Annotated in this window: 50 protein-coding genes and 2 tRNA genes (2 of these 52 only partly in view); 32 read left to right on the top strand and 20 right to left on the bottom strand. The window is 71.5% G+C overall.

Annotated features, from left to right (window positions below; genetic code table 11):
• The 3 genes from ABWI07_RS03335 to ABWI07_RS03325 all read right to left on the bottom strand — a co-directional run.
• On the bottom strand, positions 1-612 hold the 5' portion of the coding sequence (locus ABWI07_RS03335) for an SDR family oxidoreductase (RefSeq protein ID WP_149261975.1). 174 nt of this gene lie to the left of the window's left edge; only the first 612 of its 786 coding nucleotides appear in the window; it begins with the start codon at positions 610-612; its stop codon lies beyond the left edge, outside the window.
• Positions 612-1,886 (bottom strand): hypothetical protein, encoded by a 1,275-nt coding sequence (locus ABWI07_RS03330; RefSeq protein WP_235037111.1) that lies wholly within the window; start codon positions 1,884-1,886, stop codon positions 612-614. Before ABWI07_RS03330 ends, ABWI07_RS03335 begins: the two co-directional genes overlap by 1 nt.
• Positions 1,887-1,978: 92 nt before the next feature.
• Positions 1,979-2,437: a nuclear transport factor 2 family protein gene (locus tag ABWI07_RS03325; protein WP_149261976.1), complete on the bottom strand. Its 459-nt coding sequence runs from the start codon at positions 2,435-2,437 to the stop codon at positions 1,979-1,981.
• Positions 2,438-2,773: 336 nt separating this feature from the next.
• On the opposite strand from ABWI07_RS03325, the gene ABWI07_RS03320 reads away from it, so the two are divergent.
• From ABWI07_RS03320 to ABWI07_RS03265, 12 genes are all read left to right on the top strand, one after another.
• Positions 2,774-4,411: an NAD(P)/FAD-dependent oxidoreductase gene (locus ABWI07_RS03320; protein ID WP_353817569.1), complete on the top strand. Its 1,638-nt coding sequence runs from the start codon at positions 2,774-2,776 to the stop codon at positions 4,409-4,411.
• 143 nt (positions 4,412-4,554) lie between these two features.
• A complete protein-coding gene (locus ABWI07_RS03315) occupies positions 4,555-5,229 on the top strand; it encodes a hypothetical protein (RefSeq protein ID WP_353817568.1) in 675 nt (224 codons plus the stop codon).
• A gap of 147 nt (positions 5,230-5,376) precedes the next feature.
• Positions 5,377-5,955, top strand: coding sequence for a hypothetical protein (locus tag ABWI07_RS03310; RefSeq protein ID WP_149261979.1), 579 nt, complete (start codon positions 5,377-5,379; stop codon positions 5,953-5,955).
• Positions 5,956-6,052: 97 nt separating this feature from the next.
• The gene (locus ABWI07_RS03305) at positions 6,053-6,841 is read left to right on the top strand and encodes a glutamate ABC transporter substrate-binding protein (RefSeq protein WP_353817567.1); all 789 of its coding nucleotides are present in this window, start codon (positions 6,053-6,055) and stop codon (positions 6,839-6,841) included.
• 28 nt (positions 6,842-6,869) lie between these two features.
• Positions 6,870-7,511 (top strand): hypothetical protein, encoded by a 642-nt coding sequence (locus ABWI07_RS03300; protein ID WP_353817566.1) that lies wholly within the window; start codon positions 6,870-6,872, stop codon positions 7,509-7,511.
• A gap of 16 nt (positions 7,512-7,527) precedes the next feature.
• Complete coding sequence (locus ABWI07_RS03295; protein ID WP_149261982.1) at positions 7,528-8,565, top strand: XRE family transcriptional regulator; 1,038 nt, start codon at positions 7,528-7,530, stop codon at positions 8,563-8,565.
• A gap of 167 nt (positions 8,566-8,732) precedes the next feature.
• Complete coding sequence (locus ABWI07_RS03290; RefSeq protein ID WP_235037112.1) at positions 8,733-9,599, top strand: Sco1979 family transcriptional regulator; 867 nt, start codon at positions 8,733-8,735, stop codon at positions 9,597-9,599.
• 104 nt (positions 9,600-9,703) lie between these two features.
• Positions 9,704-11,638, top strand: a complete 1,935-nt coding sequence (locus ABWI07_RS03285) for an ABC1 kinase family protein (protein ID WP_149261983.1) — start codon at positions 9,704-9,706, stop codon at positions 11,636-11,638.
• Positions 11,639-11,659: 21 nt separating this feature from the next.
• On the top strand, positions 11,660-12,544 hold the full coding sequence (locus ABWI07_RS03280) for an ADP-ribosylglycohydrolase family protein (RefSeq protein ID WP_149261984.1): 885 nt from the start codon (positions 11,660-11,662) through the stop codon (positions 12,542-12,544).
• A 63-nt stretch (positions 12,545-12,607) separates the two neighbouring features.
• Entirely contained in the window at positions 12,608-13,225 is a 618-nt protein-coding gene (locus ABWI07_RS03275) for an alpha-ketoglutarate-dependent dioxygenase AlkB (protein ID WP_353817565.1), read from the top strand.
• Positions 13,226-13,283: 58 nt separating this feature from the next.
• Entirely contained in the window at positions 13,284-16,220 is a 2,937-nt protein-coding gene (locus ABWI07_RS03270; RefSeq protein ID WP_353817564.1) for an AAA family ATPase, read from the top strand.
• A complete protein-coding gene (locus ABWI07_RS03265) occupies positions 16,217-16,900 on the top strand; it encodes a maleylpyruvate isomerase family mycothiol-dependent enzyme (RefSeq protein ID WP_353817563.1) in 684 nt (227 codons plus the stop codon). The genes ABWI07_RS03270 and ABWI07_RS03265 overlap by 4 nt, the downstream gene beginning before the upstream one ends.
• 41 nt (positions 16,901-16,941) lie before the next feature.
• Here ABWI07_RS03265 and ABWI07_RS03260 read toward each other — a convergent pair whose 3' ends face one another.
• The 3 genes from ABWI07_RS03260 to ABWI07_RS03250 form a co-directional block, all read right to left on the bottom strand.
• On the bottom strand, positions 16,942-18,450 hold the full coding sequence (locus tag ABWI07_RS03260; protein ID WP_353817562.1) for an alpha/beta hydrolase: 1,509 nt from the start codon (positions 18,448-18,450) through the stop codon (positions 16,942-16,944).
• 283 nt (positions 18,451-18,733) lie between these two features.
• Positions 18,734-18,946, bottom strand: coding sequence for a DUF397 domain-containing protein (locus ABWI07_RS03255; protein ID WP_149261989.1), 213 nt, complete (start codon positions 18,944-18,946; stop codon positions 18,734-18,736).
• 255 nt (positions 18,947-19,201) lie between these two features.
• The gene (locus tag ABWI07_RS03250; RefSeq protein ID WP_149261990.1) at positions 19,202-20,074 is read right to left on the bottom strand and encodes a helix-turn-helix domain-containing protein; all 873 of its coding nucleotides are present in this window, start codon (positions 20,072-20,074) and stop codon (positions 19,202-19,204) included.
• A 907-nt stretch (positions 20,075-20,981) separates the two neighbouring features.
• Between ABWI07_RS03250 and ABWI07_RS03245 the strand changes: the two genes are divergently transcribed.
• Positions 20,982-22,436 carry a cyclic nucleotide-binding domain-containing protein gene (locus ABWI07_RS03245; protein WP_149261991.1) on the top strand — a complete coding sequence of 485 codons (1,455 nt, stop codon included), beginning with the start codon at positions 20,982-20,984 and terminating at the stop codon, positions 22,434-22,436.
• Positions 22,437-22,561: 125 nt separating this feature from the next.
• On the opposite strand, the gene ABWI07_RS03240 is transcribed toward ABWI07_RS03245, so the two are convergent.
• The gene (locus ABWI07_RS03240) at positions 22,562-23,908 is read right to left on the bottom strand and encodes a sensor histidine kinase (protein ID WP_353817560.1); all 1,347 of its coding nucleotides are present in this window, start codon (positions 23,906-23,908) and stop codon (positions 22,562-22,564) included.
• A gap of 192 nt (positions 23,909-24,100) precedes the next feature.
• Here ABWI07_RS03240 and ABWI07_RS03235 point away from each other — a divergent pair, with 192 nt between their 5' ends.
• Positions 24,101-24,982 carry a LysR family transcriptional regulator gene (locus ABWI07_RS03235; protein ID WP_149261993.1) on the top strand — a complete coding sequence of 294 codons (882 nt, stop codon included), beginning with the start codon at positions 24,101-24,103 and terminating at the stop codon, positions 24,980-24,982.
• Here the strand turns inward: ABWI07_RS03235 and ABWI07_RS03230 are convergent, their stop codons facing one another.
• The 3 genes from ABWI07_RS03230 to ABWI07_RS03220 form a co-directional block, all read right to left on the bottom strand.
• Positions 24,983-25,924 (bottom strand): glycerophosphodiester phosphodiesterase, encoded by a 942-nt coding sequence (locus tag ABWI07_RS03230; RefSeq protein ID WP_353817559.1) that lies wholly within the window; start codon positions 25,922-25,924, stop codon positions 24,983-24,985.
• Between the two features lie 117 nt (positions 25,925-26,041).
• Positions 26,042-27,748, bottom strand: coding sequence for an adenylate/guanylate cyclase domain-containing protein (locus ABWI07_RS03225; protein ID WP_149261994.1), 1,707 nt, complete (start codon positions 27,746-27,748; stop codon positions 26,042-26,044).
• 87 nt (positions 27,749-27,835) lie between these two features.
• Positions 27,836-29,254 carry an amino acid permease gene (locus tag ABWI07_RS03220; RefSeq protein ID WP_353817558.1) on the bottom strand — a complete coding sequence of 473 codons (1,419 nt, stop codon included), beginning with the start codon at positions 29,252-29,254 and terminating at the stop codon, positions 27,836-27,838.
• Positions 29,255-29,525: 271 nt separating this feature from the next.
• Here ABWI07_RS03220 and ABWI07_RS03215 point away from each other — a divergent pair.
• The 6 genes from ABWI07_RS03215 (at position 29,526) to ABWI07_RS03190 (ending at position 32,255) form a co-directional block, all read left to right on the top strand.
• A tRNA-Asp gene (locus ABWI07_RS03215) sits at positions 29,526-29,603 on the top strand.
• Positions 29,604-29,623: 20 nt separating this feature from the next.
• A tRNA-Phe gene (locus ABWI07_RS03210) sits at positions 29,624-29,697 on the top strand.
• A 463-nt stretch (positions 29,698-30,160) separates the two neighbouring features.
• Positions 30,161-30,535, top strand: coding sequence for a type II toxin-antitoxin system RelE/ParE family toxin (locus ABWI07_RS03205; RefSeq protein WP_353817557.1), 375 nt, complete (start codon positions 30,161-30,163; stop codon positions 30,533-30,535).
• Entirely contained in the window at positions 30,532-30,864 is a 333-nt protein-coding gene (locus ABWI07_RS03200; protein WP_353817556.1) for a helix-turn-helix domain-containing protein, read from the top strand. Before ABWI07_RS03205 ends, ABWI07_RS03200 begins: the two co-directional genes overlap by 4 nt.
• 315 nt (positions 30,865-31,179) lie before the next feature.
• Complete coding sequence (locus ABWI07_RS03195; RefSeq protein ID WP_353817555.1) at positions 31,180-31,725, top strand: winged helix-turn-helix domain-containing protein; 546 nt, start codon at positions 31,180-31,182, stop codon at positions 31,723-31,725.
• A complete protein-coding gene (locus ABWI07_RS03190) occupies positions 31,650-32,255 on the top strand; it encodes a transposase (RefSeq protein ID WP_353817554.1) in 606 nt (201 codons plus the stop codon). Before ABWI07_RS03195 ends, ABWI07_RS03190 begins: the two co-directional genes overlap by 76 nt.
• Before the next feature lie 61 nt (positions 32,256-32,316).
• Here the strand turns inward: ABWI07_RS03190 and ABWI07_RS03185 are convergent, their stop codons facing one another.
• The 3 genes from ABWI07_RS03185 to ABWI07_RS03175 form a co-directional block, all read right to left on the bottom strand.
• Complete coding sequence (locus tag ABWI07_RS03185; RefSeq protein WP_353817553.1) at positions 32,317-32,706, bottom strand: hypothetical protein; 390 nt, start codon at positions 32,704-32,706, stop codon at positions 32,317-32,319.
• Positions 32,707-33,077: 371 nt separating this feature from the next.
• Positions 33,078-35,108 (bottom strand): phosphocholine-specific phospholipase C, encoded by a 2,031-nt coding sequence (locus ABWI07_RS03180; RefSeq protein WP_353817552.1) that lies wholly within the window; start codon positions 35,106-35,108, stop codon positions 33,078-33,080.
• Between the two features lie 126 nt (positions 35,109-35,234).
• Positions 35,235-36,923 (bottom strand): ATP-binding cassette domain-containing protein, encoded by a 1,689-nt coding sequence (locus tag ABWI07_RS03175; protein WP_353817551.1) that lies wholly within the window; start codon positions 36,921-36,923, stop codon positions 35,235-35,237.
• A gap of 210 nt (positions 36,924-37,133) precedes the next feature.
• Between ABWI07_RS03175 and ABWI07_RS03170 the strand changes: the two genes are divergently transcribed.
• The 5 genes from ABWI07_RS03170 (at position 37,134) to ABWI07_RS03150 (ending at position 45,442) form a co-directional block, all read left to right on the top strand.
• On the top strand, positions 37,134-37,706 hold the full coding sequence (locus tag ABWI07_RS03170; RefSeq protein WP_353817550.1) for an OsmC family protein: 573 nt from the start codon (positions 37,134-37,136) through the stop codon (positions 37,704-37,706).
• Positions 37,707-37,855: 149 nt separating this feature from the next.
• Positions 37,856-39,142: a flavin-containing monooxygenase gene (locus ABWI07_RS03165; RefSeq protein ID WP_353817549.1), complete on the top strand. Its 1,287-nt coding sequence runs from the start codon at positions 37,856-37,858 to the stop codon at positions 39,140-39,142.
• Positions 39,143-39,158: 16 nt separating this feature from the next.
• Positions 39,159-40,478 (top strand): NAD(P)/FAD-dependent oxidoreductase, encoded by a 1,320-nt coding sequence (locus tag ABWI07_RS03160; protein WP_353817548.1) that lies wholly within the window; start codon positions 39,159-39,161, stop codon positions 40,476-40,478.
• Positions 40,479-40,503: 25 nt separating this feature from the next.
• Complete coding sequence (locus tag ABWI07_RS03155; RefSeq protein ID WP_353817547.1) at positions 40,504-43,716, top strand: ATP-binding protein; 3,213 nt, start codon at positions 40,504-40,506, stop codon at positions 43,714-43,716.
• 517 nt (positions 43,717-44,233) lie between these two features.
• Entirely contained in the window at positions 44,234-45,442 is a 1,209-nt protein-coding gene (locus tag ABWI07_RS03150) for an extracellular solute-binding protein (protein ID WP_160160946.1), read from the top strand.
• 151 nt (positions 45,443-45,593) lie between these two features.
• Here the strand turns inward: ABWI07_RS03150 and ABWI07_RS03145 are convergent, their stop codons facing one another.
• Entirely contained in the window at positions 45,594-46,061 is a 468-nt protein-coding gene (locus ABWI07_RS03145; protein ID WP_353817546.1) for a hypothetical protein, read from the bottom strand.
• 100 nt (positions 46,062-46,161) lie between these two features.
• Here ABWI07_RS03145 and ABWI07_RS03140 point away from each other — a divergent pair, with 100 nt between their 5' ends.
• From ABWI07_RS03140 to ABWI07_RS03125, 4 genes are all read left to right on the top strand, one after another.
• Positions 46,162-46,920 carry a hypothetical protein gene (locus ABWI07_RS03140; protein ID WP_353817545.1) on the top strand — a complete coding sequence of 253 codons (759 nt, stop codon included), beginning with the start codon at positions 46,162-46,164 and terminating at the stop codon, positions 46,918-46,920.
• A 62-nt stretch (positions 46,921-46,982) separates the two neighbouring features.
• Positions 46,983-47,477 carry a DinB family protein gene (locus ABWI07_RS03135; protein ID WP_353817544.1) on the top strand — a complete coding sequence of 165 codons (495 nt, stop codon included), beginning with the start codon at positions 46,983-46,985 and terminating at the stop codon, positions 47,475-47,477.
• A 369-nt stretch (positions 47,478-47,846) separates the two neighbouring features.
• Positions 47,847-48,347 carry a hypothetical protein gene (locus ABWI07_RS03130; RefSeq protein WP_149260210.1) on the top strand — a complete coding sequence of 167 codons (501 nt, stop codon included), beginning with the start codon at positions 47,847-47,849 and terminating at the stop codon, positions 48,345-48,347.
• 17 nt (positions 48,348-48,364) lie between these two features.
• Positions 48,365-49,039 carry a hypothetical protein gene (locus ABWI07_RS03125; RefSeq protein ID WP_353817543.1) on the top strand — a complete coding sequence of 225 codons (675 nt, stop codon included), beginning with the start codon at positions 48,365-48,367 and terminating at the stop codon, positions 49,037-49,039.
• Between the two features lie 156 nt (positions 49,040-49,195).
• Here the strand turns inward: ABWI07_RS03125 and ABWI07_RS03120 are convergent, their stop codons facing one another.
• The 6 genes from ABWI07_RS03120 to ABWI07_RS03095 form a co-directional block, all read right to left on the bottom strand.
• Entirely contained in the window at positions 49,196-50,203 is a 1,008-nt protein-coding gene (locus ABWI07_RS03120) for a cyclase family protein (protein WP_353817542.1), read from the bottom strand.
• The gene (locus tag ABWI07_RS03115) at positions 50,200-51,198 is read right to left on the bottom strand and encodes an LLM class flavin-dependent oxidoreductase (protein ID WP_353817541.1); all 999 of its coding nucleotides are present in this window, start codon (positions 51,196-51,198) and stop codon (positions 50,200-50,202) included. The genes ABWI07_RS03120 and ABWI07_RS03115 overlap by 4 nt, the downstream gene beginning before the upstream one ends.
• 12 nt (positions 51,199-51,210) lie before the next feature.
• Positions 51,211-52,308 carry an ABC transporter substrate-binding protein gene (locus tag ABWI07_RS03110; RefSeq protein WP_353817540.1) on the bottom strand — a complete coding sequence of 366 codons (1,098 nt, stop codon included), beginning with the start codon at positions 52,306-52,308 and terminating at the stop codon, positions 51,211-51,213.
• Positions 52,309-52,466: 158 nt separating this feature from the next.
• Positions 52,467-53,552 (bottom strand): ABC transporter substrate-binding protein, encoded by a 1,086-nt coding sequence (locus ABWI07_RS03105; protein WP_149260214.1) that lies wholly within the window; start codon positions 53,550-53,552, stop codon positions 52,467-52,469.
• A 16-nt stretch (positions 53,553-53,568) separates the two neighbouring features.
• The gene (locus ABWI07_RS03100; RefSeq protein ID WP_149260215.1) at positions 53,569-54,438 is read right to left on the bottom strand and encodes a cupin domain-containing protein; all 870 of its coding nucleotides are present in this window, start codon (positions 54,436-54,438) and stop codon (positions 53,569-53,571) included.
• Between the two features lie 31 nt (positions 54,439-54,469).
• Positions 54,470-55,360: a DUF6282 family protein gene (locus tag ABWI07_RS03095; protein ID WP_353817539.1), complete on the bottom strand. Its 891-nt coding sequence runs from the start codon at positions 55,358-55,360 to the stop codon at positions 54,470-54,472.
• Positions 55,361-55,664: 304 nt separating this feature from the next.
• Between ABWI07_RS03095 and ABWI07_RS03090 the strand changes: the two genes are divergently transcribed.
• The 3 genes in view from ABWI07_RS03090 to ABWI07_RS03080 are tightly spaced (at most 8 nt apart) and all read left to right on the top strand, a layout consistent with a single transcriptional unit that may run on beyond the window.
• Entirely contained in the window at positions 55,665-56,450 is a 786-nt protein-coding gene (locus ABWI07_RS03090) for an IclR family transcriptional regulator (RefSeq protein ID WP_149260217.1), read from the top strand.
• An 8-nt stretch (positions 56,451-56,458) separates the two neighbouring features.
• Entirely contained in the window at positions 56,459-57,259 is an 801-nt protein-coding gene (locus ABWI07_RS03085; protein ID WP_149260218.1) for an ABC transporter ATP-binding protein, read from the top strand.
• 8 nt (positions 57,260-57,267) lie between these two features.
• Positions 57,268-57,671 carry the start of an ABC transporter permease gene (locus ABWI07_RS03080; protein ID WP_353817538.1) on the top strand. 478 nt of this gene lie beyond the right edge of the window, so the window shows 404 of its 882 coding nt (coding positions 1-404); it begins with the start codon at positions 57,268-57,270; its stop codon lies beyond the right edge, outside the window.

The raw sequence follows: 57,671 nt of genomic DNA, 5'->3' as shown, positions 1-57,671 counted from the left end.
CTCCGCGAGGTGCTGGAAGTACCACTTGAGGTTGGGCGCCCAGATGTAGCCGGGCGCGATCGTGTTGACGCGGATCCCGCGCGGCCCGAGCTCGGTGGCGAGGTTCTGCGCCATCGCGAGCAGCGCCGCCTTGGCCATCTTGTAGGCGCCGAACGTCCGCCGCGAATGCCGCAGCACCGCCGAGTTGATCATGACGACGGAGCCGCGGGACTCCTCCAGCGCCGGGACGAACAGCCTGGTCAGGTGGAGCGCGGCGAGCACGTTGGTCTCGAAGCCCGCCCGCACCGCGTCGAGGTCGACCTTCGTCAGATCGGTCAGCGGCGGCGTGGCGAAGGCGTTGTTGACCAGGCCGTCCACCCGCCCGAACGCCTCCCCCGCGGCCTCGGCCAGCCGCTCGCAGGCGGCCGCGTCCCGGATGTCGGTCGGGACGGTCGCGGCGCGCCGCCCGAGCTCCTCGACCTCCTTGGCGACCTCGGCGAGCCGCTCCTCGTTGCGCGCGGCCAGGACGAGGTCGGCACCGGCCCTGGCGCACTGGAGGGCGAGCCCCCGGCCGAGCCCCGGGCCGACACCGGACACGACGACGACCTTGCCGTCCAGCAGTCCGGCGCCCATCAGCCGAGCATCCTCTTCGCCACGGCGGTCTGGCGGGCGGCGATCCGCTCCGCCCACTCCGCCTCCCCGACGCGCTGGCTCTCGTAGTAGGGCAGCACGCGCGGCAGGTCGTCGAACGGCACGACCTCGGCGGTCGGCCCGTCCTCCGGGGTGAGGTCGCGGGCGAGCCGCTGCCACCGGAACTGCAGGTAGCCGCGGCGGTGCCCGGTGCGCTCGATCCAGTTGGCGAGCCCGGGATCGCGCTCGCTGACGACGTAGCGGATCATGCCGTCCTCGTCCACGCGGGCCTGGTCGGCGGTGAGGCTCGTCTGGTGGTTGATGTAGTCGAGCGAGACGTACCACATGCTGCCGAGCTGGAAGCCCTGGTAGGGGGCCGCCTTCCGGTCGGCGGCCGGGGCGGTGATGACCATGACCTCGTCATCGTCCAGGTCGTAGTGGCCGACGGACGAGAACTGCGTCGCCAGCCCGCCGGGCGTCGGACGCGGCTCGGTCAGCGTGTTGACCGGCAACTGCAGGTAGTGCCATTCGGGGAAGGCCAGGAAGGTGCGGATCCTGGACACCAGCATCTTGCCCGCTATCTCGTAGCGCCTGGCCATCCGGTCGGACGGCACCGGCAGCGGGGACGTCCCGAGCGTGTCGGCGCGGTGGATGCGGATCTCCCCCGGCCTCTCGTTCGCCCAGTCGCTGAAGACCTCGCGCACGATGAGCATCGCCGAGCCGGGGGCGAGGGCCACGTATCCGGGCCCCGCGTCCGGCTTCGGCGGGCCGAACCGCAGCTGGAACGTCCCGTCCTCGGCGATGTCCAGCTCGCGGTCGTCGAACGCGGTGAGGCTGTCGGGCGACTTCGCCGGCGAGTAGTCGCCGTTCATGACCTGGAAGCTGAGGTCGGCGGTGGTGCCCCGGCGCCCGGTCACCACGTACTCGGCGTCGTCCCGGATGTAGGCGTGGAAGTACAGCGTGTCGGGGTTGTCGAGCCCGAGCTTGGTGTACGGCCCCGTGGACGAGGCGAAGAACGGGTAGTCCCGCTGGTAGGCGCCCACCATGTGCAGCGACGCCTTGATGCTTCCGGCCAGGTAGTCGAGGCCCTCGGCCAGGTCCTGGTCGTTCTTGACGTGCGGCGCGGCGCGGATGATCCGCTCCGCCTCCACGACCGCTTCGGCGAACGAGCGCGTCGCGGCGTCCTGGCTGTCGGTACCGCCCTGACCGGCGGTGCCGCCCTGGCTGTCGGTGCTGCCCTGGCTGTGGGTGCTGCCTTCGGCTGAGTCGGTGGCCACCGGGCTCTCCTCGGATCGCGGGCGCGAGGCCGTGCTCTGGCGGGACGCAGATTAGAACGTGTTCTATGCGGGGGGCAATGCCCGGGTCCCGCTCAATGGGAGGTGGTGAACTTCAGGCTCGGCGCGTCGTCCAGCGACACCATGTACTCGTAGGTGCGCTTGTGCCCGGTCTTCTCGACCCGCCAGCCGTCGCCGTCCCGCCGGTACACGTCGTGGTAGAAGGCCGCGCCCCGGATGAGCAGCCGGTCCTTCGGCAGGATGATCGTGTCGTCCAGCGACCAGGTCCCGGTGGCGCGGTCCCCGTCCAGGTCGATCTCCGGGCAGCCCGCCGTGTGCGTGCTGATCTTGTCCGGACCGAGGTTGGACCGCATGTACGCCACGATCGCGTCCCGGCCCTCCAGCCGGAGCGTCTCGCCGAGCACGGGCGTGTCGTACTCCGCCACCGCGTCCTCGGTGAACACCTCGGCGAACTCGTCCCACAGCTTGAGGTCGACGCACCGCAGGTACCGGTACTTCAACCGCCGAATCTCTTCCAGTGCGACCAGATCCATGGGCCCCAGCCTCCCGGCTCCACCCGAAAAATACAAGAACACGTTCTACCCATCAGTCCGGCCATCACGGCCGGGAGGGAAGGCGCCCATCGCGACCCCGTCAACATCGAGCAAAAGGTCGGCACTGGACGATCGACGGCCGAGGGGACGAACGCCAACGGGCGGGGCGAGATCCACCAAGTTCCCCGTCCCGGGATCCCGCTGCCGGTAAGGGAAGCGGCACCTGGACGGTGAGGACGGGCGCCGGAGTTCCTCCCGGACCGCCGCCCGCCGACGCCGGGGCCGGGCGCCCGCGTCCCCCCGGCGGGCCCTTTCGCGGCGATTACGCTGGTAGAGGTGACGACACCGGTCATTCTCGTGGTCGACCACGATGCGGGTTCGCGACGCGTACTGCTCGCCGACCTGGAGCGGCGGCTGGGCGACGCGTTCACGGTGAAGAGCGCGGGCTCGCCCGAAGAGGCGTGCGGCGCGCTGAAGGAGATGGCGGAGTCCGACGAGCCGGTCGCGCTCCTGATGGTGGACGACGCCTGCTCCGACGTCCTGGTGCGGGCGCACGAGCTCTACCCCGGCGCCAAGCGCGTGCTGATGGTGGACCGCGACTACTCCTCGACCAGCCCGGCCGTCCAGGCGATCGCACTCGGCCTCGCCGACTACCACCTCGTGCGGCCCTGGACGAACGACGAGTCGATGCACCGCGCGGTGAGCGAGTTCCTGTCCTCGTGGACGGAGGAGCAGGAGCCGGCGTTCGAGCTCTTCCGCGTCGTCGCCGAGATGGACGACCCCCGCATGCTCCGGCTGCGCGACGTGATGGCGCGCTTCAACCTGCCGTTCGTGGTCCACCCTCCCGGCGAGGAGGCCGGGCGGCGGCTGCTGCGGGAGGCCGGCCTCGACGCGTCGCGGCTGCCCGTGGTGATCCGCTACGACGGCAGGGCCTTCGTGGACCCGCAGGTGCCCGACCTCGCGTGCGCGATGGGGGTCCAGGTCACGAACGACCTGGAGACCTGCGACGTCGCCATCGTCGGCGCCGGGTCGGCCGGCCTGACGGCGGCCGTGTACGCGGCGTCCGAGGGGCTCGACACCGTGCTGCTGGAACAGGCCTTCTCCGGCGGGCAGGCCGGGACCAGCCCCATGATCAGGAACTATCCGGGGTTCCCCCACGGCGTCTCCGGCGGCTACCTGATGGAGCGGACCTGCGAGCAGGCATGGCTGATGGGCGCGCACATCGCCTTCGCCCAGCGGGTGGTGGACCTCGAAGCCCGCGGCGACCGGCGGGTGGTCCGCATGGCGGACGGCTCCGAGGTCAGCGCCCGCGCGGTGCTGATCGCCACGGGCGTCGACTGGCGGCGGCTGGGCGTCCCCGGCCTGGAGGCCCTCGTCGGTTCGGGCGTGTTCTACGGCATGGCCGTGGGCGAGAGCCGCGCCATGCGGGGCCAGGACGTCTTCATCGTGGGCGCCGGGAACTCGGCGGGCCAGGGCGCCCTGCACCTGGCCAAGCACGCCCGCACGGTCACGCTGGTCGTCCGGGGCGGCAGCCTGGCGAAGTCGGCCTCGACCTACCTGATACGCGCCATCGAGTCGACCCCGAACATCGTCGTCCGCACGCGGACCGAGGTGGTCGGCTGCGGCGGCGCCGAACGGCTGGAGTCCCTGACGCTCGCCGACCGGGAGGCGGGCACCACCGAGCGGGTCCCGGCCGCCGCGCTCTTCATCATGATCGGGGGCGAGCCGCACACGCGGTGGCTCCCGGACGGCATCGCCGGCGACGAGCAGGGCTACCTCCTGACGGGCCGCGAGATCTACGACAGGGCCCCGGCGCGCTGGCCGCTCGGCCGGGACCCGATGCCGCTGGAGACGAGCATGCCCGGCGTGTTCGCGGCGGGCGACGTGCGGAAGGGCTCGATCAAGCGGGTCGCCTCCGCGGTGGGCGAGGGCGCCACGGCCGTCCGCTCGGTCCACGAATTCCTGGCGCTCTGAACCGCCCACGCCGAGTGGACGTCTCGGAGGTGGGCGTAGCTCTACCGCGATGTGGGAGGCACGCCCACGGACAGGTCGCGGAATTCCCGGAAAAGTGTTCACGCAGATGCCGATTCGCGCTCGCAACTGAGAAAGGCAGTCTCGTGGACACAGTTCTCGCCCGGCGCTTCACCGGAGGGTCGTGCCTGGCCGCCGCCGTCCTCCTCGTTGTCGAGGTTCCGCTGTACTTCGTCTACTCGGGGCCGCCGCCGGACTCCAATGTCCTCAGCCGGCTCCTGCTGGGAATCCTGGCCCTCGGATTCATGCCCGTGTTCGTGGCGAGCTTCCGCGAGTTCGTCAAGAGCGTCGACGCTCGGTACGAATGGGTCGGGAATTTCGCTTTCGCGGCCGGGCTCGCGTACGTTCTCGTCACCCTGGTCTCCAGCGGGCTGGAGGCCGGCGCCGTCATCGCCGCGGACCGTCCGATCGACCCGACCATCGACGTCAGCGGGACGTACATCCTCTACGGGTCCATCGGGCGCATGCTGCTGGTGTTCTTCCTGACCGCCCTGGGATTCGCGATCAGGAGGACCGGCGCGCTGCCGCGCTGGACCGGCACGTCCGCCTACGTACTGGCCGGCGTCAACTTCGTCTTCATCCCGTCGCTCTTCTTCGGGAACAAGCCGGCCTTCTTCTACGCCGCCAACGGCTGGGGCACGACCGCCTCGATGGGCGCCATCCTCAGCTACTGGCTCCTCATGATGGGCATCGTCACGCTCAGGGGTGAGCGAGGAACCACCGGTCACCTGGCCCAGGGGGCACCCGGAGTCCGGAGCTGACTTCCGAGAGACGAATTCCCCGTGTGATGGCCGCCGAAGGCAAGCGCCTCGGCGGCCATCAGGCCGGTCGCGGCCTCGAATCCGCCGTTCTCGCCATAGCCGGAGGGCACCGCGCCTTCTTAGGGTGGCGGTCGAGGAGGTGGGCCGGTGCTGACACCCGAGGAGGTCCGGGGTCTTTCGAGGGACGAGCGGACCGCGCTGCTGCGGGCCCTCATCTCGGTCGAGGACGCGGATCCGCTTGAGGAGCCCCGGTACCGGCGGCGGCGCTGGGCCGTGCTGGCGGGGCTGGTGGCCTGCTGCGTCTGGCTCGTCCCCTGGACCGTCGTGCTGGGGTTCACGCTGCCGCAACACTTCACCGCGGGGCAGTGGGCCGTCGCCTGGATAGGGTTCGACGTCGGGTTGACCCTCGCGATCGGGGCCACCGCCTTCGCCATCTGGAAACGGCTCCAGATCGCCATCTTCGGGCAGCTCGTCAGCGGGACGCTGCTGCTGTGCGACGCCTGGTTCGACGTCTGGCTCTCGTGGGGGTCGGGAGAGTTCGTCGTCAGCGTGCTGACCGCCCTGCTCGGCGAGCTGCCGTTGGCCGTGCTGTTCTTCGTCGGGGCCCGGCAGCTCGTGCTGATGACCGTCCACGCCCTGTGGGTGCGGGAGGGCCGGGTCGGACCGGAGCCGCGGCTGCGGCAAGTGCGGCTCTTCGCGGTCGGCGACCGCGGCGGGAGCCGCTGATCGCGGCGGGCAAGGGGGGCCGGCAGATTCATCCGCCGGTATTGGACGGCCGTCCCGCGTTCATCTGGCGGCCGTTTCTCCTCGCTAGTCATGGTGCGTGCGCGCCATTCTCGTGCTTCTCGCTCTCGCGCTCGCGCTCGTCGGATGTGCGACCGCCAAAGCCTCGATCCACCGCCAGGACGTCATCGTCGTCGGGGTCAAGTCCGACCAGCCCGGGCTGGGGCTGAGGAAAGACGGAGTGTTCCAAGGGTTCGAGGTCGATGTGGGCCGCTACATCGCCCGCCGCCTCGGGGCGTCCCGCGTGACGTTCCGCGAGGTCAGGTCCGACGATCGGGAGCGGCTTCTGGACCAGCACGCCGTCGACCTGGTGCTCGCCTCCTACTCGATCACACCGGACCGGTCCAGGCTGGTCGACTTCGGCGGGCCCTACTACGTCGCTCATCAGGACGTCATGGTGCGGCGGAGCGAAACCCGCGTCAGGAGCGTGCGCGATCTGGCCGGACGAAGGATGTGCCAGGCCAGCGGGTCGGTGTCGACCGAGCGGGTGGTGGTCGGTCTGAGCATCGCCGCGAGGCTCGTCCCGGGATCGTCCTACAGCGACTGCGTGGCGAAGCTCAGGTCCGGGGCCGTGGACGCCATCTCCACGGGCGACCTGGTCCTCGCCGGGTTCGCGGCCCCGGACCTGAGAATCGTCAACGCGCCTTTCACCGACGAGCGCTACGGGGTCGGGATGCGCGAGGGCGACGCGGACGGATGCGAGGCGGTGAACCGGGCCATCACGACGATGTACCAGGACGGAACGGCAGGCCGCCTGCTCGACAAGTGGTTCGGGAAGAGCGGGCTCACGCTCGTCCGCGAGGTCCCCGAGTTCGAGGGCTGCTCGTAATGTCGGCGGCTCTGGCTATGGTCGGAGCGTGGCTGGGGACAGGGATGCTTGGGACGAGCTCCTGGCAGCGGGCTTCCTGCACGCCCTGCGGGAGGCCCACAGGGAGGCGACGCTCGCCGTCTTCGGCGGGCTGAGCCGGGCGGCCGGGTTCACGGAGCGGACGTACGGGGTCGGCGCGTTCGACGTGCTCGCCTCGCAGATCGACCGGGTCTTCGAGGGCGAGCCGCAGGTCGTCCGCGACGATCTGAACGGTTCGCCCGGCTGGCGGTACGGGGCGTACCGCGTCCTGCTCAAGCGGCACGAGTTCGGGAACGTCAGGGCCATCCGGTGGGACCGCGACAGCCCCACCAAGCAGGCCGTCGCGCGGCAGTCCTTCATCGAGGACCCGCAGCTCGCCCTCCCGCTCGGCATCGAGGCGCGCGACACGCCCGGCGTCGTGACGCTGGTGCTCGCGCACAGCGCCACCGAGGCGCCGCTGGAGATGGAGCTCTTCCTGGGCCGCCCCAGGTGGAACGCGGACGGCGGCACCGCCTGGCACTGGGTCAAACCCCTGGACGACACCATCGGGCCCGATCCACGTCGTAAGCTCGTCGAGCGGACGATGCCGCTGTGGGACGACCGCGAGGACGACGTCCCCATGCGGCTCCGCGGGGAGACGAAGACGGCCTAGCAGAAGGTGGCGCGGGGTGCTGTTCGACTGCGAGCGGCTGACGCTCGCCCGGCGGCTCAGAGGCCTGCGCAAGAACCAGCTCGCGCAGGCCGTGGGGACGACGCCGAAGGCGATCGGGCAGTACGAGGCAGGCGTGCAGCGGCCCGAGGAGCCGACGGTGCGGCGGCTGGCGATCGCGCTGGGCGTGCCCGTCGAGTTCTTCCAGAGCGGCCGCAGCCCGGTCTCCATGGACGGGGCCCATTTCCGCTCGCTCCGGTCGACGACGCAGATCGAGCGCGACCAGGCGCTCGCCTACGGGCGGATCGCCACCGACGTCGTCGCCGTCCTCGAAAGGCTCGTCGACCTCCCCGAGGTCGACCTTCCCGAGTACCCGGTCTCCCCGGAGGAGATCGCCGGCCCCGGCCCCGCCGAGGCGGCCAGGCTCACCAGGAAGGCGCTGGTCGAACGGGCCGGGCCGGTACCGCACGTCGTCCGGCTGCTGGAGTCCCACGGCGTGCTCGTCCTCGTGCTGCCGCGGGCGGCCGAGCGGGTGGACGCGTTCAGCGTCGGCGTCCACCCGAGGCCGATGGTGTTCTTCAACCCGGCCAAGGGCGACTACTGGCGCAACCGCTTCGACGCGGCCCACGAGCTGGGGCACCTGGTGATGCACGCCGACGCCGAACCCGGAGAGAAGATCGTCGAGGACCAGGCGCACCGGTTCGCGGCGGAGTTCCTCATGCCGGAGGCCGACATCGCCGGCGAGCTGCCCGCGGGCCCCGACTGGGAGCGGCTGGCCGAGCTCAAGGCGTCCTGGGGCGTCAGCATGGCGGCGCTGCTCTACCGGGCCCGCACCCTCGGGATCATGACGGAGACCGTGTACCGGACCGCGATGAGCACGCTGAGCTCGCGCGGCTGGCGGCGGCAGGAGCCGGGCCCGGCGCGGCCCCTGGAGCAGCCGACGATGCTCACCCGCGCGCTGGAGGTCGTGGAGGAGGCCGGCACCGACCGCGACCGGGTCGCCGGCGAGGCGCGGGTCACGCGCGCCGACCTCGACCTGCTCGTCCCGCGGCGGTGACCCGTTCTGGAACGCTCCCTCCCGCGCTTTCAACGCAATGGCGGGATTTGTAAAGCGGCTGCGACAGATATGTATCCCTGTCCCGGGGTTCCCTGCGCGTCCACCATTGCCTGTGAGACCCTCCGAGAGTAATTGCCGGACCACCGTATGGAACGCTGGAGACCTGGGTGATCGACAATCGGCTGGCGAGTCCGACCGCGTTGCGCATGCAGCTCGGGGCGCGGTTAAGGCGGATGCGCGAGGAGAACGGGCTCAGCCGGGTCGAGGCCGGTGAGGTGATCCGCGGATCGGCGTCGAAGATAAGCCGGCTCGAACTCGGCCGGCACGGCTTCAAGATCCGGGACGTCCTCGACCTGCTCACCCTCTACGGCGTCGAGGACGAGGACGAGCGGAACGGCTTCGTCCAGCTCGTCCGGGAGGCGAAGAGGCCGGGCTGGTGGCAGGGCTACGGCGACATCGTGCCGAGCTGGTTCGAGCAGTACCTCGGCCTGGAGCAGTCGGCGGCGACGATTCGCGCCTACGAGGTGCAATACATCCCGGGCCTTCTGCAAACGCGCGACTACGCGCGGGCCGTTATCGGCCTCGAACACCATGACGCGGGTTACGACGGCCTCGAACGGCGCCTCGACCTCCGGATGCGGCGGCAGCAGATCCTGCACCGGAGGAACGGCGCGACCACGCTGTGGGCCGTGATCGACGAGGCGGCGCTGCGCCGGCCGATCGGGGGGCCGAAGACGATGCGCGGCCAGGTCGAGCACCTCATCGAGATGTCGGAGGAGATGCCCAACGTGAAGGTGCAGGTCCTGCCGTTCTCGGCGGGCGGGCACCTGGCGCTGGGCGGGCCGATCACGATCGTCCGGTTCGCCGAGCACGACCTCGACGACGTGGTCTACCTGGAGCACCTGACCGGCGCCCGTTACCCCGAGGGCCAGGAGGCGGTCCGCTACCGGGAGATCATGGACCTGCTGGGCATCCGCGCGGCCCGTCCCGCCCGCACCACGACCTTCCTGAAGGACCTGCTCGGCGACCTCTGATCCCCCGCCGGGAGGAGCGCATCCCCCGCCGGCGGGAATCGCGCCCGCACCCGCGCTCACTAGCGTCCACCGTGGCATAGCGGACGATCAAGCGGGCGGCGGGAATGAACGGTTCGGCGACGGTCGTCGCCTTCCTCATCGGAACGGCGATCAACACCTGGGTCATGGCGTACGGGGCGAGGAGCCTGCTGAACGCCCGGTTCCCCCTGTTCCGGACGCTCGTGGCGGGCGCGACCGGGCAGGCGGTCGCGAGCCCGATCATCAGCGCGCTGATCGGCGACCTGCGCGGGGACCGGCACCCGGGGCCGCTGCTGTGGCTCATCTGCCTCGGCTTCGCGTGCGCGCTCCTCGTCTCGATGACGATCCTGGTGCTGTGGGAGGCGTTCGTCCCGACCGGGACGGTGCCGTCGCCGCTGCACTGGCTCGGCGGCGCGCGGTCGCGGATCGCGCGCACCCGCCGGTACCGCCGGATCTCGTTCATCTTCCTGCGCCACGGCCTCGGCCCCTACCTGCGCGGGCGCTCCCGCCCGAGCACCTCGGCGGCGCGCTCGTTCACCCGCGCCCTCGAGGAGGGCGGCGTCGTGTTCGTCAAGCTCGGCCAGGTGCTGTCGACGCGGCGGGACGTGCTCCCGCCGGAGTTCGTCGAGGAGCTGGGCCGGTTGCAGGACAGCGCCTCCCCCGTCCCGTGGCCGGAGATCGAGCGCGTGGTCCGCGAGGAGCTCGGCGACCCGCGGGACGTCTTCGCCTCCTTCGACCGGGTCCCGCTCGCCGCCGCGTCCATCGCGCAGGTGCACCGGGCCACGCTCCGGTCCGGCGAGGAGGTGGTCGTCAAGATCCAGCGGCCCGGCGTCCGCGCGGTGGTCGAGCGCGACCTCGACATCACCCTCCGCCTCGCCCGGACGCTCCACGAGCGCGCCGGGTGGGCCAGGTCGTTCGGCGTCGTGGACCTCGCCGCCGGGTTCGCGACCGCGCTGCGCGAGGAGCTCGACTTCCGCGTCGAGGCGCGCAACATGGCCTCGGTGGCGGCGACCGCCCGCGGCGGCGACGTCGTGATCCCCCGCCCCCACGACGACCTGTGCACGAGCCGCGTCCTCGTCATGGAGCGCCTGGACGGCGTCGCGCTGAGCAAGGCGGGCCCGCGCATCGACTCCCGCGGCCTGGACCGGACCGGACTCGCGCGCACCCTCCTCGACACGGTGCTGCGCCAGATCGTCCTGGACGGGGTGTTCCACGCCGACCCGCACCCCGGCAACATCCTGCTGCTCGACGACGGCCGCCTCGGCCTGATCGACTTCGGATCCGTCGGGCGGCTGGACACCGAGCTGCGCGGCTGCCTCCAGCGCATGCTCCTCGCCATGAACCGCGGCGACGCGGTGGCGGTGACCGACGCGTTCCTCGAGGTCGTGGCCCGCCCGGACGAGCTGGACGAGCAGGGCCTCGCCCGCGCGCTCGGCGCCTTCATGGCCCGCCATCTCGGCCCCGGGACGACCCCCGACATGGCCATGTTCACCGACCTGTTCCGGCTGGTCGCGCGGTTCGACCTCGCCGTCCCGGCGGAGATCGCCGCCGTGTTCCGCGCGCTGGCGACACTGGAGGGCGGGCTGACCGGGCTCGCGCCCGGCTTCGGGATCGTCACCGAGGCGCACGCGTTCGGCGAGTCCTACCTGCGGGAACGCCTCCGGCCCGGTTCCCTGCGCGAGGCCGCGAACGACGAGCTGCTCAGCCTGCTGCCGATGCTGCGCCGCCTCCCCCGCCGCCTGGACCGCATCGCCGCCGCCGCGGAGGCGGGCCGCCTGAGCGTGAACGTCCGCCTGTTCGCCGACGAGTCGGACCGCCGCACGGTCGCGGGCCTGCTCCAGCAGGTCCTGCTCACCATCCTCGCGTCGACGGCCGGGGTGATGGCGGTGATGCTGCTCGGCCTGAAGGACGGCCCCGCGATGACCCGGGACGTGACCCTCTTCCAGTTCTTCGGCTACTGCGGCCTGGTGATCTGCTCGGTCCTCTCCCTCCGCGTCCTGACGGTCGTCTTCCGCCGCTGACCTCTGCGAGGATGAGCGGCGATGCCACCTGATCGTCTTCAGCGCGCTCGGCTCTCCCTTCTCGGACTCGCCCTCGGGGACGCGCTCGGATCCCAGTTCTTCGTCCCCGCCAACCAGCACCACCTTTCCTCCAGGTCGCTCCCGCCCGCGCCCTGGCAGTGGACCGACGACACCGAGATGGCCTGCTCGGTCTACCTGACGCTGGCCGCCCACGGCACCGTCGACCAGGACGCGCTCGCCGCGTCCTTCGCCCGGCGGCACGACTTCGACCGTGGCTACGGCCCGGCGACCAACCGGCTGCTCCGTCTGGTCCGCGAGGGCGGGGACTGGCGGACCCTGGCCGGCGACCTGTTCGACGGCTCCGGCTCCTGGGGCAACGGGGCGGCCATGCGCGTCTCGCCACTCGGCGCGTTCTTCGCCGACGACCCCGCCCAGGCGGCCCGCCAGGCGGCGCTTTCGGCCACCGTCACCCACACCCATCCCGAGGCGGTCGCCGGAGCCGTCGCCGTCGCCGTGGCCACCGCCCTCGCCGCCGGCGGTCCCCTGCCGCCGGGCGTGTTCGTCGACCGGATCCTCGAACACGTCCCGCAGGGCAAGGTCCGCGACGGCATCAAGGAGGCGCGCCACCTGCTGACCGTGTCCGACCCGCGGACGGCGGCCCACTTCCTCGGGAACGGCCGCACGGTCGCCGCCCACGACACCGTCCCCTTCACCATCTGGGCCGCCGCCCACCACCTCGCCGACTACGAGCAGGCCATCTGGACCACCGCGACGGCCGGCGGTGACATCGACACCACCTGCGCCATCGTCGGAGGCATCATCGCCGCCGGACTCGACCTCCACGACCTGCCGAACGCGTGGCGGCGGGTCACCGAACCCCTCCCGGAGTGGATCAACCCTTCCTGACCGGCCGCGCGAGGACGTCCCGGTGATCGAACACATGTTTGACCGGATGGGTAGAGTGGGGGGATGTTCCAAGCGTCGTTGCTGGACGGTACGGACGAGAGCGGCCCGCGGCCTCTGAGCGCGGCGCGGCGTACCGAGCTGGAGCGCGGCGCCTGGGTGGACGTCCTGCCGGGGTGGATTCCCAACGCTGACGCGCTGTTCGAGCGGCTGCTCACGTCCGTCCCATGGCGGGCCGAACGCCGGCGCATGTACGACAAAGTCGTGGACGTCCCCCGCCTCCTGGCGTTCTACGACGAGGACGCCGAACTGCCCGATCCCGTACTGGACGAGGCGAAGGCGGCGCTCGACGAGCACTACGCCGAAGAGCTCGGGGAACCGTTCCGCACGGCCGGGCTCTGCCTCTACAGGGACGGCCGCGACAGCGTGGCCTGGCACGGCGACACCATCGGGCGCGGCGCCACGCACGACACGATGGTGGCGATCCTGTCGGTCGGCACCCCGCGGAGCCTGCTGCTCCGCCCGCGCGGGGGCGGAGCGGCGATCCGCCGCGACCTCGGCCACGGCGACCTCATCGTCATGGGCGGGAGCTGCCAGCGGACGTGGGAGCACGCGATCCCCAAGAGCGCCCGCGTGAAGGGCCCCCGGATCAGCGTCCAGTTCAGGCCTCGCGGAGTCCGCTGACCCGGGCGTGCGCCGCGCGCCTCATGGCACCATAAGCGGTGATTCGTGAGGAGGCCCGTTGCTGCGTCTGGTCGTGTCACAGACCTCCCCCCGGGCGTATCCGACGGTGCTCGACGCGCTCCAGGCGCCGATGCCGTTCGGGGCCGCCGGGCGGCACATCCTGGTCGAGCCGGGGTTGTATCCGAACACCGGGTTCCGCAGCTCGGGCGACTTCGTCCTGACGGCCGTGGGCGGGCCGGGGTCGGTCACGCTGGACGGCGCCATGGACGCGACCGTCGAGCTCACCGGGCAGGTGACGCTGCAGGGCCTCATCGTCCGCAACTGGAGCGCCGAGGGCCTCGCGCTGGAGGTCGCGGAGGGCAACGTCCTGGCGGAGCAGTGCGAGTTCGTGAGCCGCTCCGACCTCGCCGTGCGCGCGGCCCACGGAGCCCGGCTCGCGCTCAGGGACTGCCAGGTGCAGGACGGAGCGGTCGTGTACAGCGCCGCGACCGGACTCATGGAGGGGACCGGCGTCACCGGGACGGACGGCAACGCGGTCGCGATCCGCAGCGGCAGCTCGGTGACCATCCGGTCGTGCCGGATCGGCGACGCGGGCGGCCACGGCATCTGGGTGACCGAGGGGTCGCGGCCGCTCATCGAGCAGTGCACGATCAGCTCCCCTGCGAGCGCCGGGATCCGGGTGGACGACCGCGCGGACGCGGCGATCCGCAACTGCGCGTTCCACGGCTCCGGCCAGTCGTCCCTGATCGCCGTGGAGAAGGGCAAGGCGGTCGCGGACGACTGCCTGATCACGGACGCGGGCGCGGACGCGCTGTGGGTGGCGACGGGCGGCTCGCTGACCGCACGGCGGATCAGGATGGAGGCGCCGCACCGGACCGGCGTGGTCGTCGAGAAGGGCGTCGCGCTGCTGGAGGACTGCGAGGTCCTCGGAGCGGGGGCCCACGGCCTGTCCTTCACCGAGCACGCGAACGTCACGGTCGTCCGGGGCCGCATCGCCGACGCGGGCAAGCTCGGCGCGCGGCTCGCCCCCGGGGCGCGCGCCCTGCTGGACGCGACGACCGTCAGCGGCAGCGGGTTCGCCGGGGTGAGCGTCGAACCGGGCGGCGAGCTCACCCTGCGCGGCTGCACGGTGGTCGACAACCACGGCCCGGGCGTCACCGCGAGCCGCGGCGCGAGCGTGGAGGCGAGCGGCCTCACAAGCGAGCGCAACCGGGGGCCGGACAGGCTCGACGAGGAGCCGGACGGCGGGGTGACCGCGCAGGTCACCGAGCCGGCGGCGGAGGAGGAGGCCAGGCCGGCGCCGCCGGCCGAGGCGAGGCCCGCCGGGGCGTCGGCGGACGCGCTGCTGGCCGAACTGGACGCGATGGTCGGCCTGGCCGGGGTCAAGCGCGAGATCCGCAAGCTGACGAACCTGCAGAAGGTCGCCGAGCAGCGGCGCCTCGCGGGCCTGCCGCCCGGCCCGGCGATCGGCCGGCACATGGTCTTCGCGGGCCCGCCCGGCACGGGCAAGACGACCGTCGCGCGGCTGTACGGCGGCATCCTCGCGGCGCTCGGCGTGGTCGAGAAGGGCCAGGTCGTCGAGGTCAGCCGGGCCGACCTCGTGTCGGAGAACGTCGGCGGGACGGCGCTGCGGACGTCCGAGGCGTTCGCACGGGCCCTCGGCGGCGTGCTGTTCATCGACGAGGCGTACACGCTGGCCCGCAAGACCACGGGCACCGACTTCGGGCAGGAGGCCATCGACACGCTCGTCAAGCTGATGGAGGACCACCGCGACGAGGTCGTCGTCATCGCGGCCGGGTACTCGGCGGAGATGCGCGAGTTCCTCGCCGCCAACCCGGGACTGAAATCGCGGATCTCCCGGACGGTCGAGTTCGAGAACTACAGCCCGGCCGAGCTCCTCCAGATCACCGAGGCGCACGCGGCCAAGGACGGCTACCGCCTGGCCGGCGACGCGCGCACGGCGATCCTGGAGCACTTCACCACGCAGCGGCGGGACGCGGCCTTCGGCAACGGCCGGGCGGCGCGCCGGGTGTTCGAGGCCGCGGTGGAGCGGCAGGCGCAGCGCCTCGCCGAGCTGGAGGAACTGCCGTCCGGCGACGAGCTGAGCCTGTTGCTCGCCGAGGACCTCGACGTCGAGACGGGCCTCGCGGCGCGGTTCGGGGAGGCCCGCGACGCCGGCCAGGTCCGCGCCGTCCTCGCCCGGCTGTCGGCGATGACCGGGCTAGAGGAGGTCAAGCGGGAGATCGGCGACCTGCTGGACCTGCTCGCCTCGGCCCGGCGGCGGCGCGCCGCCGGGCTGGAGGCCGAGCCGTTCACCGGGCATCTGGTCTTCGCGGGCCCGCCGGGCACCGGCAAGACGACCGTGGCGCGCCTGTACGGGGAACTGCTCGCGGCCCTCGGCGTCCTCGCGCAGGGCCAGGTCGTCGAGGCGGCGCGGGTCGACCTGGTCGGGCAGTACGTCGGGCACACCGCCCAGAAGACGGCCGAGGTGTTCGACCGGGCGCGCGGCGGCGTCCTGTTCATAGACGAGGCGTACACGCTGTCGCGCCGGGCCGGCACGGACCACGACTTCGGGCAGGAGGCCATCGACACGCTGGTCAAGCTGATGGAGGACCACCGCGACGAGGTCATCGTGATCGCCGCCGGGTACACCGCCGAGATGGAGGGGTTCCTGTCCACGAACCCGGGCCTGGCCTCCCGCTTCGCCCGCACGCTGGCCTTCCGCCCCTACGAGGTGGACGGCCTCGTCTCGATCTTCCTGGGCAAGGCGGAGGCGGCGGACTACCTCGTCCCCGACCCGACCCGGGCGGCCCTCGCGGCCTGCCTGAAGGCGGACCGCGACCGCTTCCGGGAGGGCAACGGCCGCGAGGTCGACAAGCTCTTCCGCTCCGCCGTCACCGCCCACGCCCGCCGCACGGAACAACTGGCGAACACCGGCGCCGACCTGACCACCGCCCAACTCACCACCCTCCTCCCCGAAGACATCACCCCGTGATCTCGCTCGCCGAGATCACCGCCGCGACGCACGCCCTGCTGGCCACCGCCGAGCGGCTGGACGACCGCGACGTCCGCGAGCCGTCCCTCCTTCCGGGCTGGACGCGCGGTCACGTGCTGACCCACGTCGCCCGCAACGCCGACGGCGGCACCCGCCTGCTGACCTGGGCGCGTACCGGTGTCGAGACCCGCGAGTACCCCAGCCTGGAGGCTCGCGCCGCAGAGATCGAGGAGGGCGCGTACCGTCCGGCGCGCGTTCTGCTGGAGGACGTCCGGCAGAGCGCCCAGCGGTTCGCGGCCGCCTTCACGCTCATGCCGGACGAGGCGTGGGGACGGGTCGTCCAGTGGACCGCGGGCGCACGCCACCCCGCGTCCCGCGCCGCCGACGCCCGCCTCACCGAGGTGCTCGTCCACCACGTCGACCTCGACGCGGGCTTCGGGCCCGCCGACTGGCCGGCCTCCTTCACCACCCGGATGCTCACCGCCGTCACCGCGTCCTACTCCCGCCGCGACGGTGCCCCGGACCTGAGGATCCGTGCCACCGACACGGGTGAGGAGCACGGTCGCGGCGACGTACTCGTCACCGGCTCCGCGGCCGCGCTCCTCGCCTGGCTGATGGGCCGCTCCCCCGGCACCGGCCTCACCGGCGCCGAGGGAGTCACGCTCCCCTTCCTCTACTGACGCCTACCGCTGCTACTGACGCCTACCGCTGCTACTGACGCCTACTGCTGCTGCGCCGGGCAGGTCGTGCCGCGTGGGGGGAGGGTGAGGGAGATCAGGTAGGCGTCGATCGTGTTCTGCATGCAGGGGCCGCGGTTGTAGCTGCCGTGGCCCGCGCCTTCGTAGGTGAGCAGGCGGCCTGTGGGGCCGAGCTGCCGCTCGACGGTCTTCGCCCAGGCGTAGGGCGTGGCGGGGTCGTGGACGGCGTTGGCCAGCAGGATCGGCGCGCTCCCCTCGACGTGCAGGCGGTGCTGCGGGTTGCGGACTGGCTGCGGCCAGCCGAGGCACGCGGAGATCGCCATGACGGGACGCGCGAAGGTCATGTCCGGGGCGACCTTCTCCGTGCGGCGCATGATCCTCGCGTACTCGCCGTAGTCGCGGACGGGCAGGCTCCAGTCGGAGCAGAACTGCGCGGTGAAGGGGTCGGTCGTGGTCTCCCCCGCCTTCGGGGCCGCCGCCGTGCGCGTGCCCGGCTTGAGCGGCGGGGCCGCGTCCAGCGCGGCCAGTGTGGACGCGAGCTGCGCCCAGTCGGGGCCGTAGAAGCGCTTGTAGGCCATCAGGACGAGGCCGAACTCCGGCAGCGCGGCCCCCGGCGTCGACGGGTCGGGCAGTTCTCCCCGGGCGGCGCGGGCACGCAGGTCGCGCCATACGCCGCGGACGTCTTTGCCGTGCAGGACGCACTCCTGCGTGCGCCCGCACCACGCGACGAACCGGTCGAACGAGTCCTGGGCGGCGGCCAGTTCGGAGGTCAGGAACCGCCGGGCGTCGGGGATGCTGTGGTCGTCGACGCTCTCCAGCACCATCGCCCGGACGCGTCCCGGGAACGTCTCGGCGTACATCTCGCCCAGAAGCGTGCCGTACGAGCTGCCGTGGAAGGTCAGCTTCGACTCGCCCAAGGCGGCGCGGATCGCGTCGACGTCCCGGACAGTGCTGAGCGTGTCGGCGTGGTCGTAGAGGGGGCCGGTTCGGGCGCGGCAGTCGGCTCGCAGGCGCGCGTTGTGGGCGAGGGTCGCCCGGAACTGCGCCGCACTCTTGATCATCGGCGAGGGCGCGGCGCGGACGAGGTCGGCCGAGCACGTGACCGGATGGCTGGCGCCGATGCCGCGCGGGTCGAAGCTGACGATGTCGAACCGCCGGCGCAGCTGGTCGCTGAACCGGTCGATGCCGCTCTCGATCCTGGTGACGCGCTGGACTCCGGAGTCGCCGGGGCCGCCGGGACCGAACACGAGGGTGCCGACGCGGGCATCGGGGTCGAGGGCCTTGCGGCGCGCGATCGCGAGGCCGAACGCGGGGCCGTCCGGGCGGGACCAGTCGATCGGCAGCCGCAGGGTCGCGCACTCCGCCTTGCCGTCGTCGCCGCACGCGCGCCAGTCGATGGCGGGCGCCGAGCGCGGTGCGGCCTGGACGGACGGCGAGCGCGGCGCGGGCGACGCGGTGGCGGGGGGCGCGACGCCTGCCAGCGCCACGGCCCCGGCCCCGGCCAGGGCGGCGAGCCTGTTTCTGCGCAGCATGGAGGACCTTCCGGTGGGGGACGTCAGAAGCCCGCCCCTTCAGAGGCGGGCGACGGTCCCCGGCCCGGCCGTGGCCGGGGACCGCTGACGATCAAGGTAGGCGCGGTCCCCGCACCGGAACAGGGTGATCAGGGGCGGTTCAGGGTCGGATCAGGGTTCGCTCAGGGTGTGTGCTCACTCGTCCACGCTTCTCCGGTTCCTGTCAAAAATCGCCAGTAAACTCGCACAACGTTCGCAATACTCGACAATTCACTAGATTGACAACGGAAATGGGTTCCGTGCCTCAACGCCGCTCAAGTCCCCCGTCACGGATGGCGGCCAGGAGGGCTTTCCACTGGGCGGGCGCGAGAGCGAGGAACCCCGCGGAGATGTCGCGCGAGTCGCGCACCAGCACCGCCTGCCCGGCCGCCGCCACCTCGACGCATTCCTGACCGCCGGTGCTCGCGCTGCTCTTGCGCCAGTTCAGCGCCGCTCCCCGATTCGACCGGTACACCATCCAGCAACCCTCCATCCATTGCCGGCGGGTGCCGTCTCGCCAACCGATCGGGCAAGAACACCCGCGGGCGAGCACCAGCAGGGCACGACAAACCACGACCTTGTGGAAAATTTCCCGATCACGAGTGTAAACGGTTCTACTTATCCCGCCTACAAGGGAACACAAGATCACCCTGCGTGCTATGAGGGCTACTCGCCTTGTCGGTGTCCGATGCGGCCGTCACCTCCGTCACGTGGGTCGAGTTGCGGTCGGGAGTCAGGCCATGAGGTCCTCGGCGGCCTGCCGCAGCATCGCGATCGACTGGTCGGCCGGCAGCGCCTGCTCCAGCAGCAGCTCGAAGGTGTCGCGGTACTCGGTGATCCGGTCGTCCTCACCAGTGATCATCACGCTCGCGCCCGGGCGCGCCTCCAGCCAGAGGACGTCGTCGAGGTCGCCGTCGAACTCCAGGAGGCTGAACGGCCCGTCCAGCCCGAGGTGCGCGCCCGCCTTGAACGGGATGATCCGGACCGTCAGCAGGTCATCGCGCTCGGCCGTGTCGGCGATGTGGTTGAGCTGGGCCGGCATGATCGCGGGATCGCTCTTGATGCCGACGTGCCGCCGGACGACCGCCTCGTCGATGATGTAGTGCTGACGGGGCGGGTTCTCACGCTTGGCGAGCTCCTGCTGCCGTTGGATGCGCAACCGCGCGGCCAGCACCCGGGCCTGCTCGGACACCTTGCCGGTGGAGAGGACCTCGGCGTACTCCGGCGTCTGGATGAGCCCCGGGACGACCGTCCCGTGAAACTGGCGGATGTACGCGGCGCCCGCGGAGTAGCCCACATAGTTGAGAAAGCTGGGGTCGAACTCGCCGCGGTAGGCGTTCCACCAGGCGGGTTCGCGCGCACCGCGGGCGAGGGCCTGCAACCGCTCCTGCCGTCCCTCCGACGTGACGTCATATACGGCGAGCAGCGCCTGGAGGTCGGTGCGGGTGATGGCGTTCTTGCCGCCCTCCACCCGGATGAGCTTGGACGGGGACCACTCCAACTGCCGCGCCACCTGCTCCTGCGTCAGCTTCTTCTCTTTGCGCAGGCGGACGAGCTCGGTGCGAAGCAACGCACTCTGGACTATCGGGCCCTGGTCACTGGCCATGGGTTCGCTCACTCTGAGTAGTGCATGCCACCAAACTGGATGCTACATGGCAGTCGGGGACCTGGCATCCCACTTCCACACACGGCGCTACATGTCTTGGACATCTGATCTTCGCTCCGCCCACCAGACCCCGCCATATCGCCCAAAACTCGCGTGGGTAGCTTCCAGAGTGCTGCATACCGTCGGACTCTGTTGTAATGTGCTACATAGCAGATTAGCAGACGACGTGATGCAACGAGACGCGATGCCACATCCGGGAGCGGATGAGGTTGAACACAGGGTGAAGACCCGGCCGGACCCAAGGCGCATCCCGGCCGGGGCCGACCGCAGGCGGAGACGGGCCGGCCGCAGGCGGGAACGACAAAGGGCCGGGAAACGAGAGGGGCGCACGCGCCACACGGGGAGGTCGCAAGGGGAGACCAGCATCCGGGAACGCCGCGAGAGGCGACACCGGACGAAAGACGCACGAAGCAGCGAAGCCAGCGAAGGCAACAGAGCCAGCGAAGGCGACAGAGTCGCCCGCCGCTTCCCACCGATCACCGGTTTGGCAGCCATGACGACCGGCGGGAGAGCGGAGAGCGACTCCCTGGGCCGCACGAGACAGCCGGGCCGCTCCGCGCGCATCCTCTGCGAAGACGCAGAAAGATCCGGGCTGACCTGCCAAAATGTCTCTGCGGACTCATCTAGTCTAACCGCGATCACGCGGTGCGGACCATAGGTGATGTGACTCCGGTCACCGCCCCCACCGGACCTGACCGGTGCCCGGCGGACCCGTGAGTCGCGATTCGAGGCATGGGGTCCCTGACATGTCCAGACAGCACGTACCGTCCCCCACCTTCGCCGCCCACCCCGCGCGTCCGGCGGGAGAGTCGCCTCCCGCCGGGCCGGACGTCGGGCAGGTGGCCCGATGAACGAGCACGCCCGCCACCACGACCCGGACAAGATGGTCCCCGCCGAGATCGTCCCGCGGCAGCGGCCCGTCCGGCCGGCCGAGAACGTTCGGCGGCCCGGGTTCTGGAACGGGCTCACCACCATCGAGCGCGCCGCCTTCCTCGTCCTGGCGCAGGAGGTCGTCCACCCGGCCGGCACCGTGCTGTGGACCGAGGGCCAGGAGGCCGACCACACCTTCGTGATCAAGTCGGGCACGGTGCGGGTCTCCGTGGAACGGGACGGCCGCGAGCGGTTCGTCGCCTTCCGCGGGCCCGGCGACATCATCGGCGAGCGCGCCGCCCTGCAGTTGCGCCGTCGCTCGGCGACCGTCGTCGCCATGGACCCCCTCCATGTCCTGTGCCTGACGACGCACGAGTTCGTCGCCTACCTGAGCGACCACCCGCACGTGGTCGCCGTTCTCGAGCGCGAGATGTACAACCGGATGACCGAGCAGGGTCCGGGCCGGCCGCCGCAGCGCGTCCACTACCCTGCCGGCGCGGGCCACCCGTACGGCACCGCCGCGCAGTACGGCTCACCGCAGCCTTACGCCACGGCGCAGATCCCGGTGGTCCCGAACTACCCGTACGCGATGGCGGGGCCGTTCGCGGTGGCCGCCCCGAGCGCCGCGCACGAGCCCTGGGGCGGCGGCGAGGCCCGCATGGTGGAGCCCACGGCCGTGGTCAACGGGGCGTCCGCGACCCCGACGGCGCCCCCGACCGTGCCGGCCCGCACCGTGCCCGCCCGTTCCCGGCGGCAGGTCCGGTCCCTGGAGGCGGCCGTCGAGACGTCCTGGGATCGGCCGACGCAGCCCATGGTCCTCCCGGACGACGACGGCCCGTCCTGGGCCGGCCAGAACTGCACCATCGTCTACACCGACGTGGCCGGGTTCAGCTCGCCCGCCCGCAACGACGTCGACCGGATCGACGTGCGCCGCGCCATGTACCGGGCCCTGCGGGAGGCGTTCGAGGAGTCCGGCGTCCCCTGGCACGCCTGCCACGTCGAGGACCGGGGCGACGGCGCGCTCATCGTCATCCCGCCGCAGGTGCCCACGGCGACCGTGGTCGACCCCATGATGGTGTCGCTCGGCCGGCGGCTGCGCGGCCACAACCACCGGGCGAGCGGGGCCGTCCGCGTCCAGCTCAGGGTCGCGGTGAACGTCGGGCCCGTGATGCCCGATCCGCCCGGCGTGTCCGGCTCGTCCATCATCACGGCGGCCAGGCTCCTCGACGCCGGCCCGCTGAAGGAGCGGCTCGCCGCGACCGGGGCCGACCTCGGCGTCATCGCGTCCCGGTTCGTCTACGACTCCGTGATCGTCCCGAGCCCCGGCCAGGTGACCGCCGCCGAGTACGAGCGGATCACCTGCCGGGTGAAGGAGTCGGACCTCGAAGGCTGGATCCACCTGCGCGGCCTGCCCGCCCTCCCCGCCTTCTGACCGTCCGACCGGCCGCCGGCCCACTCGGCCCGCCCCCCGCGCGGGCCGCACCAGGCCGTCCCGCCTCCCCGGCCGTCCAGGCCGCCACGACCCCGCGCGCACCGTCGCCGCGGGGTTCTCCGCTTTCACCCCCGCCGCGGCTGCGGCTGGTCGACCGGCCGGCCGTCGTGGTGCCGCGGTATCCGCAGGACGAACCGGGCGCCGCGCTCGCTGTCCTCGATGGTGAGGGTGCCGCCGTGCAGCCGCGCGATCTCCCGGGCGATCGGCAGGCCGAGGCCCGAGCCCGCCGGGTCGCGGGCCTTGCTGGCCTCCAGGCGGGCGAAGCGCTGGAACACGAGGTCCCGGTCCTTCTCCGCGATGCCCGCGCCGTCGTCCATGACCTCCAGCACGGCGATGTCGTCCTCCCGCGAGACCGTGACGTCGACGCGCGACTCCGCGTGCCGCTCCGCGTTGTCCAGCAGGTTCGTCAGGAGCCGGACGAGCCTCAGCCGGTCGCCGCACACCGTCACGCCCTCCTGGAGATGCGGGACGATCCGCTTCGTCCGCTCCGAGCGCGCCAGCTCGATGGTGACCAGCGCGCCGAGGTCGACCGTCTCGACCTCCTGCCAGGCGGCGGCGTCAAGCCGGGCGAGCTGCAGCAGGTCCGTCACGATCGCCTGGAGCCGCTCCAGGGTCTGCAGGACGCCCCGCGCGGTCTGCGGCCAGTCGACGTCGTCGGGGTAGAGCAGGGCCTCCTCGATCTGGGCGCGCGCGGCCGCGATGGGGCTGCGCAGGTCGTGGGACGCGTCGGAGGTGAAGGTGCGCTGCCGTTCGAGGGCGCTGTCCAGCCGGTCCAAGGTCGCGTTCGCGGCCTCCGCGAGCCGCCTGATCTCGTCCCGCGACTCCGGCACCGTCACCCGGCGGCCCGACTGCTGCGCGGTGATCTCCGCCAGCTCGGCCCGGATTGCCTCCACCGGCGCGAGGCTGTGGTCCACCGTCGCCCAGGCCCGCAGGCACCCCAGCAGGATCACCAGCAGCGAGACGCTGGCCAGGAACATGATCAGACCGGAATGCACGTACCAGGGGACGATCGGGACCGCCGCGTAGATCAGCCAGTCGCCCCCCGGCTTGAAGACGCGGAAGCCGATCACCCAGAGGCATCGGTGGCGCCGCACCGGCGCGCACACCCTCCGGGTGGAGTACACGCGCGTCGCGGACGGGACGAAGTCGGCGAGCGGGCGGCCCGCCGGCACCCGTCCCGGCGTCCCCGCGATCACCGACCGGTTCTCGTCCAGGACCTGGAGGATGACGCCCTCCCCCGCGTCCAGCCGGGCGGGCGCCGACTCGCGCCGCAGGACGTACGACAGCCGGAACGCGGCCGCGGTCGCCTCGCCGCGGGACGAGTCGCTCTCCGATCCCCGCGCCGCCACGAGGATCAGCGTCGTCGCGATGGCGCAGATGATCGCGGTGACCGTCCCGGCAATAACGGTCATCCGCACCCGTATGGACCATGTGCGCCGTCCGCTCACCCGACCTCCCGCAGGTGAGGTAATCACCGCACACGCCGAAATCAGTCCTCTGAACAGCAGTGACGCATACAAGACAGGCCAAAGAAATGGTTGCCGAACCGACCGGTCAGGAAGAAGCCAGAGCGCTGATGGGCCCGCGGACTAGAATGCTCGGTTATGGAGCTGCGCCAACTTGAGTACTTCGTGGCGGTTACGGAGGAGGCCAGCTTCACCAGGGCCGCGGCCCGGTTGCACGTCGCCCAGCCGGGCGTGAGCGCCCAGATCCGGCAGCTGGAGCGGGAGCTCGGCCAGCCGCTGCTCGACCGCTCCGGGCGGACCGTCCGGCTGACCGAGGTCGGCGCGGCCGTCCTGCCCTACGCGCGGGCGGCGCTCGCGGCGGTGGAAGGCGCCCGCCTGTCGGTGGACGAGCTGACGGGCCTGCTCCGCGGGCACGTCACGATCGGCACGATCGACTGGATCCGGTCGCTGGACCTCCCCGGCATGCTGGCCGGCTTCCACCGCGACCATCCGAACGTCGAGATCACGGTCGTCCAGGAGGACACCGCCAGGCTGACCGAGGGGCTTCGCACCGGACGGATCGACCTGGCCTTCCTCAGCATCGGCGCCGAACCGCCCGAGGGCATCGCGACGCAGGTCGTGATCGAGCAGGACCTCTTCGCCGCCGTCGGCCGCGGCCACCCGCTCTCCCGCAGGTCGACGGTCACCCTGCGGGCCCTCGCCGAGGAGAACCTGATCTGCCTGCCGAAGGGCACAGGGCTGCGGGCCGTCCTGGACGAGGCGTTCGCGGACGCCGGGTTCCGCCCGCGCATCGCGTTCGAGGCGGGCGAGCCGCCCGTGCTGGCGGAGATCGCCGCGCACGGCCTCGGCGTCGCCGTGCTGCCCGAGTCGGCGGCGCGCGGCCGCCCGGACGACCTGCACGCGCTGCCGGTCGTCCGCCCGCGGCTCACCGGCCGGATCGCCCTGGCCTGGCGCGCCGAGGGGCCGCGCGGCCCGGCGGCGCGGGCGCTGATCGCCCGCGCGCGCCGGACGCCCGCCTGATCAGGCCGCCCGCTCGTCGGAGTCGTCCAGGACGCCGCGCAGGACGTCCGGCCTGTCGGTGATGATCCCGTCCACGCCGAGGTCGACGGCCCGCTCCATGTCGCGGGGGTCGTCGATCGTCCAGGTGAGGACGTCCATCCCCGCGTCCTGCACCTCGTCGACGTAGGACTCGGTCAGGCCGCCGAAGGGCGGGTTGACCTGGTCCGCGTACTCCGCGAGTTCGTGCAGGTCGTCGACGTCCGGGGTACCGAGCAGGCCGGTCGGCACCCTCGGCAGGACGGCGTGGAACCGCCGCACCGACCCCCAGTCGAACGACTGGACGACGAGGTGCCGCTCGTGCGGGTCGTACCGGAGCCAGGACGGGTGCCTCCTCAGCTCCGCCGCGATGCGCCGCTCGATGCCCGGGTAGAGCGCGGGGCTCTTGATCTCCAGGAGCAGCCCGAGGCCGCTGCCGCGCATCGCGGCCAGCACCCGGCCGAGCGTCGGGACGCGTTCGCCCGCGTACCGCTTCGCGAACCAGCCGCCGGCGTCCAGCCTCCCGATCTCGGCGAGGGTGAAGTCGGCGACCCGCCAGGGCCTGCGCTCCGGGTAGAGGTCCTCCGCGTTCGTCGTCCGGGCGAGCGTGGTGTCGTGCATGATCACGAGCTGGTGGTCTTCGGTCTCCTGGACGTCCAGCTCGAACATGTCGGCGCCCTTGGCCTTGGCGAGCCTGAACGCCGAGAGCGTGTTCTCCGGCGCGTACGCGGACGCGCCGCGGTGCGCGACGTCCACGACGTCGGCGTCCGGATCCGGGGCCGTCGCGGTGCGCGGGCGCGGTTCCGGGGCGCCCGGCGGGGACAGGAACGGGTCGGGGCCTGGCCGGGCGGCGGCGGGCGCCGCCGGGACGGCGACGGCCGCGGTGGCCAGGACGGCGATGAGCGCGAGACGATTCCGCCGGTGCATCAGTCACCTCTCGGGAGCCGGGGCTGTCCGCCCCAACCCTCGGACCGTCCGGTGACACCGGGGTGACGGATTGGTAGCAGACTGTGTACCGATGGTGACGATACGCATCCGGTCCCGTCAGGACGAGTCAGACACGGCCGATCCGCCCGAACGGCCTCCGGACTCGTCGGTGCCGTCCCTTTCGTCCGCCTCCGCGGCACGCGCGCTCCTGGCCGCCTTCGCCAGGACCAGCGCGCCGAACAGCAGCCTCCTGCTGCGCCTCAGCGGGCGCGGGAACCTGGTCCGCTCCGCCCTCGGCACTGGCCGCGGCGCGGGCACCGCGGGAGGAGCCGGGTGGCGGGGCATGCCCAGCCGGGTGGGACGGCTCCGGCCGCGCAGCGTCACCGACCGTCCGACGTCCCACTCGTCCGACTCGGCGAGGTGCGCCAGGTCGAGGACGGTCGCCGAGGCGAGGACCCGCCCCTCCTCGTCCTTCGCGAGGTCGCTGAGCCGGGCCGCCTCGTTCACCGGATCGCCGATCACCGTGTACTCGAACCGCTCCTCGGCGCCGATGTACCCGGCGACGACCGGGCCGGCGGACACGCCGATCCCCGCGTCCAGCATCGGCACCTCGGCGCGCAGCCGCACCGCCAGCTCCCGGGCCGCGCCGAGCGCGCCGCCGGCCGAGTCCTCCAGCTGCGTCGGCGCCCCGAAGATCGCCAGCGCCGCGTCCCCCTCGAACTTGTTGATCCAGCCGCCGTGCTTCGCCACCACCGACACCACGACGCCGAAGAACTTGTTGAGCAGCCCGACCACCTCGTCCGGGCTGCGCGTGTCGGCCAGCCTCGTGGACCCCGTCAGGTCGACGAACAGCACGGCCACCTCGCGCGTCTCGCCGCCGAGCGTGACGACGCCGCGCTCCAGCGCCAGGTCGGCGACCTCCTCGCCGACGTGCCGCCCGAACAGGTCGCGCAGCCACTCGATCTCGCGGAGCCCGGCGACCATGTGGTTGAACCCGGCCTGCAGCTGCCCGACCTCGCTCGCGTCGTACACGGCCACCTCGGCGCCGAGATCGCCCCGCTCGACCTGCGCCATCCCGCTGCGCACCGCCTTGATCGGATCGGCGATCGCCCGCGTCGCCATGTAGATCACGCAGACCCCGGCGAGCAGCGCGGCGCCGCCGAGCCCGAGGATCGTGATCGCGAGCTGGGCGACGTTGATGTCGGGCGAGGCCAGCGCCGCGATCGCGACGCAGATCAGCCCGAACACCGGGATCGCCGTCCCGAGCGCCCAGGCGAGCATCACCCGCGTCGTCACCCCGGGCAGCCGGAGCCGCTTCGGCCGCTCCGCGCCCAGCACCAGCGCCGCCGCCGGCCGCAGCAGCCGCTCCGACAGCAGGTAGACGATCGTGCAGGTCGTGCCCGCGCCGAGCAGGCACGTCAGGCCCGTCTTCACCGCGAGCCGCCCGGTGAACAGGATCAGGTCGAGCGCCGCCCAGCCGAGCGCGCCGACCGCCCACAGCGCTCCGACGAGCAGCGTCAGCCGCAGCGGCCCGAGCAGCACGGCCCGGCGCTGCCGCCGGTCGGGCTCGCCCCCGTCCCGGACGAACGTGACCACCGGGCGCCACAGCCACAACCCGCACAGCAGCGCCGCCGGAGCCGCGATGACCGGGTAGCTGAAGAACGCGACCGCGTTGACCAGGTGCACGTAGTCGCGGTCGTCCAGCGGCGGATCGGGGACGACGAACGTCGCGAACAGCAGCACCACCAGCGCGCCGACGGCGTTCGCGACGCCCACGACGAACAGCAGGACCCACCGCACCCGGATCTCGAGCCTGCTGGTCACGCGCGCCTCCGGAGGGAAGGAACCGCCAGGGGGATCATCCCACGGCGGAGGGCGTCCCGGCGGGCCGACCGCCGGGACGCCCCTCCCTCAGACGCTCTCCTCGGCCACGGCCACCGGAACCCGCGCCTCCTGGGAGCTGCGCCGGACGAACGGCCAGCCGACCACGACCAGCGCCGCCCACGCGCCCATCACGTACAGCGCGATCCGCGTGTCGGCCTCCCAGGCGATCGTCACCGTGACGAACGCGAAGAACGCCAGCACGGCCCAGTTCGTGTACGGCGCCCACGGCATCCGGTACGGCGCCTCCGGCAGCTCACCGGCCGCCGCCCGCCGCCTGTAGGCCATGTGCGCGAGCAGGATGACCGTCCACACCAGCAGGGCCCCACCGGTGGAGACGGACGTGATGTACTCGAACGCCTTGTCCGGCACGACCGCGTTGACGACCACGCCGATGCCCATGACCAGCGCGGAGATGACGACGGTCAGCACGGGCACACCACGCCCGTTGAGCCGTCCGAGCACCTTCGGGCCGTCCCCGTTGACGCCGGCCGTCCGCAGCATCCGGGACGTCGAGTAGAGCCCGCCCGCGTTGCAGGACGACAGCGCCGCCGTCAGCACCACGAAGTTGACGATGTCCCCGCCGCCCGGAATCCCGATCCGGTCGAACGCCAGCACGAACGGGCTGGCCCCGCCCTTGAACGCCGTCCAGGGCACCACCGCGAGGATCACCAGGAGCGACCCCAGGTAGAACAGCGCGAACCGCAGCGGCAGCGCGTTGATCGCCCGCGGGATGTTCTTCTCCGGGTCCTTGGCCTCGCTCGCCGTCACGCCCACCAGCTCGACGCCCAGGTAGGCGAACATCACCATCTGCAGCGTCATGATCGTGGCCCCGGCCCCTTCGGGGAACACGCCCCCGTGGTCCCACAGGTTCCCGACCCGCGCGGTGTCCCCGGCGTCGCTGAACCCGAAGACCAGCACCCCGAGCCCCACCAGGATCATCATCACGATCGCCGCGACCTTGATCATCGCGAACCAGAACTCCAGTTCGCCGAAGAGCTTCACCGAGATCAGGTTCACCACGAACAGCACCACCAGCGCGACCAGCGCCGTCTGCCACTGCTCGACGCCCGGCCACCACTTCTGGATGTACTTGCCGGCCGCGGTCAGCTCCGCCATCCCGGTCGTCACCCAGATGATCCAGTACGTCCAGGTCGTGGCATAGCCCCAGAACGGCCCGAGGAACTCCCGGGCATACCCGGCGAACCCGCCCTCCGTCCGCCGGTACGTCAACAGCTCGCCGAGCGCCCGCATGACGAAGAACAGGGCCAGCCCCGCCACGGCGTACGTCAGGATCAGGCTCGGCCCGGCCTTGGCGATGTTCTCTCCGGCGCCCAGGAACAGCCCGGTGCCGATCGTCCCGCCGATGGCCAGCATCTGGATCTGGCGGGTGCCAAGCCCGCGTTGGTAGTCCTCCGCGCTCTGGTCGTTTGGGAGCTTCGCGACCACGCGGCCTCCTCTCTACAGCCGCCCCCGCCAGGGAAGCGGCGCCACCCTCCGATCACGCACGGTTGCGTAACTCGGACAGAGTAGGAGCCCCAAGCACAAACACGAAACACACCTGCCCGCCCGGTATCTCCCTGCCCCGTTCGTCCCCTCCCCCGCCCGGGGTAATCGAGTTGGCGACGCACTCGGCCATCGCGTATGCTCTCGGACGTCGCCAAGCGCCGGGAAAACCGGCCAAGACACCCCTCCAGAGCCGCTAGGCTCGGAGCAGCAAGGTCCTGTGGAGCAGTTAGGAGTGCTCGCCACCCTGTCAAGGTGGAGGCCGCGGGTTCAAATCCCGTCAGGACCGCCAGACGCGCCGACGCGCGTCCTGGGCAGGTAGCTCAGTCGGTACGAGCGTCCGCCTGAAAAGCGGAAGGTCGGCGGTTCGACCCCGCCCCTGCCCACACCTCGTGACCAGCCAAAAGGCCCGGAACCATCCTCGGTTCCGGGCCTTTTGACAGCAACGGTGACAGCAACGGCCTCAGCCGAGCACATCCCCCAGCCGCCCGAGCGCCGCCCGCTTCTCGTCCAGCGCCGCGTGAGCGTAAATCGTCATGGTCACCTCGATGTCGCTGTGCCCGACGATGTCCCGGACGATGTGCGGCGGAACGCCGAGGGCCAGGAGCAGCGAGACGCAGGTCTACCGCATGTGGTGCATCCGCACCGAGCCGAGGTCCACAGCGGCACGGATGCGGCCCCCGGCCGCGTGGTCGACGGGCGGCCTGAGATGCGTCGTCCAGGCGGGCGTAGCAGCGTCTGGGGCGCCGGGGCCGTCGAGGAGGATGACGAGGTGGCGGCCGGGTGGTCATCACTTCTTGACGGCGACGGCCACCTCCGACGATATGACTCATAGGTTATAATGGCGCTGTGAGTTGGGAGATCAGCCTGCACCCCGAGGTCGAGGAGTGGTACCTCGCGATCTGCGTGAGCGACCCGGAGACCGCAGACCTGATCAAGCACGCGATCGACCAACTCGCCGAGGAGGGGCCGACAGCACGCCGCCCACTGGCCGACCGGGTACAAGGCAGCCGCTTCCACAACATGAAGGAGCTACGGCCACCCTCGTCAGGGAACAGCGAGATTCGAATACTGTTCTGCTTCGACCCGGCCCGAGAAGCGATCTTCCTTGTCGCCGGCGACAAGTCCGGTAACTGGAATCAGTGGTACCGGGAAGCGATACCACTGGCCGACGAACGCTTCGCCGAGCACCTGATCGCTCTGAAGGAACAGGAGGGACAATGAGTACCGGTTACAGCAAGTGGTCCGATGTCAAGGCCAAGGCTGCCGAGCTTGACCCTCGAACTCCGGCCGAGCGCGCCGCCGGCCAGGCCGCAGCGCAGGAACGTACGGAAGCTTATATCCGCGGCTACCAACTGTCCGAGATCCGTAAGGCTGCTGGAGTCACCCAGGCCGAACTGGCGGAGATGCTCGGTGTCAGCCAGGCCAGAATTTCCAAGATCGAGCATGGAGAGGTCTCCGGCATCGACGTCGTCCGCGACTACGTCACCGCTCTGGGCGGTCACCTCGACCTCGTGGCCTCTCTCGGCGACCGCACCTGGAAAGTCGCCTGAAACCACTCTGCCGCTACCGCCGGAACACGCCGGGGAGCCCATCCTGCAAGTCGAGATCGAGTCGGCAAGGTGACGGCAACCCTGACGGCAACGTCGGCCACCGACCACACTCAGCGACACACGTCCGGCGCCGCCTGACCTCGGCGGCCGGGAGCTCACGAGGCTGATCGCTACTCCTGAAAAGCGGAAGGTCGGCGGTTCGACCCCGCCCCTGCCCACATCTCTTGACCAGCTAGAGAGCTTCAATAGTTAGGGTTACCGACTGTGTCTTGGTGGTGACTGGCCTGTCGGGTGTGGGCGGGTTTCCCTTGGTGGATGCGGTATGGCGAGGGCGGCGGGTTGACCGCTGTGGAGCGGGCGCGGCGGGAGGCGCTGCGGCTGGAGGCGGCCCGGCTGTTCGAGGTGGGGCTGTCGGATGCGCAGATCGGGCGGCGGTTCCGTGTGTCGCGGATGTCGGTGAACCGGTGGCGGCGGGCCTGGCAGAGCGGCGGTACGGCGGCGCTGGCGTCCAAGGGAGCCGGCGGCGCGAAATGCAAACTGACCGATGACCAGGTGAATCTCCTGGAGGAGGCGTTGGATCTCGGCCCGGCCGCGCACGGCTGGACCGAAGACCAGCGGTGGACACTCGCGCGGATCGCCGAGGTGATCTGGGAGCTGTTCTCGGTCTCCTACACACCGGCCGGAGTGGACGTGCTGCTGCACCGGATCGGGTGGAGCGTGCAGACGCCGACCCGCCGTGCGGCCGAGCGCGACGAGCAGCGGGTCGACCGGTGGCGGGCGGAGGTGTGGCCGACGGTGGAAGCACCGCGGCGGACCTGGGCGCCTGGATCTGCTTCGAAGACGAAGCCGGCCAGGGGCTGAGGCCGCCCAAAGGCACCACCTGGGGACGGCGCGGACGCACACCGGTGGTGCGCGTCACCTCCCGCGGCACCCACCGGATCTCGCTGGCCGCGCTCGTGGCGATCAAGCCCGGCGAGCATCCCCGGCTGATCTACCGCGCACACGCCTACCGCGGCCGACAACACGAGAGGAAAGGGTTCGACGAGGGCGACTACATCCGCTTACTGGATGCCGCTCACCAGCAACTCGGTGGGCCGATCGTCGTCGTGTGGGACAACCTCAACACACATCGCTCGGCTCGGATGCGCCGCTACCTGGCCGCCCGGGACTGGCTCACCGTCTTCTACCTGCCGCCCCATGCTCCTGAACTCAACCCCGTCGAGGGTGTGTGGTCACACCTGAAACGGTCCTTGGCCAACCTCACCAAGCACACCATCGACCAGCTCATGCAGCTGATCAAGACCCGCCTGAAACGCATCCAGCACCGGCCCGCACTGCTCAACAGCCTCCTCGCCCACACCCACCTGCAAATCAGTAACCCCAGCTATTGAAGCTCTCTAGAAGGCCCGGAATCTCTCTGGTTCCGGGCCTTTTGACTGCAGCGGAATGTCATTACGGCTGCCATGGGCCGAGTGGACGGCCGGTCTCGACGAAGTCTCGGTACTCATCGAGCAGGACGCCCTGGTTCACCCAGCGTCCGCGGTCGGCGCCCAGTTGCTGCTCGGCCAGTGCAAGGGCGGCTTCTGCCGACTCGGTCTCGCCCACGGTCCTGGCCCCGTCCTCGTCTGCCGCGTTGAAGGCCGGGAACTCATCGACCGGGAGCGACTCGCACTCTTCGACGACGTGCAATCGCACGACAAAGCCACGGAAACGCGTCGGGGGCCAGATGCAGCACCACCGAAGCCCCCGTCGCCCCTCCTCCTCAAAGGCGCCAAGGAGTTGCTCCACCTCCTGGCCGCGTCGAAGAGCACCGGCGGCAAAGGTGTCCGTCAGGTAGCGCACCGGGCCACCCTACGAGTCTCCCGGGACAGCGATGAGGCCCCGACGGTGAGACTGGGCCTCACGAGAACGGACTTCAGCCGAGCGCATTGCCGGTGCGCGCGCTTGGCATCAAGGGTGCCCGCTTCGCGGCTGCCGTCCGGGTCCGCTGCGCCGAGGGCGGTCGGCCTGCGCTTCGCCGATATTCGCTTTGGCCATGGAGACCTGCGCAATCCGTTGATCGGGTTCTCGGTTGGGAGCGACCTGGGTTTTCTCGGGTGGTGCGGCGGTTAGGTGCTTTGGCCAAGAAGAGGGCGGTCTGTTTTTGGCATTCGTGGGCGCCCTCGCCGAGGTGGTATTTGGCGAGGGCGTCACGGGGGTGTAGCCGGGACGGGTCAGGTGCTCAGGGCCGGGTCGGTCGTGCTGGGCTTGCCGTCCTCCACGTGACCGGCGAAGCGTCGCAGGAAGGACTTGTCGGTCGCGCAGGTCACGGAGAGGTCGTACCAGGACTTGGTCCGGCCCAGGTCGGTGTTGTGGACGGCTCGGCCGCCGGGCGGGATCGTGTAGCTCGCCGAACGCCCGCCGTAGGCGTTGGAGACCGTGAGGCGGCAGACGGACTTGCCGTTGTTGACCAGGAGGAGTTTCAACGTGCCGCGGTTGTCGCGGACGGTCGCCTCGACTCCGGTGCCGGCAGCCCCCTTGAACCGCCGCAGGAATCCGTTCGGGCCGTGCACCGAGAAGTCGTAGGCTCCGTCGATCTTCCACGAGTCCGACAGCTTCCTGCCCTCGTGGACGGTGTAGGTCCAGGGGCCGTCCGTCTGGCTACAAGAGGTCACGTGGAAACAGATGCCCGCTTGGGTCCCGGCAGAGAAGTCGATGACGAGCTTGCCGCCGCGGAGCCTGCCGTCCACCACGGGTGCGTAGGGCAGAGGCCGCGCGGGACGGACGCCCCGCTCCTGCTCGGGCAGGGCAGGAGTCTTCGGCGGGGTGGGGACGTAGTCGTTGTGCCGTTCGTGGTCCTTGGGCGCGTATCCGCTGGTGTCGGGAAGGGGCACCGGCCGCTCGTTCGGACGCGCGAAGTCGAACGCTGACGTGAGGTCCCCGCACACCGCGCGGCGCCAGGGCGAGATGTTGGGTTCGCGCACGCCGAAGCGCCGCTCCATGAACTGGATGATCGAGGTGTGGTCGAACACCTGCGAACAGGCCCAGCCGCCCTTGCTCCACGGTGAGACGGCGAACATCGGGACCCGCTGGCCCAGCCCGTACGGGCCGGCGACGTATTTGGCCGACCCCGGGTAGATCTCGTTGGTGGGCTCGGCGGTGGACAGGCCCTTCGCGCGCGAGGACGGGGGGACGGGCGGCACGACGTGGTCGAAGAACCCGTCGTTCTCGTCGTAGGTGACGAGCAGGACGGTCTTGCTCCACACCTCCGGCTTAGCGGTCAGCGCGTCCAGCACCTTCGCGATGTACCAGGCGCCGTAGTTGACGGGCCAGTTCGGGTGCTCGCTGAACGCCTCAGGGGAGGCGATCCACGAGATCTGCGGGAGTCTGCCGCCCAGCACGTCCGCCTTCAGAATGCGGAACAGGTCGTCCCCGGCCTTGGCGTTGGTTCCGGTTCGGGCCTTTTCGTAGAGAGCGTCGCCCGGCTTGGCGTTCCTGTACTTGTTGAAGTAGAGCAGCGAGTTGTCGCCGTAGTTTCCGATGTACGGGTCGTTCGTCCAGCCCCAGGATCCGGCCGCGTCCAGGCCCTCCCCCGCGTCCTGGTAGACCTTCCAGGAAACCCCGGCCTTCTCTAGCCGCTCTGGGTACGTGGTCCAGTCGTAGCCGAGCTCGTCGTTCGCCAGGACGGGCCCGCCGCCGGCACCGTCGTTACCGGTGTACCCCGTCCACATGTAGTAGCGGTTCGGGTCGGTGTTGCCGATGAAGGAGCAGTGGTACGCGTCGCACACGGTGAACGCGTCAGCGAGCGCGTAGTGGAACGGGATGTCCTCACGCGTCAGGTAGGCCATCGTCGTCGCCGTCTTGGCGGGGATCCACTGGTCGTACTTGCCGTCGTTCCAGGCCTTGTGCCCCCCGTTCCAGTCGTGGTTGAGGCCCTGGATGAACTCCATTCCGAGGTCGTCCACATCGGGACGGAACGGCAGGACGTCCTTGGTGCCGTCCGACTGGTGCCACACCGTCTTGCCATTCGGAAGCGTCACCGGGCGCGTGTCACCGAAGCCCCGAACCCCGCGCAAGGAGCCGAAGTAGTGGTCGAACGAACGGTTCTCCTGCATCAGCACGACGATGTGCTCGACGTCGCGGATGGTGCCGGTGCGGTTGTGGGCCGGGATGGCAGCCGCCCTCGCGATGCTGTTCGGCAACGCGGTGAACGCTGCGGTTCCACCTGCCAGCTGCAGAAAGCGCCGCCGGTTGAACTCCGTCATGGCTGGGATGCCTCCCTAATGGGCGGTGCAGTGAGGGGGGCACTAGATCAGCAGGCGTCTGCGAACTCCCAGCGACGCGTGCGGGAAGCCGCCAGTAACGCCGCACGAAGGCGGTCACCGCACCAGTCAGCGGCTGGTGGGGAGGGTCCTCCGGTGGAGGGTCCACACGGCCGCGAGGAACGCGGCGACGCCCAGCACCGCGAGGAGGAGCAGGTCGCGCCAGGCGCTCACGGTGAAGGCGGGCACGTAGGACGACAGGTCGGGAGAGCCGGCGAAGCGCTCGTCGAGATCAAGGAGCGAGCCGAGGGCCTGGAACGCGTGACGGTTCGCCAGGACCTGGCCGAACGCGCGGCCCGGCGCCGCCATGTCCGTCACCGGGACCACCGCTCCGGCGAACAGCACCTGCGGGAAGCAGAGCATCGGCAGCGCCAGACACGCCTGGGCGGCGTTCCGCACGGCCGCCGAGACCAGCAGGCCCAGCGCGAGCGCCGAGGTGGCCTCCATGAGGATCACGCCGAACAGCGCCGCGTACACCCGCGCGTCGGCGGGCGGCAGCCGGTCGAGCATCCGCAGGACGCCGAGCAGCAGCACGTCGACGACCGCGAGCAGCGGCACCAGCATGGTGATCTTGGACGCGAGGTAGGCGGTGACGCTCAGTCCCGCGAACCGCTCGCGCCGGAAGACGCCGAACTCCCCGACGATCTGGAGCAGGCCGTAGGTGAGGCCGAAGAAGAAGCCGTCGAAGGCGAGCCAGAAGACGATCTGCACCGGCGCGGCCCCGTGACCGCGGGGGGCGAACCCGCCCGGTTCGAACAGGACCGCCATCATCGAGGTCACCAGCACCGGTGAGCCGAGCAGGACGGCGAGGGTGAGCCGGTTGCGGACCATGACCTCGGCGTTGCGCCGGGTCAGGTGCCACCACTGGCGGATCGGGCCCGGCCGGTGCCGCGAAGGCACGCCCGGCGCCGCGGAGCCCGTGGGTGCTGTGGACGCCTCCGGGGCCGTGGGCTCGCGGTGGCCCGCCGCGCCGTCGAGCAGCACATAGACGTCGGCCAGGTCTGTGACGCCGAACTGCCGTTTGGCCTCCTCCGGCGAGCCGCTGAACGCCAGGGTGCCGCCGGGGGCCATCAGCACCACCCGATCGCACAGATCCGCGTCCTCCGGCCGGTGCGTGGAGAGGACGACGGTGACGCCCCCGCCCGACAGGGCGCGGAGCAGCCTCAGGACCTCGACGGACGTCACCGGGTCCAATCCGGACGTGGGCTCGTCCAGGAAGCAGACCCGCGGCCGGGCCAGCATCTCCACCGCGATGCTGGCCCGCTTGCGCTGCCCTCCCGAGAGGGCGCTCACGGGCACGGAAGCGCGTTCCGCCAGGTCGAGGCCGTGCAGGATCTCGTCGACCCGGCGCGAGATCGCCGCCTCCGGCGTCCCGGCCGGGAGCCTGAGCCGGGCGGCGTACGCGAGCGTGCGCCGCAACGGCAGCTCGGTGTGGATGATGTCGTCCTGCGGCACGAAGCCGACCGCGCCGCCCGCCGCCGGGTCGGCGCCGTCGTGCCGGACCCCGCCCGCCGACGGCGCGGCCAGCCCGGCCAGCGTCTCGAGCAGCGTGGTCTTTCCGGCGCCGCTGCCGCCGAGCACCGCGACGAGCTCGCCCGGCTCGATCACCAGCGAGACCTCGTCCATGATGCGCCTGCCGCCCGCGTCCCGGCTCAGGCCCTCCGCCTCGATCCTGGCGCCGGCCTCGCTCCCGGCGCGCGCCTCGATCCCGTTGGTGTCCGTCGACGGCGGCCTCGTCGCCGTCCCTTCCGTCCGCATGGCCTTCTCCTCGCGACGTCGTGAACCATCGGCCGACCACAACGCTCGCGCGAGGACCTTCCGCGGCCCTTCCCCGCGACCTTCCCGGGCCGGAGCCATCGGGGAAGGTCCGGGGAAGGCGCCCTTCGTAGCTTCCTCACGTCGTCCCGAACGGCAGCACAGTCCGCGGCGCCGCCGCGGCACGGGCGGGACGACAGAAGGAGAAGCACAATGGCCACCACGCTCAGCCGCGCGCCGCGCAACGGCGTCGACGTTCCGGCCCTGTTCGCCACCCTGGACGCGGTCAAGGGCAAGCCCGAGCTGGCCCGGTTCCAGTTCCGCGCGACCAACCGCTGGATCAGCGGCACGCACAACCGCAGCACCATCAAGGGCTTCTACGGCGCGGGCCAGGAGGACACCACCCGGACCGAGGAGTTCGCTTACGACGCGGACCACCCGGCGGTGCTCGTCGGCGGCGGCAAGGCCCCCACCCCGGTGGAGTTCCTGCTGCACGCGCTGGCCGCGTGCCTCACCGCGGGCCTGGCCAACATCGCCGCCGCGCGCGGCATCACCCTCACCGAGGTCGAGTCGACCGTCGAGGGCGACATCGACCTGCTCGGCATCCTGGGCCTGTCGCAGGACGTCCGCAACGGCTACCAGGGCATCCGGGTCGGCTTCAGGATCTCCGGGGACGCCTCCGACGAGGTCCTGCGCGGGCTCGTCGAGCAGTCGCGGGCCCGGTCGGCCGTGTACGACGTGATCACCAACGGCGCCCCGGTCGAGATCGACGTCGCCACCGACTGAGCCGGCGTCCGCCCGCCGGCACCGCGCCCAGCGGGCCGGCACGGGTCACAGGGCCGGTGCCGCGCTCACCGAGCCGGTGCCGGCTCGCCCCCCGCCCCATCCACTCATCGATCGGCAGCGCCGGACCGCCGGCGCACGGGGAGCCCATCGTGTACAGCCACGGCAAAGGCCGCACCGACACGGACCTCATCGACATCGGTCACATCGACACCGTCGTCATCGGCGCCGGGCACGCGGGCCTGGCGATGAGCCGCCACCTCGCCGATCGCGGCGTCGACCACGTGGTGGTCGAGCGCGGGAGGATCGCCGAACGCTGGCGGAGCGCGCGCTGGGACTCGTGCCGGCTCCTCACCCCGAACCGGCTGACGCGGCTGCCCGGCCGGGCGTACCAGGGCGCCGACCCGGACGGTTTCATGACCGCCGCGGGCCTGGCCTCCTACCTGGAGGACTACGCCCGCTCGTTCGCCGCGCCGGTCGTGGAGTCGACCGCGGTGACCGAGGTCCGGCAGCTCCCCGGCGGGGACGGCGGATACGTCGTCCGCACGGACCGCGGCAGTTGGACGGCGGCGAACCTGGTGATCGCCACGGGCTACCACGCCCACGCGCAGGTGCCCGGGTGCGCCGCCGGGCTGCCGCCGGACCTCGTGCAGGTCACCGCGGCCGGGTACCGGAGCCCCGCGCACCTGCCCGAGGGCGGCGTGCTGGTCGTCGGCGCCTCGGCGTCCGGCGTGCAGATCGCCGACGAACTGCGCCGGGCGGGGCGGCAGATCACGCTCGCGGTCGGCGCGCACAGCCGGCTGCCCCGCCGCTACCGCGGCCGGGACATCTTCTGGTGGCTGGAGCGCACGGGGTCGCTGGACCGGGTGATCGACGACCTGCCCGACCCGGCGCGCGCGCTGCGAGAGCCGTCCCTGCAGCTCAGCGGCTCCGACCGGGCCGTGGACCTCGGAGCACTGCGGGACCGCGGAGTCCGGGTGGCGGGGCGGCTGGCGGCGGTGGAGGGCGGGGCCGTCCGGTTCGCCGACGACCTGGGCGCCACCACCGCGGCGGCCGAGGCGCGCCTGCGCAGGGTCCTCGCCGGGATCGACGACCATGTGGCCGGCTCGCCGGTACCGGACGCCGAGCCCGTCCCGCCGGTGCTGCTGGAGTCCGGGCCGCGCACCCTCGACCTGCGGCGCGCCGCCGTCTCCACGGTCGTGTGGGCCACCGGCATGCGGCCCCGCTACCCGTGGCTGAAGGTCCCCGTGCTGGACGGGACCGGCCGGATCCGGCACCGGCGGGGCGTGACCGCCGCCCCCGGCCTGTACGCGATCGGGCTGCGGTTCCAGTACCGGCGCGATTCCACGTTCATCGGCGGCGCCCGGCACGACGCCGCCTACCTCGCCGACCACATCGCCGTCCGGCGTGCCGCACGGCCGCGACGGACGCCGCACTGACGAACGGAACACGATGATGCCTGCCTCGACCCCGCACCACCGGCCGGACCGGCGCGCCTCCCACGCCGTCGATCCGCATGGCGCTCCCCGCCCGCAAGCCCCTTCCGGCGAGTACGACGCCGTCGTGGTCGGCGCGCGCTGCGCCGGCGCGGCCACCGCGATGCTGCTGGCCCGCCGCGGACTGCGCGTCCTCGTGCTGGAACGGGCCCGGCGCGGCACCGACACGCTGTCCACCCACGCGCTGATGCGGGGCGGCGCCACGCTCCTGCACCGCTGGGGGCTGCTCGACCGGATCGCCGCCGCGGGCACGCCCCCCGTCCGCCGGACCCGGTTCCACTACCCCGGCGAGACGGTCACCGTGTCGATCAAGCCTGCCGCCGGGGTGGACGCGCTGTACGCGCCCCGGCGGACCCTGCTGGACTCGGTGCTCGTGGACGCGGCCGTCGCGGCGGGCGCGGAGGTGCGGTTCGGAGTGGCCGTCACCGACCTGGTCCGCGACTCCGGCGGGCGGGTCACCGGGGTGGTGGGCCGGACCCGCTCCGGCGATCCGGTGCGGGTCCGCGCGCGGTTGACCGTCGGCGCCGACGGAGCGCGTTCCCTGGTGGCCCGGCGGGCCGGCGCGCGGACGGAGCACGTCGGCACCGGGGCCGGCGCGATCGTCTACGGATACTGGACGGGGCTGCCGACCGACGGGTACGAGTGGTTCTACCGGCCGGGCGGCAGCGCCGGGCTCATCCCCACCAACGACGGACGCGTGTGCCTGTTCACCGGCGTCCCGGCCGACCGGTTCGCCCGGGAGGTCGCCGGGGATCTGCGCCGCGGCTACCGGCGGCTCGCCGCGGAGATCGCCGGTCAGGCCGGCGACCGGCTGGCCGCCGCCGAGGCGCCCCGCCGGCTGCACGCCTTCCCGGGCCGTCCCGGCTTCCTGCGCGGCGCGTGGGGCCCGGGCTGGGCGCTGGTCGGCGATGCCGGCGGCTTCCTCGATCCCCTGAGCACGCACGGCATGACCGACGCGCTGCGCGACGCGCACCTGCTGGAGCAGGCGGTGGCGGAGATGCTGCGCGGGGCCGCCGAGCACGAGGCGCTCGCCAGGTACCAGTTCCGCCGCGACCGGCTCTGCGGGCCGATCTTCAAGGTGGCGGACCGGCTGGCCGGATACCGCTGGGACGTCGCCGAGGTCCAGGGGCTGCTGCGGGAGATGAGCTCGGCGATCAGCAAGGAGACCGAGGCCCTGTCAGAGGCCCTGTCAGAGGCCCTGTCACCTGCGGGAACGATGTCCGAACAGCGGCAAATGATCACTAATGCGCATTATGGTGAGTGGAGGTCGGCGACATGAGCGGCCATGGATCGGCAGGTGGTCGATGGTGAAGCGGGCCGGGCGCGAGGCCGTCGAGGTCGCGCTGCTGGGCCGGTTCGAGGTCCGGGTCGCGGGAGACCCGGTCCCCGCCGCTGCCTGGAGCCGGCGCCACGCCGCGGCGCTGGTGAAGATGCTGTCGCTCGCACCCCGCCGCCGGATGCACCGCGAGCAGGTCATGGACGCGCTCTGGCCGGACGTGCCCGTGCACGAGGCGGCGCCCCGCCTGCACAAGGCGGCGCACTTCGCCCGCCGCGTCCTCGGTACCGGCAGCCTGGTGCTGCGCGCCGAATCGGTCATGCTCTTCCCGGACGTCGAGATCGACATCGACGTGCTCCGCTTCCAGGAACTCGCCGCCAAGGCCCTCCAGGAGGGCGACCAGGCCGCGGCGTCCGAGGCGGCGGACGCGTACCGGGGCCCGCTCCTGCCCGAAGACCCCTACGAACCATGGGCGGACGAGCCGCGGGATCGCCTCCACTCCGAATACCTCCGGATGCTGCGCCAGGCCCGGCGGTGGGCCGAGCTAGCCGAGCAGGACCCGGCCGACACCGAGGCCCACCTGGAGCTGATGCGCCGGCACGCCGGCCTCGGGGACCGCCGCGCGGCACTGCGCCAGTTCGAGCGCATGGACCGGGCGCTCCACCGGGAACTGGGCGTGGGGCCGAGCGACGAGGCCATCGCACTGCGCAACTCGCTCGTGGAGACCGCCGGCCCGCCGGGCGCCCCCGCCCCGTCCGCGCGGACCGCCCTGGTCGGCCGCGCGGCGTCCACGGCGACCCTCGAAGGCCTGCTGGCGGAGGCCGGCCGGGACCGCGGCCTCGGCCGCACGGTGTTCATCTCGGGCGCGCCCGGCATGGGCAAGTCGACGCTCGCCGAGTGGATGCGCGGACGGGCCGCCGCCCGCGGCTGGCGGGTCGGGCACGGCGTCGCCGCCCCGATCGAGGGCGCCTGGGCGTACGCGCCGGTGCTGGAGGCCCTCGCCGACCTGTGCCGGCACCACCCCACCCTGCTGGACGGCCTGGACGACCGGTGCCGGGAGGACATCGACCGGGCGCTGTCGGGCCGGGTGCTCGACTGGGACGGCGACGGCAGCCACCAGCGGCTGTTCGTGGCCGTGGCCGAGCTGGTCCGGCTCGCCGCGGCGGGCACCGGCGTCCTGCTGACGGTCGACGACGTGCACGAGGCCGACGACGCCAGCCTGCGGCTGCTCCACTACCTGTCCCGCAGCTGCCTGTCCGAGCGCCTGATCCTGGTGCTGACGCATCGCCGGCAGCCGATCACCGAGGCCTTCGAGAACGTCCGGGCGAGCCTGCTGGGCCGGACGGCCGCCATCGAGGTGGCCCTGGCGCCACTCGACCGCGCCGAGACCGCCGAGCTGGTGGCCGCCTGCCGCCCGGACGCGCCCGGCGGGCTCGTCGAGCACATCTGGGACGTCTCCGGCGGGGTGCCGTTCCCGATCGTCGAGCTGGCGCGGACCGCCGGACTCTCCCGGGACGGCGGCGCGGAGGGCGAGCCCATGCCGGGCGACGCCGTGCTGGCGGTGCTGTCCCCCCGGCTGCGCACCGCCCTCGAACCCGTCGCGACGGCGGGATCGACGTTCGACACCGACGAGTTCATCGCGCTGTGCGGCCTGCCGGACGAGGACGAGGCGTTCGACTGCCTCGACGCCGCACTGGCGGCCCTGGTGGTCGAGCGGACCCTCGGCGGCTACCGGTTCCGGCACCGGCTGATCCGCGACGCGCTGCTCGCCGGGATCCCGCCGCACCGCGAGCGGGCGCTGCACCGGGCCTGCGCGCGGCGGCTCGCGGCGATGGGGTCCTCGCCGGCCCGCGTCGGCCACCATCTGCTGTCCGCTGGTGAGCACCGGGCCGCGGTGCCGTACGTCCTGCGGGCGGCCGAGACCCAGGCGGCCGTGGGGGCCTACCGCGACGCGCTGTCCCTGGTGGACTCGGTGCGCTCGGTGGCGGAGGGAGCGGACCTGGCCAGGGTCCTGGCGCTGCGGGCCGAGCTGCTGGGCGCGGTCGGCGACCCGGCCGCGATCTCCGCGTTCCGGCAGGCCGTCGCGGCGGCTCCCGAGGCCGCGCGGCGGCCGCTGCGCGCCCGGATGGCCCTGACGGCCGTCTACCTCCACGACCTCGACACCGCGGGCGCGGTGCTGGCCGGGCTGGAGGCCCCCGCCGCCGACGGCGAGCAGACGGGCGGGGACGGCCGCGACCAGCGCGACGCGAACGCCACGATCATGCTGATCAAGGGCTACCTGGCCTACTTCGGCGGCGACCTGGACGCCGCGTGGGAGGCGGTGTCGACGGCCGACCGGCTGAGCGCGGCCGACAGCGCCGGCTGGCGGCAGCTCGACATGATCGCCCTGAAGGGGCTCATCACGCACAACCGCGGCGAGTGGGACCAGCTGATGCGGCTGGAGCTGATGCGCACCCGCCAGGACCCCGGGCTGACCACGGCCGTCTTCGACTCGCACCTGTGCGTGGTCGAGTTCCTGCTCTACGGCCCGACCCCCTACTCGGAAGTGATCGAGTTCGCCCGGACCCTCCGCACGACCGCGGAGCGGGCCGGCGCGCTGCGCGCGGTGGCCTTCGCCGGCACGGTGATCGGCGAGGCCGCGCTGCTGCACGGCGACCTGGACCTCGCGCTTTGCGAGCTGACCGACGCGGTGGACCTGCATCGCGAGCTCGGCGCCACGATGGGCGAGGCGCACTCGCTGCAGCGGCTGGCCGAGGTCCGCCTCGCCCTCGGCGACCGCGCCGAGGCCGGCCGCCTGCTCCGCCGGGCCCTGCCGCTCGCCCGCTGGGCGCCGCTCGCGATGCACCTGCTCCAGCGCGTCTACGGCACGATGGTGGCGGCCGAGGAGGACCCCGAGGCGGCGCGCGCGGTCGTCGACGCCGCGGAGGCGTCCCTGGCCCACACCGACTTCTGCCCGTTCTGTGCCGTCATGTTCGAGGTCCCCTCCGCGATCGCGTGCACCCGCGCCGGCGACCTCGCCGAGGCGCGCCGCCACCTGGAGCGGGCCGAGCTGTCCGCGGCGATGTGGGAGGGCACGGCCTGGCAGGCGGCGATGCTGGAGGCGCGAGCCCACCTGGCCCGCGCCGAAGGGGCCGCGGACGAGGCGGCCGAACTGCTGTCGCGGGCCGCCGCGATGTTCGAGGAGGCGTCGCAGCCCCTGGACGCCGCCCGATGCCGCGCCGGCATCCCCGAAGCGGTCTGACCGCCTCGGCACCCCCGCCGTCGACGTCGATGAAGGTCGCGGCTGGCAGTGGCCGTCATGCCATATAAGGAATGGACCCGGCGCCGAAAGCGCGCGGAGCCGTTCGTCGCGGTGGTCGGAGGGTGGCGCGCTGGGGCGAGCGTCAGCGCCCGGTGGACTTTGCACATATCCGAGTAAGGGCGCATCGCAGCGGGTTGGTAACTCTGCGTCACGGGTACGCACGGCTGGTGACGATCGGGCTTGAACGCGGCCCGTGCGGAGGTTGCGGCGATGAGTCCGGGAGCCAGGTCACCGCCGCGGGACACTGGGGGTTGGGATGGGACGGGATCCTGCACGCGTCTCTCGGCGCGGGGCGCTCAAGCTGGCGGGGGTGGGGGCACTTGGCGCGACGGCGGCCGCACGCGTCCCCGGAGGCGGGGATCAAGGGACCGCGGCGCAGCCGGAGCCCCCCACGATCTTTCTCGAGCCGACCAGGAAGCTCTCGGGCACGTTGTCGATCCTCCAGCGGAGGCATTACGTGCCCCGCTACGACAGGTGGTTCGACGCCTTCGCCAAGGAGTGGGGGAGGCGCGTGGGAGTGGACGTGCGAGTCGAGCACGTCGTCCCGGAGAGTCTCGTGTCGCGCACGCAGGCGTTGATCGAGGCGGGGACCGGCCAGGACCTCATCGAGTGGATCAGCCCTCCCGCGCAGCTCGAACCGTACCTCGTCGACATGGGCGACCTCCAGGCGGAAGCGGTCAGACGCTTCGGCCTCGAACAGCCCCTCTGCAGGAAGGCCGCCTACAACCCCTCCACGCGGAAGTACTACGGCTACACCCACGCCTGGGCCCCCTGCCAGGGCAACTACCGCAAGAGCCTGTGGCGGCAGGTGGGAATGGGCGACGGACCGTCGACCTGGGACGAACTGCGTGAGGGCGGCAGGGCGATCAAACGGAAGCTCAACGTCCCCGTGGGCATCGGCATGTCCAACGAGCTGGATTCCAACATCTCGGTCCGGGCGCTCATGTGGTCGTACGGCGCGTCGGTGCAGAACGAGCTCGAGCAGGTGGTGATCAACTCACCCGAGACGGTCGCCGCCGTCACCGCCATGGTGCGGCTCTACCGGGAGGCGATGACCCCGGAGGTGTTCTCCTGGAACCAGCTCTCCAATAACCAAGGGCTCATAGCCGGACGACTCTCCTACATCGCCAACCCCGTCTCGGCGTTCCGCACCGCGCAGGCCGAGGCCCCCAGGATCGCCGACGACATCTTCTTCAAGCGACCGCTCAGGGGCCCGACGGGTCTGGGCCTCAGCGGCCCGCAGCCGGTCTTCGTCTACTTCGTCCCCAGGTTCTCCAGGAATGTCGACGCCGCCAAGGAGTTCCTTCTCAACCTGTCGGCCAACGACGCGAGCAGCACCTACCAGTCCGAGCTGTACAACCTGCCGGCGTTTCCGGCCGTGGTGCCGCAACTGGACCGCTGGTTGTCAGACGACCCGTTCGGGGCACGGCCGTCCGACAAGCTCAAGCTGCTGCAGGACGCGGCGACATGGACCGCGAACATCGGCTACCCGGGACCGTCCAACCCCGCCATCGGCGAGGTGTTCACCCGATCGATCCTGCCGCGGATGATGGCGCGCGCCGCCCAGGGAAGGCAGACGCCCAAGCAGTCGGTGGCCCTGGCCGAAGCCGAGATCAAGCCGATCTTCGAAAAATGGGGCTCCCGCGGCCTCCTCTGCAACTGCTGAGAACAACAGCGACCCCGACGTCACCAGGGCGCTCGGCCACAGTGCGGAGGCGGCGCGCGCGACTGACGCGTTGATTCCGGCGCGCAGGACGGGGTCGGCCCAGCGCTCGCGGCAGTTGGCGATAGTCCTGACGACATTGACGGCGACCTGCTCACTGTTTTCGGGGGGTCCGTTCGGCGAGGCGACGTCTCAGACCCGTTCGCATGCGCGCTGACGCACCAGGCAATGCGGCCAGGTGATGCAACTCGTCCGGTTGCAGTTCCTGCCGGGTGGCGAGTGCGAGCACAGCCGCGTATGGCCGAGTCGTGGATGACAGCAATCGGGCTTCGATCTCGGCCATCACTCTGAGCAGCACCTCGCGATCAGCGTTGGGGTGCTCGGCAAGGAGCCGCAAGAGCAGACCGTCGTTCCAAGCGCTGTCCCGCTTTGAGGACAGGTCGGCTAGGACGTCCACAGGTGTGCGGGGGTTGGATGCCAGTGCCTGCCAGACGAATGGGTACGGACACCGGGCGAGATGGAGGAACGTCTGCATGTCGGTGTGCAGAGCGCTCGCCGCGTCGAGGTAGTCCGCAGGCGTGCGGAAGCGCGGGGGTACTTCGTCATGTTCGCCCATGCCCACCTCGGACAATCTACGCTCGAACGCCTCTTGCTCCACCTCGGGCTGTCCGGGGCGTCGGGGTTGAGGGTAACGCGGGTGGGTGCGGGGCGGATTAGCTGTTATGGCGCGATTTCATGGTTCGATCACAGTTTCGGCCCTGCCGCGTCAATGGTTTGAGACGTTCGTTGCCGACCTGTACGAAGTGCTCGAGACGGCTCGTGTGGTCGACGGCGCAGTTGTCACCGAAATCGGCGAGATCGAGGGGGTCCGACTCGTCAAAGGGCGGCATCTGGCGACCGGCGCGCGGTACCGGCTGGAGGGGGACGGCGAAGCAGACGACGACTCGACGAGCGAGCTGGTCGTTTCGCGGTGGAGCCGCCGCCGCGAGAGCAGCGTTGAATTCATCAGCTCGGACGGCGACGGCACCGCCTCCGGTGTGCTGCGCTTTGACAGCGCCACGCGGCCGAGGAATTTCACCATGGCAGGGAGGTACCAGGGTTCGGGACGGCTGCGGCAGATGTCGTGGAAGGGCAGCGCCGATATCGAACGGTGGTGGGAGCAAGTGAGCGAGGCCGGCGCGAAGCGGGCCAAGCCGCCGTTGACCGCGAGGCTGTCGCATTCGCTTGTCTCGCTGAAACTCGCGATCGCTGCGGAGCCGGCGGATGACGGTCGCTGGTCGATCGATGTGACCCTGGTGGTCCGCGGACGCTTGTGGGCCCGGCCGGTTGGCGCGCTGGCCTCTCTGTTCGGAGGCTTCGCCCTGCGGCGGCTCTTCAAGCGCGGCCTCGATGACGTCCGGCGCGAGTGGGAGGACAACGTGCCCGCCCTGGTCAGGGAGGATCCGCTCTACGCGGTGGGGAAGGTGCTCATCCCACCCTGAGCGCCGAGCACGTGCTCGCTTCTCGTGCACCGCGGGTGAGCGGGACCCATATCGTTGGGATCATGGCTCTCCTCTCGTCCATGGAATCCGCCGTCTGGGACGCACCGCTCCGCGAGCAGTTCGAGGTGTTCCTCGATGAGCACCGGGCCGCGTTGCACGACTGCCTGGACGGGCTGACCGAGGAGCAGGCGCGACGCCCGCTGGTCGCCTCGAAGACCACGCTGCTGGGGCTGGTCAAGCACGCGACGTTCGTCGAGAAGGTCTGGTTCGACGAGGCGATCAAGTGCAGGTCCCGCAGCGAGATCGGCATCCCGGACACGCCCGACGAGTCGTTCGATCTCGACGACGGCGACACGATCGCGTCCGTCCAGCGGGCCCATCGGGAGGCCTGCGCGGCGTCTCGCCAGGCCGCGGCGGACCTGGCCCTGGACGATCTCGTGCTCGGCAACCGGCGCGGGCCGCTGCCGCTGCGCTGGGTCTACCTTCACATGCTGCGCGAACTGGCCCAGCACTGCGGCCACGCGGACATCCTTCGCGAACAACTGCTCCAGGCCTAGGTTCCGGACGGGAAGACCGCAAGCGGCGGGAAAGCCGCGCTCACTCAGCGCATTGCAGCAATTACCCGTTGAACATTGGTCGCCCCATCACATTTCCCGTGGCGCACTGAAACCGGACCTTGCCCGGCGTTGCTCCGCATAGTTCCCAGGGACTAGCCGAACTGGTGCCCTGGCTTCTGTCGTCACCGCATGCCGAAGGGCTTAGCTCTTTGCTAAAGCCCCTATCGAATCCGCCCTGTCCGTGGGTTCGCGGAGATGATGGAAATGACAGCCAATCCCCCGCGCGGCGAATTCCCCGCGCGCCGGCCTCGCCGCCTGGCCGGTGCCCTCCGAATCCTCACGGTGACGGCCGTCGCCTCCGGTGCCCTGTTGGCCGTTCAGGCCCAGGCTCAGGCGACGCCGTTCCCCGAGACCCGGCTGGCCGACAACGCCACCCACACATACTGCATCCGCGGCGGCGGCTGGACGACCGCACGCAGGACGTCCGTGGTCTGGGGCATGAACCGCCTGGCCAACACCACCGACATGGGCGCCAAGTCCGAGAGCTGCACCCTCAGGACGGACGTCGTCTGGCTGACCAAGAATCTGGAGGCGGGCGTGCGCGGCCAGACGAAATGCACGCGGCTCATCGGTCCCAAGTGCGACAGCGCCACCATCTGGATGGACTTCCCCGAACTCGCCAAGGGGACCGACGACTGGTACGACTACCGCAAGACGGCCGTGCATGAGATCGGGCACACCATCGGCTTCGGCCACCACGCCAGCAGCTCGCACAAGTGCGCCATGATCAGCGGTGAGGTCCCGAGCCGCTCGATCGTCTGGCGCAGTTACACCGCCCATGACCGCAGCCACATCAACGCGAGCTACTGAGCCGAGGGGACACCAATATGAAGACGAACATCGTCGTCATGTCCGTCGCCGCGATCGGTCTCGCGCTCACGGCGACCGCGTGCTCCGGCGGCGAATCCGACGCCAGGTCCGCCGCCGCCGGTGGTGCGGGCGACTCGGGCTCGGTGCGCACGCTGACCGGTCTGGCCGCTCAGAACCGCGACGTCGACTACGACCCGCTGACGTCGCCGGCGGACGCCAGGAAGAAGGCCGACCTCATCGTCACGGGGACGCTGACGAAGGTGGAGGACGGCATCCGGCTCGCCGGCGATCCCACCCAGGCGAAGGACGACTACGTCACCTTCGTCCTCAACGTCCACAAGGTGCTGGACGGGAAGAAGGGCGGGGTGACGGGCGGCAAGGTCTACGTCTCGGTCTTCACCGGCGGCGCGGCCCCGGCCGCCAAGCTGGCCGCGCTCAATCCGCAGGCGAAGGTCGTGGCGGTTCTCGACGACATCACCAACTGGCAGCCCTCCCCCGATGAGACCGTCGTCCGTCCGGCGAACATCCCGGCGGGCGCACGTCTGTACGCGCCCTACACCGACGGTCTGTGGCTCCAGGGCCGCAGCGACACCAGGATGTTCGGCGTCGGCGTCGAGGCCGCCGACCTGCCCGCCGGCTGGCGGCATGCCAAGACCGTCGACCAGTTCTCGGCCGCCCTCGACGGCAGCTGATCGGGATACCCCGCCGCGGGCATTGGCCGCCAACAGCCAAGGCCCGGCGCAGCGGACCGCGGTAGCGCCGCCCTCCTGGCTTCCCGAGACCAGGAGGGCGGACGTCCGCGCCGGCGACGGCTTCCTACCCGAGGCCGCCGTCCCCCGCGTGACCCTTCACTTGATCGCCATCGCGTTCGGCGGTGATCCGACGCCGCCGACCAGGTTGAGCGGTTTGGCGGTCAGCATGAACTCGTAGGTCCGGTCGGCGTGGCAGTCCTCGGCCAGCGCCTCCAGGTTCCACAGCTCACCGAGGAACAGGCCCAGCAGGGCGATCAGCGGACGGTGCATCATCCCGTTGTGGACGACGCCGCGTTCGGGGAGCGGCTCGTCCGGGTCGACCAGGCCCGAGTGCGGGTTGACCGGGTGCGCCTCGACGCCCAGGTCGTCGGAGGCGACCATCGCGAAGCGGTGGTCCCAGAGCCACCCGATCATCTCCTGCGACTGGATGAGGCCGGGGTGCCGGATCTTGGACCGGAAGGCGTGCCGGTCCTCCTCGCCGACCTCGTTGAGCCAGTACTGGGCCCAGCCGACCCTGAGCAGGAGCACGTCCCCGGGCCGGAACTCCACGCCCTGCGCCGCGGCCGCGGAGTCCAGGTCGGCCGGAGTGATCATGTAGTTGCCGGCCGGGTCGAGCGGGGTGCCGCGGTCGGCGAAGTGCCGGGCCACGTCGAGCAGCACGCCGCGGGCGACGATGCCGCGCTGCGCGACCGTCTGGATGCCCAGGGCCGGCGTCTCCTCGGCGATGTCCTCGTCGGGCACGCCTCCGTAGAACCCGTACCGCGGGTGGCGGATGTGCCGGAGCCCGTCGATCTGGGACGTCGACTGCAGGTAGAACGAGTCGAGCCAGTCGTCCCGGTGGTTCGGGTTGTTGGAGAAGATGTGGTGCACGGTCTTCGGTCTGGTCCCGGCCGGCGGCGGGACGAAGGTGTTCAGCGGGTAGTCGAGGTTGAACACGGTGCCGCGGCGGACGAGCCCGACCGCGTCCCGCACCTGGTCAGGGCCGATGAAGTTGAGCGTGCCGAGCTGGTCGTGCTCGCCGAAGACCCCCCAGGACGAGCCCGGTGGCGCGTCCTCGCGTTCGAGCAGCTCCCGGTACGCGGGGATGCCGTCCCGTGGACTCATCCGAGCGCTCTCCTCTCCGTGTCCGATCTCGCCGGCGGCGGGTCGCCCCCGGCCTTGTCCAGTTCGGGCAGCACGGCGCTCCCGACCAGCGTCAGCGTCCGCCGGGCCACCTCCGGCGGCGTCCCGTACGGGGCGACGCGGAGCTGGACGGACGTGACCCCGGACGCGGCGTACCGCCGGAGCGCCGCCACGACGTCGGCCGGTGACCCGACCAGCGGGAGCCGGGGGGCTTCCGGGCCGTCCAGGCCCATCCACGCGCGACGGCTCGTGTAGTAGTCGAGGACGGGCGCGAAGTACTCGGCCGCCGTCTCCCGGGCGCGGCCGGCATCCTCGTCCACCAGGCACAGCCGGGTGACCGCCACCTCGCCCGGCGCTGCGCCGCGCGCGTCCCGGTACTCGGCGGCCCGCGCGGCCAGGAGATCGTCGCCGTAGTTGGTGGCCGCGTAGTAGCCGTCGCCGATGGTCGCGGCCCTGACCGCCCCCGCGGACGTGCGCCCGCCGAGCAGGATCGGCGGGCCTCCCGGCCGCGCGGGCGGCGGCATGACCGGCGCCGGTCCTTCCGTTCCGGGTGCGGCCGACCAGGTCTCGCGCAGCGAGGCGACCAGGGCGGCGAGCCACTCCGCCGGGCGGCGGCCGTCCGTGCCGCCGCCGACCCGCTCCGCCAGATCGGCGTTGCCGAGGGCGAGGCCGAGGGTCAGCCGGCCGGAGCACAACTGGTCGAGCAGCGCCGCCTCGTAGGCGAGCCGCCGGGGCTCGTACGCGCGGGCCAGCAGCACCGCCGTGCCGAGCGGCAGGTCCGTGCGCCCGGCCAGGTGCGCGAGGACGACCAGCACGGCCGGGAGGTGGAACACCTCGGGCCGGACGTGGTAGCTCTCCCCCAGCCAGGCCGAGGTGAGCCCGTTCTCCTCGGCCGCCTCCAGCAGGCGCGCGGCGCGGTCGACCTGGGGGCGGGTCGCCTGTGCCGACCCCAGGTCGAGCGCCGCACCGAGCCTCATGCCGGTTCCATGTCAGGCCGCCTTCTTCGCGGCGGCGCGGATCTCGTCGTGGGGAAAGGCATTGATCTTCGCTATCAGGTCGTTGGTGTAGATGTCGGTGGCCGGGAACTCCTTGCCGATCAGGCCGGCGGCGGTCATGAACTTCACGGTGGCGGTGACCGAGGCGGGGTCCATCCGGCCCCAGCCGTCGCCGTCGCCGGGCCCGGCCTTCTGGCCGTCCAGCCGGACCTTGAGGACCTTGACCTGCCCGGCCAGCAGCCGGTCCTCCGGAACCGAGGCCGCTCCCTTGGCCTCGGGGTGCAGCTTCCACAGGTCGCCGACCGCGGCCTCGGGATCGGCCTGCGCGAAGACCACGCCCTTGGCGAACGCCCTGCCGAACCGGACGAGCAGGTCCTCCTTCTTCTTCAGGTCGGGCCGCTTCACCGCGAGCCCGCCGCCGAACAGGTTCTCCGTGCCGGGCACCGGCAGCGGCTTCAGCTTCACGCCGGAGTTCTCGACGATCTGGTACTGGGTGTCCCAGAGCGCCAGCGCGTCGACCTTGCCGCTCTTGATCGCGGTGACCTGCTCGGCGCCGGCGCCGATCGGCAGCAGCTTGATCGACTCCGGGTCGAGGCCCTGCGTCTTCATCGCCGTCCGGGCGAACGTCCCTCCGGAGCTGGCCACGGCGGTGACGCCGATCCGCTTGCCCGTCAGGTCGGCCACGGAGGCGATCGGGGAGTTCTCCAGGACCTTCAGGCTGTAGATCCAGCGCGTCCAGTACTGCGCGAAGTACGTCAGCCCGGTGTCCTTCGCGTGCCCGATCGAGACGGGTTCCGGTGTCATCAGCCCGACGTCGATCTGGCCGGAGATCACCTGCTGGGCGACCTGGGTCCCGGACGGGAACAGCTGCACGTCGACGTCCAGGCCCTCCTTGGCGAAGTAGCCTCTGGCCTCGGAGACGGCGAGGGTGGCGTATCCGGCGTTCCAGCTCGGTGAGCCGATGCCCAGCCTGATCCGGTCACGCCCGTCGGACGACTTGCCGCCGGACGAGCCGCCGCACCCGGCCAGCGCGAGCGCCGCGACGGCCAGCGCCACCACCGGCGCGAGCCGGCCGTGTCGGTTGAGTTTCACTGGGTCCCCCTAGCTGTGGGGTGGGGTGGAGGGAGGCGGGGGACTGCACACCGTTCACTAGGCGGCCTTCGCCGCGCCGTTCACTTCGCGGCCTTCGCCGCACGGTTCACTTCGCGGCCTTCGCCGCACGGTTCACTTCGCGGCCTTCGCCGCACGGTTCACTTCGCGGCCTTCGCCGCACCGCGGACCTCGGCGAAGGAGAACTTGTTGATCTCGGGGATCAGGTCGTTGGTGAAGATCTCGGTCGCCGGGAACGTCTTCTTGATCAGCCCGGCCTGCTGCATGTAGGACACCGTGGCGGTGACGGCCTTCTCGTCCATCTCGCCCCACCGGTCCTTGCCGGGCTCCACGCCCTGGCCGTCCAGGCGGACCTTCAGGACCTTGACCTGGTCGGACAGCACGGTGTCCTCGGGCGCGGACGCCGGGCCCTTGCTCTCGGGATGCAGCGTCCACAGGTCGCGGACGGCGGCGCCCGGGTTCGCCTGCGCGAAGACCATCGCCTTCGCCATGGCCCTGCCGAAGCGGGTCAGGACGTCCCGCCTCTTCTGGACGACGTCGGCCTTGACCGCGAAGCCGCCGCCGAACAGCCCGTCGGTCGAGGCGATCGGGATCGGGGTGAGGTCGATCCCGGCGTTCTTCACGAGCTGGTACTGGGTGTCCCAGAGGCCGAGCGCGTCGACCTTGCCGCTCTTGATCGCGTTGATCTGCTCGGCTCCCGAGCCGATCGGGATGAACTTCACCGTGCCGGCGTCCAGCCCCTCCATCTTCATGGCGGTGCGCACGAACGTCGTGCCGGAGCTGGCCACGGCGGTGACGCCGACGCGCTTGCCGGGCAGGTCCCGGACGCTCCGCACGCTCGAACCGGCGGGGACCTGGATGTTGGAGATCCACTTGGGGTAGTACCCGGCGAAGTAGACCAGCTTGGTGCCCTTCTCCAGCCCGATGCCCACCGGCTCCGCGGTCATCAGCCCGATGTCGGACTGCCCGGCGATGACCTGCTGCGCGACCTGGGTCCCGGAGGCGAACGTGGAGACCTTCACGTCCACCTTCTCCGTGGCGAAGTACTTGCGCGCCTCGGCGACCGCCAGCGTCGCGAACCCGGCGTTCCAGCTCGGGGTCGCGATCGCCACCTTGAGCACGGTCCGGCCGTCGGCCGTGACCTCCGGGTCGGACGACCCGCAGGAGACGGCGGTGAAGGCGGCCAGGACGACCGCGGTGAGGCTCCAGAGGGACTTCGGTTTCATGTCCCGTCCTTCCCGATCACGCAGGGGTGGGGTAGTCGTCGGAGTTCAGGACCAGGCCCGGCCGGGCGGAGAAGTCGGCTCGCGGCGGGCAGAAGATGTCGATCAGCTGGTTGCGGCCGGACCCGACGGACTGGGTGGTGTGCACCGCCGTCGGCGGGATCACCGCGACCGACGGGCTGCCGCAGGCTTGGTGCTCGTCGGGCAGCCACTCGCTCATCCGGCGCGTCCAGGGCGTGCGGATGTGGTGGACGAAGTCGCCCTCGACCGCGAGGGAGCACTGCTCGAAGTCGTCGTGCTGGTGCGGGGACAGGGACTCGGGGTCGCGGACGCCGGTCCGCGGGTTCAGGAAGTTCACCATGAACGTGCTGCACCGGAAGATGCGTCCGAACCGCTCGGGGTCGACGGGCACCTCCGACAGGGGGTACGCGCGGATGCGGTGGCCGCCGGGAGGGTCGGGCCAGGGCTCGAAGGACGCGACCTTGGGGTCGGGCTGCTCGTATGAATCCTGGTTGACGGCGGTCCGCGCGAGGGACTCGGCGGACGCCACGGTGAACAGCCGCACGAGGTCGCAGTCGGCGTCCGCCACGACCGAGGACCGGCCGGGCGGCATGACGATCACGGCCTGGCCCGTCACCGACCGCTCGTCGCCGGGGGTCCGCACGGTCGCCGCGCACCCTTCGTGGGGCAGGACGACGACGTACTCGTCGCTCTGGTCCTCGCGGGTGAGCTCGTCGCCCGCGACGGCGCTGGAGTAGGCGACGACGAAGTTCTGCCCGCGGGCCGTCCACGTCCGCGTACCGGCATCGGACCGCGCGCTCGGCTCGAGGTCGGGGAACTCGACGTACTCCGCGGCGGCCCTGCTCTTGCTCGCTTGCTGCGCTTGCACTGGAGACTCCTGTCTCTGGTCGTCCGCCTGTTCAGTCGTCCAGACCGAGCAGGCGGGCCGGGTTGACGCAGGTGATCTGCCGCAGGTCCGACTCGCTCAGCCCGAGGTCCAGCAGCGCCGACCCGACCCGGATGAAGGCGTCGACGGGGAGGGGGCGGTTGGCCTGGCCGAGGTCGGACGCGAGGACGGTGTGCTCGGGCCCGATCTTCTCGATCCAGGTGAGCAGGTCCTTGGGGTCCCACTTGCGGTACCCCTCGGGGTCGTACATCCCGACCTCGTGCTCGACGTAGGCGCCGCCGCGCACCAGTTCGAGGCACTGCTCCGGCTCGGCGCCGATGACGAAGTTCGGATGGTTGATGACCATGCGGGTGACGCCGCGGCGCCGGCCCTCGTCGAACAGCTGGGCGATCGTCTCCGGCGGGAGGTGGCCGCCGCTGAGGATCGCGCCGCTCTCGGCGATGAGGTCGAGGACCTCGTGCACCTCGGGGAGGAGGCCGCCGGCGTCGTCGTGGACGTCCACCCGGTCGGACGGGACGTCCACGGTCGCCGTGGGGAACCCGCCGCCCTCGGGATGGCATTCGATGTGCCGGCCGGAGGAGAAGGTCGGGAACCAGACGGCCTTCCCGCCCATGCGCAGGCACATCGCCACGGCATAAGGGTTGATGCCTCCGACCTGGCTGTTGAGCGCGATGCCGCCGAACACCCGGGTGCTGCTCCTGGCCAGGCGGTCCCCCATCGCCAGCAGGTCCATCACCGTGTTGTGGTGGTGCGACTTGACGACGATCGCGCGCATCTCGATTCGTTCGCCGTCGACCGCGGCGTCCGCGTGGTCGAAGCGCCGGGGGAACGGGTTCGGCCCCGAATGGCAGTGCAGGTCGATCGTTCCGCGCAGCACGGTGGTGATCGCGCTAGGTCCGGGCATCGGCAACCTCCTAGTTGTTCGCGATGCAGACTAGATGCCCACTTCGTGAACGTCAATGCTCGACCTGCGAATCCGTGGCGCGGCGGCGGCGGTGAGCACTCTCTTCTCATGTCGATCGCACAGAATCCCGCCTTCAGCGGGCCGAACTGATCAAGTTGCGAGCGATACAGCGACGGGCCAGCCGACCTGCACTCACTCTTGCGTGGCCCAGGTCACTTTGCTATCCTCGACGCTCACACGGATGGTGAACAACGAGTTCACATGACGACCAAAGCGCCGGAGCGCCAAGCCGAGGGAGACGTGCATGACGGAGCAGGGCCAGTCCGATATCCAGGCAGTGAGCCGGATGGCCCAGATACTCGCCCTGTTCGGCCCGGACTCACCGGAGCTGTCGGTGTCGGAGGCGACGGAGCGGCTGCGCCTCAACCGGACCACGGTGCACCGGTATCTCACGTCGATGACCGCGGCCGGGCTCCTCGAGCGCGGCAGCCGCCCGGCGAGCTACATACCCGGCCGGCTGATGATCCAGCTCGGCGCCTTCGCCATCGGGCAGCGCCGCATCATCCAGCTCGCCCCCGCCCACCTCCGCGAGCTGACCGGGCGGACGGGCGTCACGTCCGTGCTGTCGCTGTGGGGGCCGTCCGGCCCGGTGGTGTCGCTGGTCGAAGAGGACTCCGCCCACGGCACGCTCGTCACGGTGCGCGTCGGTTCGCAGCTCGCGCTCGACACCGCCCAGGCCATCGCCTTCCTGGCCCACCTTCCCGACCAGCTCCAGGTCGACCGGCTGCTGGCCTCCCTGCCGCTGGCCCAGCGCACCGGCCTGGTCGAGCGCATCACCGCCGCCCGGGAGATCGGGCTGAGCATCTACCCGGCCAACCAGCGCGGCATCAGCGTCATCGCGGCGCCCGTGTTCGCCGACTCGGGAGTGTGCGCCACCATCGCGGCGATCGGCACCGACCGGATGCTGCCCACGGCCCCCGACTCGCCGACGGCCGTCGCCGTCCGGGAGACCGCCATGGCCCTGACCAAGGAGATGGGCGGAACGCGGCCGCCCGCCCCGAGCGACCCGAGCGACCAGCCGAACGATTAGGACGGAACATGCCCACCCCCTCGCACCCGCCGACCGTCACCGACGTCGCGGTCGAACTCCGCCACATCACCATGCGCTACCAGGCCAAGCGCGGCAGGACCGTGCTCGCGCTGGACGATGTCAGCCTGACCGTCCCCGAAGGGCAGTTCGTCTCGATCGTCGGCCCGAGCGGATGCGGCAAGAGCACCCTGCTCAAGATCATCCTGGGTCTCACCCGGCAGAGCGAGGGGGAGGTGGCCTTCGGCCCGGCGCGCAGCCACGAGAACCTGCTGGGCATGGTCTTCCAGCAGCCCCTGCTGCTGCCGTGGCGCACCGTCGCGAAGAACATGACGATCTCCCACGACGTGGGGCCCCGCCGCCCGCGCGCCGACCTCGACAAGCGCGTGGCCGAGCACCTGGACATGCTCGGGCTCCGCGACTTCGCCGACCAGTACCCCCGCGAGCTGTCCGGAGGCATGCAGCAGCGGGTCGGCATCGGCCGGGCGCTCCTCCACGATCCGCGGATCCTGCTGATGGACGAGCCGTTCGGCGCCCTGGACGCGATGACCCGCGACCAGATGGGGCTCGACCTGCTCGACATCTGGGAGCGGGACCGCAAGACCGTCCTCTTCGTCACCCACAGCATCCCCGAGGCCGTCCTCCTGTCCGACCGGGTCGTCGTCATGACGCCGCGGCCGGGCCGCATCGCCGAGGTCATCGACGTCGACCTGGCCCGTCCCCGGCGGCTGGAGGACATCAACACTCCGGAGTTCGGCGAGATCGCCTCCCGCATCCGCGTCCTCCTCAACTCCGAGCACAGCGCGCACTAGGAGCGATCATGAAGCTTGGCAACACGCGGGCGGCCGAACAGGCGCCGGACACGGCGGACGCCGGCGGGGGCGGCGCACCCGCGCTCCGACCGGCGGGAAGGTCGGCGCCCCGGCGCCAGGTCCCCGGGTTCGTGCTCAGCTGGGGGCTGTTCTTCATCATCGTCGCCCTCTGGCAGCTGGTCGTCCGCGCCTTCGACGTGTCGATCGTGCTCGTGCCGGCGCCGTCCGACGTCGTGCACTCGCTGGTGGACGGCCTGGGAAGCGGGTTCCTGCTGGAGCACATGTGGGTCACGCTCAAGGAGATCCTCATCGGCTTCGGCCTGGCGATCGTCCTGGCGCTGGCGTCGGCGGGGCTGATCACCCAGTTCCGCGTCGTCGACAAGGCCTTCCTGCCCATCCTCGTGCTGATCCA

It is taken from the genome of Actinomadura sp. NPDC000600 (genome assembly GCF_040492135.1).
Taxonomy (GTDB): Bacteria; Actinomycetota; Actinomycetes; order Streptosporangiales; family Streptosporangiaceae; genus Spirillospora.
The sequence above is the reverse complement of the archived record's forward strand: the minus strand, read 5'-3'. Positions and strand labels throughout refer to the sequence as shown.

Excerpts from the sequence above, each read along its gene's own strand:
- ABWI07_RS03280 (WP_149261984.1), top strand. The coding sequence starts at position 11,660 with ATGCCACCTGATCGTCTTCAGCGCGCTCGGCTCTCCCTTCTCGGACTC.
- ABWI07_RS03140 (WP_353817545.1), top strand. The coding sequence starts at position 46,162 with ATGGCGCGATTTCATGGTTCGATCACAGTTTCGGCCCTGCCGCGTCAA.
- ABWI07_RS03180 (WP_353817552.1), bottom strand. The coding sequence starts at position 35,108 with ATGACGGAGTTCAACCGGCGGCGCTTTCTGCAGCTGGCAGGTGGAACC.
- ABWI07_RS03135 (WP_353817544.1), top strand. The coding sequence starts at position 46,983 with ATGGCTCTCCTCTCGTCCATGGAATCCGCCGTCTGGGACGCACCGCTC.
- ABWI07_RS03200 (WP_353817556.1), top strand. The coding sequence starts at position 30,532 with ATGAGTACCGGTTACAGCAAGTGGTCCGATGTCAAGGCCAAGGCTGCC.
- ABWI07_RS03170 (WP_353817550.1), top strand. The coding sequence starts at position 37,134 with ATGGCCACCACGCTCAGCCGCGCGCCGCGCAACGGCGTCGACGTTCCG.
- ABWI07_RS03085 (WP_149260218.1), top strand. The coding sequence starts at position 56,459 with ATGCCCACCCCCTCGCACCCGCCGACCGTCACCGACGTCGCGGTCGAA.
- ABWI07_RS03105 (WP_149260214.1), bottom strand. The coding sequence starts at position 53,552 with ATGAAACCGAAGTCCCTCTGGAGCCTCACCGCGGTCGTCCTGGCCGCC.
- ABWI07_RS03235 (WP_149261993.1), top strand. The coding sequence starts at position 24,101 with ATGGAGCTGCGCCAACTTGAGTACTTCGTGGCGGTTACGGAGGAGGCC.
- ABWI07_RS03095 (WP_353817539.1), bottom strand. The coding sequence starts at position 55,360 with ATGCCCGGACCTAGCGCGATCACCACCGTGCTGCGCGGAACGATCGAC.
- ABWI07_RS03195 (WP_353817555.1), top strand. The coding sequence starts at position 31,180 with ATGCGGTATGGCGAGGGCGGCGGGTTGACCGCTGTGGAGCGGGCGCGG.
- ABWI07_RS03160 (WP_353817548.1), top strand. The coding sequence starts at position 39,159 with ATGCCTGCCTCGACCCCGCACCACCGGCCGGACCGGCGCGCCTCCCAC.
- ABWI07_RS03230 (WP_353817559.1), bottom strand. The coding sequence starts at position 25,924 with ATGCACCGGCGGAATCGTCTCGCGCTCATCGCCGTCCTGGCCACCGCG.
- ABWI07_RS03285 (WP_149261983.1), top strand. The coding sequence starts at position 9,704 with ATGAACGGTTCGGCGACGGTCGTCGCCTTCCTCATCGGAACGGCGATC.
- ABWI07_RS03155 (WP_353817547.1), top strand. The coding sequence starts at position 40,504 with ATGGTGAAGCGGGCCGGGCGCGAGGCCGTCGAGGTCGCGCTGCTGGGC.
- ABWI07_RS03275 (WP_353817565.1), top strand. The coding sequence starts at position 12,608 with ATGTTCCAAGCGTCGTTGCTGGACGGTACGGACGAGAGCGGCCCGCGG.
- ABWI07_RS03090 (WP_149260217.1), top strand. The coding sequence starts at position 55,665 with ATGACGGAGCAGGGCCAGTCCGATATCCAGGCAGTGAGCCGGATGGCC.
- ABWI07_RS03325 (WP_149261976.1), bottom strand. The coding sequence starts at position 2,437 with ATGGATCTGGTCGCACTGGAAGAGATTCGGCGGTTGAAGTACCGGTAC.
- ABWI07_RS03240 (WP_353817560.1), bottom strand. The coding sequence starts at position 23,908 with ATGACCGTTATTGCCGGGACGGTCACCGCGATCATCTGCGCCATCGCG.
- ABWI07_RS03120 (WP_353817542.1), bottom strand. The coding sequence starts at position 50,203 with ATGAGTCCACGGGACGGCATCCCCGCGTACCGGGAGCTGCTCGAACGC.
- ABWI07_RS03115 (WP_353817541.1), bottom strand. The coding sequence starts at position 51,198 with ATGAGGCTCGGTGCGGCGCTCGACCTGGGGTCGGCACAGGCGACCCGC.
- ABWI07_RS03245 (WP_149261991.1), top strand. The coding sequence starts at position 20,982 with ATGAACGAGCACGCCCGCCACCACGACCCGGACAAGATGGTCCCCGCC.
- ABWI07_RS03125 (WP_353817543.1), top strand. The coding sequence starts at position 48,365 with ATGAAGACGAACATCGTCGTCATGTCCGTCGCCGCGATCGGTCTCGCG.
- ABWI07_RS03175 (WP_353817551.1), bottom strand. The coding sequence starts at position 36,923 with ATGCGGACGGAAGGGACGGCGACGAGGCCGCCGTCGACGGACACCAAC.
- ABWI07_RS03260 (WP_353817562.1), bottom strand. The coding sequence starts at position 18,450 with ATGCTGCGCAGAAACAGGCTCGCCGCCCTGGCCGGGGCCGGGGCCGTG.
- ABWI07_RS03250 (WP_149261990.1), bottom strand. The coding sequence starts at position 20,074 with ATGGCCAGTGACCAGGGCCCGATAGTCCAGAGTGCGTTGCTTCGCACC.
- ABWI07_RS03255 (WP_149261989.1), bottom strand. The coding sequence starts at position 18,946 with ATGGTGTACCGGTCGAATCGGGGAGCGGCGCTGAACTGGCGCAAGAGC.